This is a genomic window from Paenibacillus filicis (assembly GCF_038070315.1).
Lineage (GTDB): Bacteria > Bacillota > Bacilli > Paenibacillales > NBRC-103111 > Paenibacillus_G > Paenibacillus_G filicis.
In genome coordinates this window covers 1-56,419 of record NZ_JBBPCC010000027.1, presented here as the reverse complement: position 1 = coordinate 56,419, position 56,419 = coordinate 1, and the positions used below count along the sequence as shown (strand labels likewise).

57 protein-coding genes and 1 pseudogene are annotated in these 56,419 nt (G+C 56.3%); 17 read left to right on the top strand and 41 right to left on the bottom strand.

Going from position 1 to position 56,419, the window contains the following annotated elements; all coding sequences use genetic code 11:
• Positions 1-189: 189 nt before the first annotated feature.
• The 16 genes and pseudogenes from WMW72_RS30375 to uptA form a co-directional block, all read right to left on the bottom strand.
• The gene (locus WMW72_RS30375) at positions 190-6,099 is read right to left on the bottom strand and encodes an S-layer homology domain-containing protein (protein ID WP_341419340.1); all 5,910 of its coding nucleotides are present in this window, start codon (positions 6,097-6,099) and stop codon (positions 190-192) included.
• Between the two features lie 303 nt (positions 6,100-6,402).
• Positions 6,403-7,419 (bottom strand): zinc-dependent alcohol dehydrogenase family protein, encoded by a 1,017-nt coding sequence (locus tag WMW72_RS30370; RefSeq protein ID WP_341419395.1) that lies wholly within the window; start codon positions 7,417-7,419, stop codon positions 6,403-6,405.
• 161 nt (positions 7,420-7,580) lie between these two features.
• Positions 7,581-8,387, bottom strand: coding sequence for a helix-turn-helix transcriptional regulator (locus WMW72_RS30365; protein WP_341419339.1), 807 nt, complete (start codon positions 8,385-8,387; stop codon positions 7,581-7,583).
• Between the two features lie 133 nt (positions 8,388-8,520).
• Positions 8,521-9,069 carry an MFS transporter gene (locus WMW72_RS30360; protein WP_341419338.1) on the bottom strand — a complete coding sequence of 183 codons (549 nt, stop codon included), beginning with the start codon at positions 9,067-9,069 and terminating at the stop codon, positions 8,521-8,523.
• Positions 9,070-9,072: 3 nt separating this feature from the next.
• Positions 9,073-10,506 carry an FAD-binding oxidoreductase gene (locus WMW72_RS30355; protein ID WP_341419337.1) on the bottom strand — a complete coding sequence of 478 codons (1,434 nt, stop codon included), beginning with the start codon at positions 10,504-10,506 and terminating at the stop codon, positions 9,073-9,075.
• A gap of 169 nt (positions 10,507-10,675) precedes the next feature.
• Entirely contained in the window at positions 10,676-11,458 is a 783-nt protein-coding gene (locus tag WMW72_RS30350; protein WP_341419336.1) for an alpha/beta hydrolase, read from the bottom strand.
• 100 nt (positions 11,459-11,558) lie between these two features.
• On the bottom strand, positions 11,559-11,762 hold the full coding sequence (locus WMW72_RS30345; RefSeq protein WP_341419335.1) for a hypothetical protein: 204 nt from the start codon (positions 11,760-11,762) through the stop codon (positions 11,559-11,561).
• A gap of 25 nt (positions 11,763-11,787) precedes the next feature.
• Positions 11,788-12,063 carry a hypothetical protein gene (locus WMW72_RS30340; protein ID WP_341419334.1) on the bottom strand — a complete coding sequence of 92 codons (276 nt, stop codon included), beginning with the start codon at positions 12,061-12,063 and terminating at the stop codon, positions 11,788-11,790.
• Between the two features lie 65 nt (positions 12,064-12,128).
• The gene (locus WMW72_RS30335) at positions 12,129-12,728 is read right to left on the bottom strand and encodes a TetR family transcriptional regulator (protein WP_341419333.1); all 600 of its coding nucleotides are present in this window, start codon (positions 12,726-12,728) and stop codon (positions 12,129-12,131) included.
• 144 nt (positions 12,729-12,872) lie between these two features.
• Complete coding sequence (locus WMW72_RS30330) at positions 12,873-14,048, bottom strand: YhgE/Pip domain-containing protein (RefSeq protein ID WP_341419332.1); 1,176 nt, start codon at positions 14,046-14,048, stop codon at positions 12,873-12,875.
• A 344-nt stretch (positions 14,049-14,392) separates the two neighbouring features.
• On the bottom strand, positions 14,393-14,590 hold the full coding sequence (locus WMW72_RS30325) for an NAD(P)H-dependent oxidoreductase (RefSeq protein ID WP_341419331.1): 198 nt from the start codon (positions 14,588-14,590) through the stop codon (positions 14,393-14,395).
• 189 nt (positions 14,591-14,779) lie between these two features.
• Positions 14,780-15,073 (bottom strand): hypothetical protein, encoded by a 294-nt coding sequence (locus WMW72_RS30320; RefSeq protein ID WP_341419330.1) that lies wholly within the window; start codon positions 15,071-15,073, stop codon positions 14,780-14,782.
• Between the two features lie 300 nt (positions 15,074-15,373).
• On the bottom strand, positions 15,374-16,015 hold the full coding sequence (locus WMW72_RS30315; protein WP_341419329.1) for an MBL fold metallo-hydrolase: 642 nt from the start codon (positions 16,013-16,015) through the stop codon (positions 15,374-15,376).
• Between the two features lie 3 nt (positions 16,016-16,018).
• The gene (locus WMW72_RS30310; protein WP_341419328.1) at positions 16,019-16,585 is read right to left on the bottom strand and encodes a thioredoxin family protein; all 567 of its coding nucleotides are present in this window, start codon (positions 16,583-16,585) and stop codon (positions 16,019-16,021) included.
• A 119-nt stretch (positions 16,586-16,704) separates the two neighbouring features.
• Positions 16,705-17,217: a nuclease-related domain-containing protein gene (locus WMW72_RS30305; protein WP_341419394.1), complete on the bottom strand. Its 513-nt coding sequence runs from the start codon at positions 17,215-17,217 to the stop codon at positions 16,705-16,707.
• Between the two features lie 30 nt (positions 17,218-17,247).
• Positions 17,248-17,844, bottom strand: a pseudogene (uptA, locus tag WMW72_RS30300) (undecaprenyl phosphate transporter UptA); the annotation flags it as partial.
• A 250-nt stretch (positions 17,845-18,094) separates the two neighbouring features.
• Here uptA and WMW72_RS30295 point away from each other — a divergent pair.
• The 3 genes from WMW72_RS30295 to WMW72_RS30285 all read left to right on the top strand — a co-directional run bounded on the left by WMW72_RS30295 (position 18,095) and on the right by WMW72_RS30285 (position 20,377).
• Entirely contained in the window at positions 18,095-18,550 is a 456-nt protein-coding gene (locus WMW72_RS30295) for a MarR family winged helix-turn-helix transcriptional regulator (protein ID WP_341419327.1), read from the top strand.
• Positions 18,547-19,824, top strand: a complete 1,278-nt coding sequence (locus WMW72_RS30290; RefSeq protein ID WP_341419326.1) for an MFS transporter — start codon at positions 18,547-18,549, stop codon at positions 19,822-19,824. The genes WMW72_RS30295 and WMW72_RS30290 overlap by 4 nt, the downstream gene beginning before the upstream one ends.
• A 238-nt stretch (positions 19,825-20,062) precedes the next feature.
• Complete coding sequence (locus WMW72_RS30285) at positions 20,063-20,377, top strand: dehydrogenase (protein WP_341419325.1); 315 nt, start codon at positions 20,063-20,065, stop codon at positions 20,375-20,377.
• Positions 20,378-20,418: 41 nt separating this feature from the next.
• On the opposite strand, the gene WMW72_RS30280 is transcribed toward WMW72_RS30285, so the two are convergent.
• A complete protein-coding gene (locus tag WMW72_RS30280; protein ID WP_341419324.1) occupies positions 20,419-21,105 on the bottom strand; it encodes an oxidoreductase in 687 nt (228 codons plus the stop codon).
• A 114-nt stretch (positions 21,106-21,219) separates the two neighbouring features.
• Here WMW72_RS30280 and WMW72_RS30275 point away from each other — a divergent pair, with 114 nt between their 5' ends.
• A complete protein-coding gene (locus WMW72_RS30275) occupies positions 21,220-21,981 on the top strand; it encodes a sulfite exporter TauE/SafE family protein (protein ID WP_341419323.1) in 762 nt (253 codons plus the stop codon).
• A 96-nt stretch (positions 21,982-22,077) separates the two neighbouring features.
• Here the strand turns inward: WMW72_RS30275 and WMW72_RS30270 are convergent, their stop codons facing one another.
• A complete protein-coding gene (locus tag WMW72_RS30270; RefSeq protein ID WP_341419322.1) occupies positions 22,078-22,371 on the bottom strand; it encodes a hypothetical protein in 294 nt (97 codons plus the stop codon).
• Positions 22,372-22,563: 192 nt separating this feature from the next.
• Between WMW72_RS30270 and WMW72_RS30265 the strand changes: the two genes are divergently transcribed.
• The 3 genes from WMW72_RS30265 to WMW72_RS30255 are packed head-to-tail and all read left to right on the top strand — an operon-like array spanning position 22,564 to position 23,832.
• Positions 22,564-23,160: a TetR/AcrR family transcriptional regulator gene (locus WMW72_RS30265; RefSeq protein WP_341419321.1), complete on the top strand. Its 597-nt coding sequence runs from the start codon at positions 22,564-22,566 to the stop codon at positions 23,158-23,160.
• Between the two features lie 13 nt (positions 23,161-23,173).
• Complete coding sequence (locus tag WMW72_RS30260) at positions 23,174-23,521, top strand: DMT family transporter (protein ID WP_341419320.1); 348 nt, start codon at positions 23,174-23,176, stop codon at positions 23,519-23,521.
• Complete coding sequence (locus WMW72_RS30255) at positions 23,518-23,832, top strand: DMT family transporter (protein ID WP_341419319.1); 315 nt, start codon at positions 23,518-23,520, stop codon at positions 23,830-23,832. Before WMW72_RS30260 ends, WMW72_RS30255 begins: the two co-directional genes overlap by 4 nt.
• A 109-nt stretch (positions 23,833-23,941) precedes the next feature.
• Here WMW72_RS30255 and WMW72_RS30250 read toward each other — a convergent pair whose 3' ends face one another.
• Both WMW72_RS30250 and yyaC read right to left on the bottom strand, forming a co-directional pair.
• Positions 23,942-25,753, bottom strand: a complete 1,812-nt coding sequence (locus tag WMW72_RS30250) for an ABC transporter ATP-binding protein (RefSeq protein WP_341419318.1) — start codon at positions 25,751-25,753, stop codon at positions 23,942-23,944.
• Positions 25,750-26,313 carry a spore protease YyaC gene (yyaC, locus tag WMW72_RS30245; protein ID WP_341419317.1) on the bottom strand — a complete coding sequence of 188 codons (564 nt, stop codon included), beginning with the start codon at positions 26,311-26,313 and terminating at the stop codon, positions 25,750-25,752. The genes WMW72_RS30250 and yyaC overlap by 4 nt, the downstream gene beginning before the upstream one ends.
• A gap of 117 nt (positions 26,314-26,430) precedes the next feature.
• Between yyaC and WMW72_RS30240 the strand changes: the two genes are divergently transcribed.
• On the top strand, positions 26,431-27,753 hold the full coding sequence (locus WMW72_RS30240; RefSeq protein ID WP_341419316.1) for a glycosyltransferase family 2 protein: 1,323 nt from the start codon (positions 26,431-26,433) through the stop codon (positions 27,751-27,753).
• A gap of 340 nt (positions 27,754-28,093) precedes the next feature.
• On the opposite strand, the gene WMW72_RS30235 is transcribed toward WMW72_RS30240, so the two are convergent.
• From WMW72_RS30235 to WMW72_RS30225, 3 genes are all read right to left on the bottom strand, one after another.
• Entirely contained in the window at positions 28,094-28,411 is a 318-nt protein-coding gene (locus WMW72_RS30235) for a hypothetical protein (RefSeq protein WP_341419315.1), read from the bottom strand.
• A gap of 185 nt (positions 28,412-28,596) precedes the next feature.
• Positions 28,597-29,106, bottom strand: coding sequence for a dihydrofolate reductase (locus WMW72_RS30230; protein ID WP_341419314.1), 510 nt, complete (start codon positions 29,104-29,106; stop codon positions 28,597-28,599).
• 11 nt (positions 29,107-29,117) lie between these two features.
• Positions 29,118-29,912 (bottom strand): thymidylate synthase, encoded by a 795-nt coding sequence (locus tag WMW72_RS30225; RefSeq protein WP_341419313.1) that lies wholly within the window; start codon positions 29,910-29,912, stop codon positions 29,118-29,120.
• Between the two features lie 281 nt (positions 29,913-30,193).
• On the opposite strand from WMW72_RS30225, the gene WMW72_RS30220 reads away from it, so the two are divergent.
• From WMW72_RS30220 to WMW72_RS30205, 4 genes are all read left to right on the top strand, one after another.
• On the top strand, positions 30,194-30,994 hold the full coding sequence (locus tag WMW72_RS30220; RefSeq protein WP_341419312.1) for a Cof-type HAD-IIB family hydrolase: 801 nt from the start codon (positions 30,194-30,196) through the stop codon (positions 30,992-30,994).
• Positions 30,995-31,177: 183 nt separating this feature from the next.
• A complete protein-coding gene (locus WMW72_RS30215) occupies positions 31,178-31,801 on the top strand; it encodes a hypothetical protein (RefSeq protein WP_341419311.1) in 624 nt (207 codons plus the stop codon).
• Positions 31,802-31,987: 186 nt separating this feature from the next.
• Positions 31,988-32,713, top strand: coding sequence for a class I SAM-dependent methyltransferase (locus WMW72_RS30210; RefSeq protein ID WP_341419310.1), 726 nt, complete (start codon positions 31,988-31,990; stop codon positions 32,711-32,713).
• Positions 32,714-32,722: 9 nt separating this feature from the next.
• A complete protein-coding gene (locus tag WMW72_RS30205) occupies positions 32,723-33,430 on the top strand; it encodes a nucleotidyltransferase domain-containing protein (RefSeq protein WP_341419309.1) in 708 nt (235 codons plus the stop codon).
• 370 nt (positions 33,431-33,800) lie between these two features.
• On the opposite strand, the gene WMW72_RS30200 is transcribed toward WMW72_RS30205, so the two are convergent.
• A complete protein-coding gene (locus WMW72_RS30200) occupies positions 33,801-34,820 on the bottom strand; it encodes a Gfo/Idh/MocA family protein (RefSeq protein WP_341419308.1) in 1,020 nt (339 codons plus the stop codon).
• Positions 34,821-35,016: 196 nt separating this feature from the next.
• Positions 35,017-35,775 (bottom strand): sugar phosphate isomerase/epimerase family protein, encoded by a 759-nt coding sequence (locus WMW72_RS30195; RefSeq protein WP_341419307.1) that lies wholly within the window; start codon positions 35,773-35,775, stop codon positions 35,017-35,019.
• 142 nt (positions 35,776-35,917) lie between these two features.
• Between WMW72_RS30195 and WMW72_RS30190 the strand changes: the two genes are divergently transcribed.
• Positions 35,918-36,730 (top strand): helix-turn-helix domain-containing protein, encoded by an 813-nt coding sequence (locus tag WMW72_RS30190; protein ID WP_341419306.1) that lies wholly within the window; start codon positions 35,918-35,920, stop codon positions 36,728-36,730.
• On the opposite strand, the gene WMW72_RS30185 is transcribed toward WMW72_RS30190, so the two are convergent.
• Positions 36,727-36,954, bottom strand: a complete 228-nt coding sequence (locus WMW72_RS30185) for a 3-dehydroquinate dehydratase (protein WP_341419305.1) — start codon at positions 36,952-36,954, stop codon at positions 36,727-36,729. The two genes, WMW72_RS30190 and WMW72_RS30185, sit on opposite strands and share 4 nt — an antisense overlap.
• Before the next feature lie 208 nt (positions 36,955-37,162).
• Here WMW72_RS30185 and WMW72_RS30180 point away from each other — a divergent pair, with 208 nt between their 5' ends.
• Both WMW72_RS30180 and WMW72_RS30175 read left to right on the top strand, forming a co-directional pair.
• Positions 37,163-37,669, top strand: a complete 507-nt coding sequence (locus WMW72_RS30180; RefSeq protein WP_341419304.1) for a MarR family winged helix-turn-helix transcriptional regulator — start codon at positions 37,163-37,165, stop codon at positions 37,667-37,669.
• Positions 37,666-38,943, top strand: coding sequence for an MFS transporter (locus WMW72_RS30175; RefSeq protein ID WP_341419303.1), 1,278 nt, complete (start codon positions 37,666-37,668; stop codon positions 38,941-38,943). The genes WMW72_RS30180 and WMW72_RS30175 overlap by 4 nt, the downstream gene beginning before the upstream one ends.
• Positions 38,944-39,114: 171 nt before the next feature.
• Here the strand turns inward: WMW72_RS30175 and WMW72_RS30170 are convergent, their stop codons facing one another.
• Complete coding sequence (locus WMW72_RS30170) at positions 39,115-40,452, bottom strand: PucR family transcriptional regulator (protein ID WP_341419302.1); 1,338 nt, start codon at positions 40,450-40,452, stop codon at positions 39,115-39,117.
• 374 nt (positions 40,453-40,826) lie between these two features.
• On the opposite strand from WMW72_RS30170, the gene add reads away from it, so the two are divergent.
• The gene (gene add, locus WMW72_RS30165) at positions 40,827-41,876 is read left to right on the top strand and encodes an adenosine deaminase (protein ID WP_341419301.1); all 1,050 of its coding nucleotides are present in this window, start codon (positions 40,827-40,829) and stop codon (positions 41,874-41,876) included.
• Here the strand turns inward: add and WMW72_RS30160 are convergent.
• The 13 genes from WMW72_RS30160 to WMW72_RS30105 all read right to left on the bottom strand — a co-directional run bounded on the left by WMW72_RS30160 (position 41,848) and on the right by WMW72_RS30105 (position 54,406).
• Positions 41,848-43,536 (bottom strand): two-component system sensor histidine kinase NtrB, encoded by a 1,689-nt coding sequence (locus WMW72_RS30160; protein ID WP_341419300.1) that lies wholly within the window; start codon positions 43,534-43,536, stop codon positions 41,848-41,850. The genes add and WMW72_RS30160 overlap by 29 nt on opposite strands.
• 231 nt (positions 43,537-43,767) lie before the next feature.
• On the bottom strand, positions 43,768-44,910 hold the full coding sequence (locus WMW72_RS30155; protein WP_341419299.1) for a metallophosphoesterase: 1,143 nt from the start codon (positions 44,908-44,910) through the stop codon (positions 43,768-43,770).
• A 438-nt stretch (positions 44,911-45,348) separates the two neighbouring features.
• On the bottom strand, positions 45,349-45,906 hold the full coding sequence (locus WMW72_RS30150) for a hypothetical protein (protein WP_341419298.1): 558 nt from the start codon (positions 45,904-45,906) through the stop codon (positions 45,349-45,351).
• 47 nt (positions 45,907-45,953) lie between these two features.
• The gene (locus WMW72_RS30145; RefSeq protein ID WP_341419297.1) at positions 45,954-46,547 is read right to left on the bottom strand and encodes a TetR/AcrR family transcriptional regulator; all 594 of its coding nucleotides are present in this window, start codon (positions 46,545-46,547) and stop codon (positions 45,954-45,956) included.
• A gap of 18 nt (positions 46,548-46,565) precedes the next feature.
• Entirely contained in the window at positions 46,566-47,078 is a 513-nt protein-coding gene (locus WMW72_RS30140; protein ID WP_341419296.1) for a GNAT family N-acetyltransferase, read from the bottom strand.
• Entirely contained in the window at positions 47,075-47,704 is a 630-nt protein-coding gene (locus WMW72_RS30135) for a VC0807 family protein (protein ID WP_341419295.1), read from the bottom strand. The genes WMW72_RS30140 and WMW72_RS30135 overlap by 4 nt, the downstream gene beginning before the upstream one ends.
• A gap of 52 nt (positions 47,705-47,756) precedes the next feature.
• A complete protein-coding gene (locus tag WMW72_RS30130; protein WP_341419393.1) occupies positions 47,757-48,056 on the bottom strand; it encodes a DUF2306 domain-containing protein in 300 nt (99 codons plus the stop codon).
• Positions 48,017-48,232 (bottom strand): DUF2306 domain-containing protein, encoded by a 216-nt coding sequence (locus WMW72_RS35720; RefSeq protein ID WP_423227621.1) that lies wholly within the window; start codon positions 48,230-48,232, stop codon positions 48,017-48,019. The genes WMW72_RS30130 and WMW72_RS35720 overlap by 40 nt, the downstream gene beginning before the upstream one ends.
• Positions 48,205-48,378 (bottom strand): hypothetical protein, encoded by a 174-nt coding sequence (locus tag WMW72_RS30125; protein WP_341419294.1) that lies wholly within the window; start codon positions 48,376-48,378, stop codon positions 48,205-48,207. Before WMW72_RS30125 ends, WMW72_RS35720 begins: the two co-directional genes overlap by 28 nt.
• Positions 48,379-48,587: 209 nt before the next feature.
• A complete protein-coding gene (locus tag WMW72_RS30120; RefSeq protein WP_341419293.1) occupies positions 48,588-49,820 on the bottom strand; it encodes an S-layer homology domain-containing protein in 1,233 nt (410 codons plus the stop codon).
• Between the two features lie 530 nt (positions 49,821-50,350).
• Entirely contained in the window at positions 50,351-51,436 is a 1,086-nt protein-coding gene (locus WMW72_RS30115; protein WP_341419292.1) for an acyltransferase family protein, read from the bottom strand.
• A 142-nt stretch (positions 51,437-51,578) separates the two neighbouring features.
• Positions 51,579-52,865, bottom strand: a complete 1,287-nt coding sequence (locus WMW72_RS30110; protein WP_341419291.1) for an ammonium transporter — start codon at positions 52,863-52,865, stop codon at positions 51,579-51,581.
• Between the two features lie 596 nt (positions 52,866-53,461).
• On the bottom strand, positions 53,462-54,406 hold the full coding sequence (locus WMW72_RS30105) for a Gfo/Idh/MocA family protein (protein ID WP_341419392.1): 945 nt from the start codon (positions 54,404-54,406) through the stop codon (positions 53,462-53,464).
• Positions 54,407-54,600: 194 nt separating this feature from the next.
• On the opposite strand from WMW72_RS30105, the gene WMW72_RS30100 reads away from it, so the two are divergent.
• Positions 54,601-55,173, top strand: a complete 573-nt coding sequence (locus WMW72_RS30100; RefSeq protein ID WP_341419290.1) for a hypothetical protein — start codon at positions 54,601-54,603, stop codon at positions 55,171-55,173.
• Between the two features lie 153 nt (positions 55,174-55,326).
• Here the strand turns inward: WMW72_RS30100 and WMW72_RS30095 are convergent.
• Positions 55,327-56,419 (bottom strand): leucyl aminopeptidase family protein (locus WMW72_RS30095; protein ID WP_341419289.1); only part of this gene is annotated, 1,093 nt, incomplete at its 5' end.

The window sequence follows — 56,419 nt, the reverse complement described above, 5'->3', positions numbered from 1 at the left end:
CCACTGATGATTTCGCAAATGGAATAGACAATTCATGCGAGATAGATCGGGAAAACCCTGCAGGAATGCGGGTTCGCGGCCTGCTCTAGACCTCAGCAGAAGGAATCCTCATCCCGGGGAGGCAACCCTCTTTTTCATAAAAAAACAGGCTGTCCGAAGAGTTTCTTTCTCTTCGAACAGCCCGCTTTCCTACTTCCAGATGACGGTGCCCAGCACCCGCTCCAGCATGACAGCCGCTTCTGCGCGGCTGGCCTGGTTCTGCGGCGCCAGCTCCGTATCGGTCACACCGACGATGATTCCGGCATGCAGCGCTGCGGCGACAGCGTCACCAGCGTATCCGCTGACCGCCGTTCCGTCAGCGAACCCGCTTAATGCTGCCCGGCCCGCCTGTGGATCGGCCGTGTAGCCGGTGAACGTCAAGGCCCGCACGATCATCACGGCCATCTGCTCGCGTGTGATCTGCTCGGCCGGCTTGAACGTGCCGTCTTCGAAGCCGTTCACGATGCCTGCGCGCGATGCAGCGCCGACATAGCATGCATACCAGTCCGATGCGGCTACATCCTTATACCCGTCCGCCGCCTTGGGCGCCAAACCGATAGCCCGGGTCAATAGCGCGGAGAACTCCGCACGTGTAATGGCCTGATCCGGCGCAAAGCTTGTATCCGAGACGCCCTTGACCAGGAACTTGGAAGCCAGAGATTCAACGGCTCCCTGTGCCCAGTGGCCAGCCAGATCGGAGAAGGCTTTGTCCGCCTGGACGACGGTATACAGGCTGTTGCCTGTCCGGTAGATCGTCACCCGTGTCTTGCCATCCGCGTAAAGGAACTTGGCCGGGACGTAATTTATGTCCCCGGTGGCAGGATCATACCAGACGGCTGCTGCCGTACGTTCACTGACCCGGCCTGCCAGTTCGATCGTTCTAGGCGCGTAGACGCCTGCGAAATCATCCACGACCACTTGCTTGCCGCCGCTTTCTGCCGTCACCTCGAAGCTGATTCCCGGATGCAGCAGCCTAGCTCCGGATTCCTTGGCCTGCGCCTCCAGCTTCTCCCGCTCCGGACCAGCAAGCTTCCCGATGCGGAAAGAAATTTTAACATCTTGGAGATCCGCATTCAGTTCGCGGGCCAACTCAATGAGCCTCAAGGCTTGCAATGGAAGCTCATAGCGCACGGAATCATAGGCTATCGTCAGAATCGACTTCGGCGCCTGCTCCAGAATGGCTCCTATTGCCTGCGCAGATACCCGTACCTGCCCTACGTCCTCTTGTCCCTTCAGCTCAGCCAGCAGCCGGACCTCTCCGGATTTTTCTTCCGCCTTCAAGCTCTGCAGTGCTTTCTCCAGCGCATCGGCGGCCAGCTCCGCCGTTACCAAGGATCGTCCGTCAGCTGTCTTGCCTTGGACAGATTCGCTCAGAACGACGTTCACTTTGACCGGTTCACCTCGCTTGGCCGACTGCTGTGGAGCAGGTGCAGATGGTGCCGCAGGGCTGGAAGAGCCGGACGGCGAGTCATTGTCATCGTTACCGCCAGATGTTCCGCCAGGTGAAGAAGCGATGTTCACCTTGAACTCCGCCGTAGAAGCCAGCGCTTGTACGTGCTGCCCCTCTTCGTAGGTCAACGCAGCTGAAACTACCGCCAGCCGGCTGGTGGCAGGCTGCGATAACGGCTTGACCTGCCAATGGATCTGGATAAGTTCACCGTCCGATGTTATAGCATCGCCCGCCTGCCCGGCGGCAGCCACGATCCGGACTTGTCCCTTATCCGGAGCATCTTGGATGGACTGGATGATAAAGCCCGGCTTCAGCGACAGCGCTGAGACATACGTCACCACACTTGGATCATAAGTAAGTGTCAGTTCTACCCCATACACAGCAGCATACACACTGCCGGTGACAAGTCTGAGGCCGATTGCCGCGGAGAGAGGCTTCCCGGCATAGACCGATTCAGGCACGCCGATCGTCGTGTAAGGCGCCCACACCGGCTCGCCTGGCTGACCGCTGATCGTGATCAGCGCGCTTCCTTGCAGCCCGCTCCCGTCCGTGGCCGCAGCGGTGACCTGCACGACTCCGTTCTTCACCGCCGTCAGCCATCCGTCTCCGCTGATCCACGCTTTATCCGTTGCCGTGCGGCCATCCGCTTCATAGACAGACCACGTTACGGATGGGAGCGGAGCTCCCGCAGGCTCGGCCACGGCTTTCATTTGCAGCTTGCCTCCAGCTTCCTTAATCACATGAACGTCATCCGCTCCGGATACGGAAATCCCCGTCACCCGGCCCTGCTCCAGATGAATCCAGCTTTCAATAATACTGTTCCAGCCGTTCAACTCATTGCCGTACCCGATAAACTTCACGAATTTGGCCTGTACCGGTGTGAAGGCAAAGGTTTCCGGCTGATTAGGATTCGGCTTCGTACTCACCGCACGGGTCAGCACCTTCTCATAGTGGATGCCGTCTGTAGATACTTCCACATCAAAGGTGGAGGCACGCAGGTTGCCGCTGAAGAACAGCAGGCTGATCTTATCGATCCATTGCGCCTTGCTCAGCTCCTGCACCAGATATTGCCCCGAGCCTTCGGCGGACCATCTGGAATCCGGGTCCCGGTCAATCGTATTGATCGGCAGGTTGCCGTCATCCGCACTGGCAGATACCCGAACGACGTCCGCGAAGATGCCCTCCGGCTCCGGCATACGTTCCTTGACCTCAAAATTCTCCGTTACCCGGACTGTCGCTCCGTTCCATCGGCTTTCTGCCGTGACTTTGACAATGCCGGGCCTCAGCGCATGGAACACATTCCCTTCCACACGGCCGACCTCTTCATTATTCACCGTGTACGTAACGGGAATGCCCACTGCGGAAGTATTCAATACCTCGCCGTTATCCAGCGTGAGATACGACTTCAGCTTGCCCTGGCTGCCCGCGCTGATCGCATTCCCTGCTGCTCTCCAGCCTTGAACGGATTTGTCCGGGGCAAGCGTGATGCTCTTCGGCAGTACCGGGGCTGTCGCTACCTGGAACACGACCTGGTATTCTTTCACCGAGCCGCCGCGCGATACCTTAATAATTCCCGTTCCGCTCGTGCCAGCCGGCTGCGTGATTGTCACCGCAGCACCCGCAGAGAACGGCGTCGCTTCAATGACTGGCGTTTGCACGGTTCCATACGGCAGCGTAACCGCATATTTCGTTTTCAGGAACTGCATGCCGTTGACCGGCGAGCCGTTGATCAGCAAAGACTGCAGCCCCAGGTCGATGTCCTCCGTTCTTCTCGAGAACTGATCCGTATAAAGGCTTTGCGGGGACAGCCTGTCGCCTTCGCCGACGCCCTCTGCCATATCGAACGGCCTCGTATCCGCCTCAGGAATGGAACCGGTAATATCGACCTTGACGCCGGTGACCGCTCCCTTCGTCCCGATAATATACCCGTTGCCGAACTGCTCGGACTCGATGATGATCCCGTTCTTGCTGCTGTGGGCCTTCTGCCCGGTTGTATTCCAGAACACGCTCTCCGTGGTGACGACGCCGTGGCGGTTTGTCGCAGATGAACCATAGTCACGCGTGATTGCGGAGATCCCGTCGCCGTTCAGCGTCATATTGTCGATCAGATTCGCCATGCTGAGATACATATGGAAGTCTGTGAGCAGCGAAGAGTTCTCCGAATAGACCTGATGCAGCACATTTCCGTTCGCCGAAAAGTTCGCATAGGTGAAGCTATGTCTGGCCGCGATCGCCCTGCTGTTCTCGATCAGGTTGTCATTGCCGATAAATTGGTACAGGTAACCGTTGCCGTTGGCACCCCGGTACTGCGGATATTCCATCGTGACATTGGAGACCGTTACATTTTTCGTCCGGTCCAGGATAATCCCCTTGGACAGGATATGATAATTGGCATTGCCCGCCGGCTTGTACGTATTCACGTTGCGTATCCAGCTGTCGGCAACTGCGATCATATTCACGGCCTTGGCGTTATCCGCTTCATAGGCTGCGGTTCCGACGATCTTGTAATCATCCTCGCCCAGTCCGCTCTTGGAATTCTGGATGTTGGCGATGGAGAAGTCCTCCAGCCCGACCTCGGATACCGGTTTGTCCGTCTTCGTAATCGTGATATTATCCCGCTGCTTGAGCGCGTAGCGCGTCGGAATATCGAGCGTAATCGTCCGATTGACCTTGTCCACGCCTACGATCTGGCGGTAAAAGAGCTGCTCAACCTTGCCGAGGCGGGACGCCCACTTGTTCTGCATCCCCAGCTCACTCAGGAAATCTGGTGTCGTATCGAAGGTGATCAGCACGTAGTCGTTCACATCGAAAGAACTCGCATCCTCCACCGGCAGCAAGACGGTAGGCTCCGTGACGGATTTGCTCAGTTTCGTTGAGGTGCCCGTCTTCCTCCAGTCGCCGTCCCCGACCCGGATGATATCCTTGGACTTCATATTCTCTGTGGCATTGTACAGGAACGTTTTGTTCATGCCCGCGCCCTTGAGCACGATGCTGCTGGAAGGGATGGACAGGGAGAAGTCCTTGCCCGGCTGCGCGCTAACCTGATACGTACCTGCAGGCAGATAGACCACACCGCCGCCTTGGGCCCCGGCATCGTAAATCGCTTGCTGGATTGCTGCTGTCGAATCGCTGTTTCCGGTAGAATCAGCGAGATATGGCGCCTGGGTCACGTCAATCCGCTGGAGCCCATTCGTATCCGGGAGTGGAATTTCTCCGCGGTGATAGCCCGTGTACGAGAAATCATGCAGGAACCGTCCCTTCTGATCCTTGAAGCCTGGATACCAATCCTCCGGATAGAGACGGCTTCGGCCGTCAGCACCCAGCTTCATATCCTCGGGTGCATCCGCAGGGTTTCCTACCATCAATCTTGGTGGCGATTGGCCGCCGGCCGTCGTATCCTTGCCCCTATGATAGAAGGCTCCAGCATTGCTCTTGGCAGCCATCACGAGGGTGATCGTTTGGGCTCCTTGCTGCTTCCGCTGCTTCACATACTGTGTAATATCGGCGTCCTGGTAATCGTTAGCCGCTTTATACAGCACTTCAGCTATAGGAGTCGTCCCCATCTTCGGCTTGTTATTCCAGGTAATGCCGGTTTCGGTCCACTCCCCTCCATCCTCAGCGCCGAAAATCTGCACATAATTCGTCGCTGCCGCCGATGTGGCCTTGGACGTATCCCGTCCCCACACGGAGAATAAGGTTTGACCGATCTGCGCCGGCTCGGGCAGATTGGAGATATCGAATTTGAAATATGCATACGTTTTATTGAATTCAACGGTCATCCCGTCGGCAATCGTGGCCGTATTGTTGGTTCCATGATAATTGCGGTTACCGTCCGTATTGCCTGTAGTGGCGGGATTATAGACGATCGCATCATGGAGAGGCGGCATGTTCTTGCCATAAGTAAATGGAACGGGTGCCGTATACGGCTTCGGAACGTGCAGACCGGTCGGCCCCTGATGGATAACCAATGCAGGAATGCGGTCAGAAGCCGCGCTCTCCGAGGTCTCATGACCCCTAAGCTCGATCGCTGTAGCCGTCTCGGCTTTGATCATGACGCCAATGCTTGTAGCTCCAGCCTGCCGCTTCGCCTTTACGAAGTCCGTCACATTAAACCGATGTGTCCCCGGCTGATCCGTAACCTCGATCGTATCGATGGAGTCCGTAAGTGTCCGGAATTGGCTCAACCATGTCATGGTGTTCTCAGACCATTGATCCGCTATTTGCATAGGATGAATCCCGTAAACGCTTACTTTTGCCGGTTTGGAAAAAGCTCCGCTGAATTGAAGAGCGGCTTCCGTATTCAAGCCGAAGGCAGGCAGTGCGGAAATATCGTATTGCACATAGGTATAAGCCGCCGAGCCATCTGCATCCAGGCCTACCCGCATAAGATCGGTGTCTCCGCCGTCGCCGGCGGCCTTGTGATAATTGGCCGACTCATTGGCTATGAGGTTCGAATGGATGTAATACCCTCCCGAATAGACGGTGACATCCTGAGCCGGAAGGATCGGCACTCCATCCTGAGCAACGGCCCGCACCGGGACAGACGTAGACAGCAACGACCCGCTGCCTATACTGAGAGCCATCATTAGACTAAGAATCCTTTTACTCATGATTGCTTGTCCTCTCTTTCACATAGTCTCTGTTAGCGTTTACATATACGTTTATTTGCAGGCTCCCTCCTTCATCACCATGCTCTAAGCATGGGAATCTGTACCAGCGATCACGATCCATTATGTAGCAACATTTATTCCCTTGCCTATAATCAAAAGCTCGATCCGTATTGACAATAAAAGCCGTCTATGGGCAAAATCTGAAAATGGGTTGATCATTCAGCCAATTCACACGTTTTTTTCGGCTCTCTGCATGCAAAAAAGAACGGTTCCTCCAGATGTGGGAAATCTGAAGTACCGTTCTTAGATCGAAGTGTGACCGGGGAGCAGTTCCCCCATCGTCAGCATCCGCTTGCCCCCGCTACCCGATGCTGCCGTACGGACAGCCTCGTGCACGGCTGACAGCTCATAGATGGCTTCCGGCCTATCAAGCCTAAGCCTGCCCTCGCCTGTCAGCTCCATCATATGCCTGAACGTGGCATGCCACGCCGGCGAGGCGATCTGACTGTTCCAGTGACGAAGATGGAACAGCTTGGCGTGAACTGGATTTCGCTGCAGCAGCGACGCCCAATTCAGAGGCTCGCCGGACAGCAGGCCGATCGTCAGGAACATACCGCCAGTCCTCACGCACATAGCCAGTTCCTCTCCAGACGCACCGCCCACAGCATCAATGGCGGCATCCGCCCCGCGCCCTCTCGTCAGATCCATCACCGCCTCATACAAAGAGCCGGTAGGCGTACAGATAACATGCTCCGCGCCAAGCCCGAGCAGCTCGGCCGTGTGCCGGCCGCTGCGGGTCACCGCGATCAGCCGAAAGCCGAGCACCTGCGAGAGCTGGGCGTAGATTCGGCCGATGGCAGAACCGCAAGCATTGACCAGCAGTGTCTTGCCGCTTCGGGCTAGCCTCAATAGCTCTGTACACGTCACCCAGGCTGTAATCGGGTTAATATACAATTGGGCGGCGGAATAATCGTCTATCTCAGCGGGAACGGGAACGGCCCATTCCACGGGAGCCTTTACGTACTCCTGCCAGGTTCCTTCTCCACGGAGCGGAAGCACCCGTCTGCCGAGCCATTCCCTGGACACGGAGGAGCCTACCTCCTCCACGACCCCGACTCCCTCGTAGCCCGGAGTGGCAGGCAGCATGATCCGGTGAGCGTAAGACCCGCGGATCGGGATCAAGTCCGAAGGATTGATCGGGCTAGCCAGCATGCGGACTACCAGCTCTCCCGGGGCCGGCAGCTCCAGCAGGGCATGCTCCACCTTGATGACATCTTGCGGCTCGCCGAATTCATAGTACCGGATGCGCCGGGCTTTCATCATCGCGCGCTCCTCTTTCCTTATATATGATCGATTGAGCCTATTATATCATCTCTACCCGCGTGATTGGGTCATGACGAAGAGGCCGCCGCTGCAGCAGGCCGGGTTCATTCAGTTAGTCTGTGGGAGTGATCCCTCATATACGCTCAATTCTCCCCTGCCTAATGGACTCTAGTTGTATGACGCTGGGATACCCGGCTCAGGAAATTGTTCATCAGCAGAGGAAGAGAGATGAGAATCGGAGGATCGTCCAGACGCGGCAAATACAGCATCACCTGCTGATGAGGCACGGCGGAGAACGGCTTAACGTGGATCGGTGACTTGGAACGGGTACGCAATGTCGTCTGCGGCAGCAGAATATCCATCGCCTGCATGCCCCAGGACACAGAGGTCGCCATCAAATAATACGTGCCCGGCTTCACACCGGTCAGAGAAAAATGCCCCAGTGAAGAAAGCAGTGTTCCGTATAGTGGAAGTCCTTCGGGAATCGGCTTGGCGAATAAGCCTAGCAAAATAAAGCCAGCGAAAGGAACCTCTGCCTCAATGGTCCCTTCTACACGACCGTATGTCTGAGAAGCCGGATGCAGGTCATGCCAATCGCTGAGATTTTTCAAGGAGTGCAAGTGATCATCTGTCTGCTGAGCCGAATTGCGGAATTGGGAAGGCGTGACACCGACACGCTCCGTAAACCTGGACGTGAAGGTACCCAGACTTTGCTGCCCGATCTCCAGACCGATATCACGGATGCTCAGATGCGTCCGCAGCAGCAGATCCTTCGCCTTCTGCAGGCGGAGCGAGGATACATAATAAAGCGGGGACAAGCCCGTTCTTTCCTTGAAGATGCGTGTAAAGTGATACGGACTATAGCCCGCATATCCGGCCAATCGGGTAAGCAGATGCGGTTCAGAGATGCTCTGATGAATATAGGCAATCACTCCATCGATTTCTGAATACCGGTCATAGGTCATGCCTGTATCTACCTCCCGAAACGGTGTAGGATCTCATCACTTCACATACAAAATAAGAACAAAGGTTCGTATTTATTTTATCACATCTTTGGCAGATTGAAAACGGATAGTTTTGCTAAATGTGGCTAGTCCTTCAGGCGGTCAGGCGGGAAGCCTGAACATAGCGCCAAACCCTCCATGAACTAAACCCGTACAGCAACGCGCTTGTATAAAACAGCGCATCGATCGTTAACCAGTCGATCAGGAAGCCCCCGAGAAGCACCGCGAACCCGGAAGCCGCCGAGGTCCAGAAATGATACGTTCCCATGGTCCTTCCTCGGTCGCCTTTCTCCGTGTAATCGGCGAGCAGCAAGCGCTCGCTCATTTTTTGCATCGCGGCGCATATGCCCATGATAAGCTGGAGGATCAGAACAAGCGCGAAGGACTGCACCCATGGGAAAGCCAGCATGACCAGCGTCATGCCGAGAGAACCGGCCAGCAGCATACGGGGACCGTAGCGGTCCAGCCTTGCGCCTAGCCAACTGGAGACCGCAGCCGAGCTGATCGTGAACACAGCGAAGGCCAAGCCGTATTTGGAATAGCTGTTGCCCAGATTTTTGAGAAACAGCAGGTAATAGGGGTACACCATACCCGCCGCCAGCGTCACGATGCTTTGGGACTGGATTAGCCATTGGAGCTTCATCACTTACTCCCCCTTGTATTGGTCGTAGAAGGCATTCATGAAGCGCCCTTCCGGATCGAGCCGTTCCTTCTGTTCGAAGAACTGCCGGTGCATCGGGTACACGGTCTGGAACTGCTCAAGGCTCGGATAGCCCGCATAGGGCAGATAATACGAGCCCCGATGCCGGATCACCTCGTCGATAACTCGCCGGATGCCCTGCCCGAACTTGAGCTGCTCCGTATCCGACAGCGGTACGTTGAACAAGCAGACCAGTGCGAACATGTCTTCCTTCGCATAGGACAGCACCGCCTCCTCGTCCCGGTTCACATAACGGACCGTAATATTCAGCAGATTCATTTCCTCGTCCAGCAGCAAACTGCGAAGACCGTCAACGAATTCGGCGAATTGGTCCGGCGGAATGAAATATTCCTGCAGCAGATCATTGCTTCCCGGAGCATTGTAATTCATAAAGGCTGACTCCGAGCGCATCGCATTGTTGCGGCTGATAACGGCTCCCTGCTGCGCGGCGAAATACTTCTCCTGCCAGCCCCAGAACAACTGCTTGCCCCAGTCTGAGGAGCGATTAAGCTGGAACGCCAGCTTGGCCGGGATCACCCAGGCTTCCCGATCGGACAAGGTCTGCTTCTCCCGCAAGGGAACCTCTCGGTCCGTTTTGTAATTGATCGCGTACATATCGGTCAGGAAGCTCTCCGGCGCTACCGAGATCCGCGCAAGATGCATATGGACATCCGGGTCGCCAAGTACCCTCCTCTTGAAGTAATCCGGATAATCCTTTACCTGCACCTGCTGCATGCCGGTTCTATAGACCTCGTCCTCCGTCAGTGACAGCGTCACATCGAGAATAATGCCGAATAACCCATAGCCGCCAAGCACATAGGGGAACCACTCCGCATGCTGCTCGCGGCTCACCTCCAGAATCTCTCCCTTCGCCGTCAGCAGCCGGAACGACTCCACGCTCTTGATCATCGACCCATTGCGGGTATCCCGGCCGTGCGCATTGATGCTGATGGAGCCGCCTACGGTGAAGATGTTTTGCGACTGCATCGTCTTGACGGACAGGCCATATGGATTGATCCGGTCCTGGATCTCCTTCCAGGTCGCTCCGGCCTGCACGCGTATGGTTTTGGCGATAGGGTCCAAAGCCAGGATCCGGTTAAACGAGGTCATGTCCAGCACGATACCGTCCTTGTAGTACGTATGCCCTCCTTGGCTGTGACGCTGACCGGCGATGGACACGGTCAGATTCCGCTCCCTGGCCTCCTGCAGCAGAGCGGCCAGTTGCTCCTCCTCCCGGCCGATGGCTACCTTCTCCACCTTGACCGGATGGAGCCTGCTGTAGTCGGTGATCAGATAAGGGTCCTGATCGGGGCTACCGGTACTGACATATTGCCACACACAGATGGCCGCCAGCAGAAGCAGCACGATTCCCTTTTTCATCGCCATAGCCTCCAATCCTGATTCCTCCGGATGACCTGGATCTATTGTAACTTGGCGGGATGCCTGCTCCGTAGTACTAACTTGCCCTAGTACCCCTTCGCGGGCGGAGGAAACCATACAAAAAACCTCCGTCTGCCGATCAGGCAAAACGGAGGTCTGTCACAGTCATCTATTCCTTGCGTTCCAAGGGCAGCCATTTCAGCACTTGCTGAATGGTAAAATCCCAATAATCCCAATTATGAATGCCGGGATGCTCCTCGTACGTGTAATCCAGGCCGGTCCCCTGCGCCGCTTCTCTGAAGCGCTGGTTGTCCTGATACAGAAAATCTTCGGTGCCGCAGCATTGATACAGCTTCGGCTTCGGTCCCTCAGACGCCTCCACGCCTTGCAGCAGGTGAAGCAAATCCCGCGAGCTGCCTGCGACCTCATCGAGAGGCCCGAAGATGGCCGACGATTCTGCCGGACTCAGACGCTCACGTGCCACACGGACTGCATCGAGCGCGCCGGACAAGCTCGCCGCTGCACCGAATTGCTCCGGATGACTGAGTCCAAGCCGCATCGCTCCATAACCGCCCATGGACAACCCGGCGGCGAACGTCTTCTCCCTTTCCTCCGCCAACGGGAAGAAGCTTCTGGCGAGCGCCGGCAGCTCCTCGCTGATAAAGGTCCAATAAGCCAGGCCATAGGCCATATCCTGATAGTAGCTGCGGTTCACATTCGGCATGACAACGGCCAGACCCAGCGAAGCGACATAGCGCTCGATCGATGTGCGGCGCAGCCATATCGTGTGATCATCCGACAGTCCGTGCAGCAGAAACAGCACCGGATGCTTGTCTGTGCTGCTCTTCCCCTCCAAGCCAATCTGGCTGCGGGTTTGCTGCGGCAAAATAACATTCATCGAGGTAGACATTCCAAGCGCTTCGGAAAAAAAGTGACACTCCATTAAGGCCATGGAAACCGGCTCCTTTATGTAGGAAAATGTAGGGCGGACAACGATGCCCAGTCCCTACTTAGTATAAGCCTGTGTACCGCGATTGCCAAGCTTATCCATGTCAGAAAAAGTATGCCGGCGGTACCCAAGAGGTATGCTCCAGGACAGCAAAAAGAGGAAGCCTATCCCGCGCGCTTTCGCCGGGCGTTACCTCCTCCTGTTTGGTCTTCCGGGTACCGCTGTTCTGCTGCGAGCCCGCAGGCCGTCGCTCGGTCAGCTTTCTCCCGCCAGGTTCTACCTGACGCAGCATTGTGCCTCTTCTCACGTCCCGCATAGCCTGGCTCACCGCTTCATCGCTTGCTTGGCGCTTGCCGCCGTCCGGCAGAGCGGCGGGAACGCGTCCTGCGTCCGCCGCTGGAGCGCCCGGATGCCTCGCTTAATCGAAGCGGGCGGCTTGCCGGCTTGGCTCGCTCCCGAACCTCTGCAACCACCTGCGCGATCTGCATCAGCACCGGGGACATCTGCTCAGCCGTCTGAAAGAGCGAGTTTACCTTGTCCATGGTTCCTCTCAGCTCATCGAGGCCTTCATTGACATTCCGGATGACACCGGGAATCCTGCTCATCATCTGCGCTCACCTTCCATCACAAAGCTATAGGCTCCTATAGCGTATGCCGCCCGTGCCCGTTTGGCTTAGGCTTTTGTACCGGGTGCTCGCAAGGAAGTCATGACGAGCTTGACGATATGATCAGCAGTCACTCCAGAGTCGTAGTCTGTTACCTCCATCAGGCTGCTGCGGGCGGTATGCCACTTGAACGACAGCGCGGCGCCCATGACAAACGTCAGCGTATGGTCCAGCGAATCGAAGGAGAAGAAGCCCTGCTCACGGCCCTGCTGCAGCAGGTCGCGTATCTTTTTCCATACCGGACTCACATAGACGAGCACAATCTCTGTTCGCGGGGAACTACGCTCAAGCTCCTGCTTGACGATGTTGCCCATCTCCCCGTCCTCCAGCCCGAAGAGGATAATTTCCCGGATGAGCAGCGCGAGTCCCTCTACAGGTCTCGACAGAAGCTCTTCATTATCCTTCATCTTATTGCCTGCAAAAAACTGTTCAAATAACGCACGCAGCAGATTTTCCTTGCCTCCGAAATAATAGGAGACAAGCGCTACATTCGCTCCGGCCTCCTCGCAGATTTGTCTGACACTGGTGCCGTCATAGCCTTGCCGCGCAAACAATTTCTTGGCCGCTGTCAGAATGCGCAGCTTCATATCGGAATCAGATGTAGCCATGGTTTAATCTCCTCACGTGATCATGTACATCCTATTATGGAAGCTCGGTCACGGATAGGCAAGTCTCCCGCAAGGCCAAAGCCCGGCGCAGACGAGATGCCTCCTCCGCTAAGCCAGGCTTTCCTTGAACAAAAGGTATGTGTTTCAATTCGCAGGAATGTTCGGTCCGGCAGGAACCGCGGCAGGTGCTCCCGCACGGGCCGCTTGCTTGCGAAGTCCCGTCGCAGTCAGGCTGACGAGAACGGATGCTGCGAGAATCACCGTCAGTGAGAGAACGTCAGAAGCAACGCTCGGACCTCCGAACAGCAGATTCATCGAGCCGTCTACCGCATAGGTCGCCGGCAGGTAAGGACTTAATCCTTGATAGAAGCCGCCCAGCAGCTCACGCGGAACCATGGCCCCGGAGGTAACCAGCTGCAGCGACAGCAGCGTCATATTGAACAGCATCCCCGCCATGCCGAAGACGATCAGGAACATTTGAGCGAAGAACATAAAGGTTAGCAGGAATAATGCCTGGAACAGCCAGACGGAAAGAAAGCCTCCGGCATGCTGGCCCCCCAGCCCGGCGATCAGAGCCGATCCGACCAGGGAGACGACGATCGCAGAGCTGACGTTAATGACGACGCGAGCGCCAAACTTGCTCCATCTCGGGATACCTGGCCCGATCATGTCCGTCGCCTGCTGAAGATTCATCCCCATAATCATGGCACCGACAAACGAAGCAAGTACCATCATCATCGGTACCATCTGGTTGTTCATGCCTTGAACCGGATTCGTATACGTCAGGTTCGACTTGACTTTACCCACGACGCCTTGGGCGATACCCTGAGCCTGTGCCGCCGGCACATTCGCTTGCTTCAGCACCGCTTCCGTACCTTGAATCGTAGCTTGATGGCCGACAGATGCCGTAATTCCAGCAGCGACGCTCTGCATCACGCTCTTGATCATCATCGGATTGGATTCATTGATCGTGTAGCGGAGCTCAGCCTGCTGCCCCTGGCTTTGGAGCTGCTTAGAGAAATCTGCAGGCACCTGCAGCACCATCTGCACCTCGCGACGGTCCAGACTCGCCTGCGCCTCCTCCAGACTTATTCCCGTGACCATATGGAACGGCAGGGACGATGCGAGCTGTTCGCTCAGCTTGGCACCAGCTCCCTGGTCTTCATTGACGATTGCAATCGACAGCTTGCTCGTATTGTCATTGATTCCACTGTAGCCCGTCATCCAGATGATGCTGAAAATAACTTGAAACATTAGAAGCAGCATAATCCCAATAATAGTGGCCGGCTTCTTTAAATACGCTTGTAAAGCATGAAGCATGGGTATCTCTCCTTTTTTTTTGCAGTAATTAATTAAACGTTTGTTTTAATTAAACATTTGTTTAAAGTATAGATCGACTTTTTCCCGCTGTCAACCTTCCGTCAATAAAAACTTGGCACTCATATCTCCCGGCGGATGGCATTGGAACGTAGAGCCGGATCGTCAAACGACCATCCCCCGCGAGCTTGCGGTGATAGCGGATAGCGAACATCACGGATGAATCACGGCGACTTTCTGCAATATCCAATTTATGTATAGCGACTTTTCCTGCATGTAGTCAGCTTATTGGGCTGGCCTACTGCTCCCACTGATCATCGCTGACTTCATGGATTGCCACTTATTACTTAGGGGCTTGTACAGCACCGTATCCCTGCCCCATTAACCGTCGTCTGAAAAGGCCGCAGCAGCTCGCTATGCGCATACTGGTGCACACCGCCTGCCTCGTAGGCGCTCGCATCGTCCCCTGCCGTGATCGCTACCGTCATCTCCTTGCCCTTCAGTTTGCGTCCTCCCAAGCCATGCGTCCACTCGCTCTGCAACACCCGTTAATCTATGTACAACCATGTATATGTTCTAGGCTGCTGTGAATCCTTCAACATGTTGGTACCTTTCGCAAGGCTCCCGCAGCCGCGGAGCAGCTGGCAGAACGGGAGCCTTGTGACCGGCCGCTCGGTGCCGTGCCGGCTATGCTTACCGGGACGGAAACCTTGGTGCTGCCTTAGACCGGTCCGTTAACAGCGGGGGAAGCTGCGGAGAATAATGACCAGCAGGATATACAGCACCAGAATGCTAGCAACGTTCATACGGGGACCTGTATGAACAGGAGAAACCGCTACAGGCATGTGGTGCATGTGGTGGTGGTGATGATGATGCTTCTTGGGCGCGTAAATGTTGATTTCTTCGTAGCTGGCATGGACATTGATCGGGGCAGCAGGCATGGGCTGCGTCATAGCTGGAGAAACGGCTGGAGAAACATTGGGCATGTGCATATTAGGGCCGTGCATCATCGATTGAACATTTTCCATAGATGGACACCTCCGTGAGTTGTGCGAAAGCCAGGCTTTAGTCCGGCTTCCGTCGTTCGCTGCCCGCTTGCTCCGGGCCAATTTTTCTTGTGTTATCACATCGAACACAACATCAGTCTATGGTGATGTACCTAGCCCGAACACGGTATTCACCCAGAATGCCCGGAAAATAGACATCCGCCCTGCTGCGACAGGTGTCCCGGATGCAGCAGTCTCCCATCCCTGCTTCTGCCCCTGGCAGAATAGCAGCAACAAAAAGCCCGGAGCCAGACGAATCGCTTCGTCCCCTCCGGGCCTTCCTTATACGTATGGATTATGCTCGCGCTCGTATCCGATCGTCGTCTTCGGGCCGTGTCCCGAATAGACGACCGTGTCATCCGGCAGCTCGAACAGCTTGCCGTGGATCGAATCCATCAGATCCCGCTGGTTGCCGCCCGGCAAGTCCGTCCGGCCGACCGACATGCGGAACAGCACGTCGCCGCCAAACAGCAGATTGCCGTGCAGGAAGCTGACGCTGCCCGGCGAATGGCCCGGTGTATGCATCACCTGGAACGTGCGTCCCAGCAGCTTCAGCTGCTGGCGGTCGTCCAGTGCGAACTCGGCCGGATCGGTCGTGATCAGGGCGCCGATCTCCGGCCAGCGTGCCGAGCCGTTACGCTTCGGATCGGTCAGCCAGTCGGCCTCTGCGTCATGCAGATAGACCGGGCAGCCCTTGGCCTTGCGCAGCTCGTCCACGCCGCCCATATGATCGAAGTGAGCATGCGTCAGCAGAATCGCTTCGACCTCCAGATCGGCTACACGCTTCATCAGCGGGCCCGGATTCATCCCAGGATCGATGACGACGGCCTTCTTCTCTCCCGGAACGGTCAGCAGATAGGCATTCGTCTGGATCGGACCCAGCTGAAAGACTTCGACTTTGAGAGGTTGCAGTTCGGCAGTCATCGCTTAGAATGTCGAGATCAGGTCGCGAAGTTCCTTGACGATCACAGCCTGATAGCCGGTGCCTTCTCCGTACTGACGTCCCATTTCCTCACGGGCAACCTTGATGTTGTCCTGATAATCCGTGGCTTCACGGTCCGGGTTCTCCTGCTTGAACTTGGTCATGACAGCCTGAACATGAGCCGGGCGCGGTCCCCATTGGCCCAGGACGAAGCCGCTGAAGTCGGTGAAGATGACGATAGGAATCGCCTCGCCGCCCAGGGTCAGGAACTGCTCCATCACATCGGGATGCTCTTCCTTGATGAGCAGCTCTGTCGGGATACCCGAGATTTCCAGGGCGCGCAACACAACCGGTACGTTGCGGATGACATCGCCGCACCAGTCAGCGGACAAGATCAGGCACCGCAGGTCGTCACGGTTGTTCAGCGATTCGAAGAACTCCTTGTCCTCATCGTTCGCCCACGTGAAGGCATCGTACCACTCATTGAATTTATCTTGGTTCTTAGTCATCGCCTGAATGAATTGCTCAGGAGACAATCCTTTATTCAGCTTGCTGCTCAAATTTTTACTCATGCTCGGTTTCATCCTCCTTAGACTGGCTTACTATGGTTTATTGTACCAAAAAAAGCGCTCCCGCTCCAACCTGCCTTTTGCTGCAGTCAAGAAACGGAAACACTTTTCAAGGGAACCCCTTATTCGCTGTTCTCCAAAATCAGCTGCTCGATGGAAGCTACGTCCGCCGGACTCAAAGTCCGTGTCGGCCGGTGATTCTGGATATGGGATACGACCCGGTCCGCTCCCAGTGCGACGAATGCCTTAGCAGTGCCGACCAGGCGGCTGTCCGGATTCGTGAAGCAGACGATGCCGACGACATCGGCACGGAGCTTATGCTCCCTGAGCAGCTCCTTCAGCACAAATTCATGCCGGTACAACGGAGCGGTCAGATCGGCGCCAGCCGAATCTTCCGTTGCGGACCCCGGTCCGTCCAGACGGATCTCGCCCGATGCGGGGTTGACGCTGATGTGGAAAATTCCATTCGGACCGATCACGAGATGATCGATCACCTGCGGGCTTCCGCTGCTCTTGACGCGCTTGCCATGCAGCACGCGATAAGCGCCGCCGATATAATTCAGCTGCTGGGCCAAGCCGCTTCGGGTATCGCCGAGTCCGCCAGACCGGGGAGTATCAGCCGGTTGGTCTTGCACAGGCGCAGCCGGTGTCCGGCGCCGGGCCGAACGGCGGATAAGCCATTTCCACAGCACATACAAGAGAGCCAGGATCACTGCTCCGTACAGCAGCGGCTTCACATAAGGACCTGCGAGCTCGTCGATCTGTTCCCAGTTATTGCCGAGGGTCCGTCCCAGATAGACGAACAAAATCGCCCAAGGAATCGTACCGAGCGTCGTGTAGAACATGAAGGTGCCCAGACCCATCCTGGCCATACCAGCAGGGATCGAGATCGCCTGGCGCAGCACGGGCACGAAACGGGCCAGAAACACCATAACCGGTCCATACCGGTTAAACCAATTTTCCGCAATATCCAGATGTTTTTTCTTCAGATGCAGGTATTTGCCGAACTTGTCGAGTACCGGCCGTCCGCCGTACCGGCCCAGTCCGTACAAAATCAACTGCTGGGCCAGGCAGCCGATCGTACCGAATACGATCGCTCCAATCAGCGAAACTTCTCCGCGGGATACGAGATACCCGCCGTACGCCAGCACGATTTCACTAGGGATAACTTCCAGCATAAGTCCGATCAGGATGCCCCATACGCCCAGTCCTTCGATGAACTGAAGCGCAGCTTGAATCCATTGATGCAGCAGCTCACTCATAAATACGCAGTCTCTCCCTTTCGACTTCTGATTGATCCTACGAAAATGATAGGTCTGGTGGGAGTGGATCACCTTTCCAGGCCCACTCTATTCTATCATAAGCCTGTTCCGCCCGCATCCTGACAAGTACGCGGCATCCTTCCAGACATCAGAACCTCTTTACGCGTCGCCACGCACAGAAGGTATTTACTTTATTGGTTGTTACACATATAATTGTTGCAACAAGTAAATTGCAGAACAGAGGTGCCCTATGCAGTCCGACTTAAATTCTTTATCGATCGGCTTTATCATCGGCCAGACGTACCGCAAGATGTCCAATGTGTTCGCCATGCGGCTCAGGGAGCATGATATGACCACCGAGCAGTTTTCCGTGCTGCACCGGCTGTACCAAACGGACGGGATCAGCCAAAAGGAAATAGCCGAACGTACGGTAAAGGACCAGCCGACGACGGCCCGCATTCTGGACCTGCTGATTCGCAAAGAGCTGGTGCGCAAGGAGATGAGCCCTACGGACCGCCGCTCCTTTCTCGTCTTTCTGACGCCGTCTGGCCGCAACAAGACGGAATTGCTGATCCCTATCGAGCAAGGGGTTGTACAGGATATATTCGGTGATATCGACAGCTCCGAGCTGGATCAGCTCCGGCAAACGCTATTAAGCCTGCACAGCCGGCTTGAGTCGCTGCTGGAAGGGGGCGGGCGCTCATGAACCGCATAGCCTCTCCGGACGAACCCCGGCTATGGACCCGGGATTTCATTCTGCTGACACTAAGTAATCTGCTGCTATATCTGAATCTGCAGATGATTACACCGGCCTTGCCGTCTTACGTGACGGATGCATTCGGCGCCAACCAGTTCGATGTCGGCCTGGTCATCAGCTTATTTGCGCTGACCGCCATCATCGCCCGGATCTTCGCAGGACGCCTTCTGAAGACCGGACCGCGCCTAGCCATTCTGCTGTTCGGGCTCGCCTTCTACGTACTGTCGACATCGAGCTTCTACGCGGCGGGCACCTTCCTGTTGTTTCTGGGAATCCGCCTTCTCTACGGAATCGGCTTCGGCGTCGCCAGCACGACCTACGGTACGATGGTATCGGATATCATCCCGATGAAGCGGATCGGCGAGGGAATGGGATATTTCGGCTTGTCTACCGGCTTCTCCATGGCGCTGGCTCCGCTGATCGGGCTGTGGCTGCTCGATGCCTACGGCTTCGGCACCTTGATCGCCGTTGCAACGGTGCTCGGCCTCTTGATCGTCCCTCTGGTGCTGGGCATCCGGACTAAGCGTCCAGCGCACGCTCTGACGCCTGAGGCAGCGGCCAACTCTGCCGCGCAAAGTGCGCCTGCACCTGCGCAGACGATACCGGCGCCACAGGATGTAACCGGCCGCATCGGCAAGCGGCAGATCAGCCGGGATATGCTGATGCCGTTCCTGCTGAGCATGCTGCTGTCCATTACCTACGGTGGCCTGATCAGCTTCCTCGCGCTGTATGGCAAGGAAGCCCATCTGTCCAATGTCGGCTGGTTCTTCCTGTTCAATGCGGCGGCTGTCATACTCGTGCGCCCCATCGCCGGCAAGCTGTTCGACAGCCGCGGCCACCGCGCTGTCCTGCCCCCTGCGGCCGTGCTCGTGATGATCGGACTCGTCTGCCTGTCTTATACGCACGGGCTTGCTGCTCTGATCGTCTCAGCCGTGTGCTACGGCTGTGGGTACGGTATGCTGCAGCCCTCGCTGCAGGCTTGGATGGTGAAGTCCGTGCGTCCCGAGCGTCGCGGCTCCGCCAATGCCGCGTTCTACAATTCGATTGACCTGGGCATCGCCCTCGGCTCCCTGCTGCTTGGCAGCATCGCAGCAGGCAACGGATATGCCTGGATGTACCGGATGTCGGCTGGTATCATGATTGTCTTTCTGGTCATCTACGGGATAACGGTGCTGCTGGAAGCCAAGCCACGCCGCGCTGCCGCGACCGATACCGGTCGTTAACGCCAGCTCCTGTTGTACCTGCACTCCATACAAAGGGGAGCAGGGCTGCGGTTCAGCAGCCTTGCTCCCCTTCTTCCTAGGCCAATCCATCAGATCCGCCAGCATGAGCCGGCGGCTCGAGGCTATAGGATCAGTCACCATTTCCCTGGCTCCGCTGCCCGGCATGAATTCGCCCGCACGCGGTACACCCGACCCGACCCATGCATAGCATAGGGAGAGAAGGAGTGGGTGATGCCGCATGAATCCGGGAAATCACATGAAGCACCAGAAGCCGCTGCCATCGGCCCGGCAAATTCGCCGTACCTGCAGCCGCGAGCTGTACCGGGCACGCAAGAAGCTCGGACGCTACGTCCCCCCCGAGCAGATTGACGGGGCGGACGATCTATATTTCCGCAGGGTGATGGCGAATCTTCCTTACATTGCGGAGAACGGCAGCAACCGCAAGCTGCTGGCGGATTGGTTCGACGAGAATGTCTGCGCCGACATCGCGGCCCTCTGGGATGTGGAACAAGAAGCCTTATCCCGCGCGTTCCGGGAATCGTTCGGAGGCTGATGCACGCTGCATCGGCCTCTTCCGCATTGCCAGGGCAGCGTCTACGTGGAAGCCGCTGCAAGCGCGGCGATCCGGTCGGATTCCAGCACCTCCACGGCAGTCGTGCCCGAAGCGGCGGCACGCAGCATCGCTTCTGCCACTGCACTGGCGGGAATCGCCCTGTATTTGGCCAGAGGTCCGACCATCAGCGCGCCGAGGGGTCTGTACAAAGCAGCGGCTGCATGCTCGCCCGGACGCTTCTCCTCACGCTCCCCTAGCAGCAAGGAGGGACGGAGAATGACCAGATGAGGCAGCTTCAGAGCCGTCAGGTCCCGTTCGATATCCCCCTTCACCCTGCTGTAGAAAAATTTGGACCGGGAGTCGGCCCCCATGGACGAAACGATCAGGAGCCTGGCAGCGCCGTCACGCTTGGCAGCCCTGCCTAGCGCCAGCGGATACTCGTAGTCCACGCGTCTGAACGCTTCCTGGCTGCCTGCTTTCTTGATCGTCGTGCCGAGCGCGCAGAAGACGTCCGCCCCCTCCAGCAGCCCGTCCGTCTCGGCTTCCAGCCGGTCGAAAGCTATCCGGTGCTCGATGAGCCTCGGGTGGGATCTGCCCGATTCGCGACGGACCAGCGCGACAACCCGGGCATACGAGGGATGTGCAAGCAGCAGCCGGACAAGCTCGCGCCCCACCAAACCGGTTGCGCCCGCGACGATCGCAGTTCTAGTCTGAGTCTTTCTTTCCACACCATGGCCTCCCTTGGTTCATCACGTTATTTCGCTGGAACGTATTGTGCAAAAGACGCCCTTTCCCTATACTGAATCTATTGCTTTGGACCTTCGGTTAAGGAGATATACATCATGGAATGGCCCGCTTTGGATATGCTTTTGTTTCTGCTCGGCGTCGGCTTCGTCGCGGCCTTTATCGATTCCGTTGTCGGGGGAGGCGGATTGATTTCCCTCCCCGCTCTGCTACTGGCTGGACTTCCGCCCAGCGTCGCCCTTGGTACGAACAAGCTGGGGAGCACCCTGAGTTCACTCACCAGCATGCTTTCCTTTCTGAAATCAGGCAAGATCGACAAGAGGATGGCGCTCTCCCTATTCCCGCTAGCCCTCCTCGGATCGTCGCTCGGCACGTATACGGTTCATCTGCTGCCCTCCTCGTTCCTGCGTCCGCTCGTCGTCACCCTGCTGTTCGGCATTCTGATCTACACCCTGCTGAAGAAAAGCTGGGACGGGACAGGACAGCTCCGGCCGATGACGCTGGCCACCCGAACGCTATTGGGAACGGCTGCCTTCACCATTGGCTTCTACGACGGCTTCTTCGGACCGGGTACCGGTTCGTTCCTGCTCTTCGTCTTCCTGCTGATGGGCTATGACTTCGTGAGGGCTTCGGCAAATGCCAAGGTACTGAACTTCGCCAGCAATATCGCCAGCCTGACGGCCTTTCTCCTACTCGGCTCCGTGCATATCGGCTACGGGCTGACGATGGGAGCGGCGATGATCCTCGGCGCGTTAACAGGGTCCCAGCTCGCCATCCGCAAGGGAGCCGCCTATGTGAAGCCGCTGTTTATTATTGTGACGACGCTGCTGATCGGGAAGCAGCTCTGGGATTTGTTCTGATGAACAAAAGGGAGGGGTCGCATCCATAAGCGGAAGCGAGCCTCTCCCTTTCTCAGTTCGACAATTGTCTCCGGTTCCCCTGCCCTGCGCCAGGATTCAGTTGGGAACAACCATCAGAGTAGACAGATGATTGATCGGCGGCCAGATATGCCTCGTCTGATTGCTGAGCCACTCCTTGGCCGGATCACGAACCACATACGGAGACGCCACAGGACGAAGATCTTCCCAAACACAATCGACCCCCTGTCCCTCCGCATCGCCTGCAAACATGCTGCACCCCCGGCAAAATTCATGCTCCTGCCGGTCGTCCAGCTTCACGACTTTATTTCGCAAGCAGCAATAAATCCGGCCGCTCTCATCCTTTAGATTCCTATGGTGAACAGGCTGCATCGCATTAGCTCCTTTCCTTACGCTCCCGAGAGATGCTTGATAAAGATTACCCTATATATATGCGGACGAACCGGAATGTGAACTTTTTCCTGAGCTTGTCTGCCTCTTTACAAAGCAATGGGAATCAGGTAAGATACCTACTATTATCACTTACCTAATTAACGTTAGTTAGCAAAAAAAGGAGTGCTGCTGATGACTTCTGAACGTATTAAGGAGGCTGCTCTTCAATTGTTCACCCGCAACGGGTATGACGGAGCGCCTTTGTCTGAAATCGCCGCCGCTGTCGGGATTAAAACCCCGTCGATCTATGCACACTTTAAGAGCAAGGATGACTTGTTCCTCGCTGTCATGAAGGATTGCCTCACCGAGCATAACCGTCGCATGCAGGAGCTGATCTCACAGCTCGATGGACTTCCCGTCTGGGAAAAGCTGCGAACGATTCTTGAGGGTGGCAGTGACAGCTACCTGCTCGGTCATGAACAAGTGACCTTCTTGAAGCGGGCTATGCTGTTCCCTCCTGCAGCGCTGGAGGAGCAGCTGCGCGCACAGTTCGTAGGTTCTGAGGAAGTGATGCATACGGCGCTGGACAAGATTTTCGAGGAAGGGATGGGCTCAGAACAGATCCGCCGGGAATCCCTGGATAATCTGCGGGCTTCCTTCTATTGCGTGATGGACGGACTCTTCCTGCAAAATTATTATTACCGTCGCGAAGACTGGAAAGCCAAACTGGACGCTGTCTGGCTTATTTTCTGGAAAGGGATATGCCATCCTAAACATAATCAGGCATAAAAGGTGAACGTTCATGAATAAACAATGGATTCTTGTCGTGATCTCGGCCTTGTTCGAGGTAGCTTGGGTCAGCGGACTCAAGCATGCCGACAACGCTCTGGCCTGGACCGGTACGATTATTGCCATCATCATCAGCTTCTACGGCATGATCCGTGCTTCGAGCACACTGCCTGTCGGTACGGTCTACGCCGTATTTGTCGGACTAGGCACGGCTGGTACTGTGCTTTCGGAGGTCTTGTTCTTCGGGGAGCCGCTCAACATCGCCAAGCTCGCCCTGATCGCCGTTCTGCTAATCGGCGTTATCGGACTGAAGATGGTGACCAAGGATAAGCCTGAAGCTAAGGAAGTGAAGACGATATGAACTGGGTGCTGCTCATCCTCGCGGGCTTCTGTGAAATTCTCGGCGTCGCGATGATCAATAAACTTAACCGGGACCGCAAGGTAACCTCTCTCCTGATGCTTATCGCCAGTTTCGGGGTAAGCTTCGCACTGTTGACTCTGGCGATGCAAACGTTGCCGATGGGTACGGCTTATGCCATCTGGACCGGAGTCGGCGCTGCCGGCGGAGCGCTCGTCGGCATGTTCTTCTTCGGTGAGCCTAAGAGTGGTCTGCGTATTCTGTTTATTACCCTGGTGCTGGGATCGGCCATCGGTCTGAAGCTGGTCGCCTGACGGGAAACGCCTGTAACCCCAAGATTCAGCGGAGCTCTCCGCCATTCTTGGGGTTTATTTACGGAAGCCTGACGTTAGGCTAGCCCGAGCTGTTTCGCAAGTCTATCCGCTAGGCATGACTCTCCGCCTTGGCAAACTGTGTGCGGAATAACCGTGCATACAGGCCTCCCGCCTGCAGCAGCTCCTCATGCCGGCCCTCTTCGGCTACTGTGCCGTCCTCCAGCACAATAATCCGGTCAGCGGCCAGTATCGTCGACAGCCGGTGGGCAATCACCAGTGTCGTGCGGCCGACCATCAGCTTGTCGAGCGCTGCTTGCACGAAGGCTTCGGATTCCGAATCGAGATGTGAGGTCGCCTCGTCAAGAATGAGAATCCGCGGGTCCTTCAGAATGGCGCGTGCGATCGCAAGCCGCTGCCGCTCGCCGCCGGACAACCGGTGGCCCCGCTCACCGACCGTCGTATCGTAGCCCTCCGGCAGCGATGTGATCACGTCATGAACGTAGGCCTTCATACAGGCTTCCTCCAGCTCGGCGGCAGACGCCCCAGCCCGGGCAAACAGCAGATTTTCCCGCACCGTATCATGGAACAAGAAAGACTCCTGCGTAACAAAGGCGATCTGCGATCGCAGGCTTTCTACGGTCAGGCCGCGGATATCCTCGCCATCCACCTTGACCGCGCCTTCCGTCGGGTCATAGAGCCGGGCCAGCATGCCGATCAGCGTCGACTTGCCGGCACCGCTCGGCCCGACGATGGCTACAACCTCACCGGGATACGCCGTGAACGTGACGTCCCTCAGCGCGTATTGCCCCGGCTGATACGCATACGCGACGCGGCTGTACTCCACATGCCCCGTTGCAACACCCAGCTCACGGGCGCCCGGTCGGTCCGCAATCTCCGGCACGAGATCCTCGTATTCGAACAGCCGCTGGAAGACGCCAAGCACCGTCCCGAGCTCCACCCGCAGGTTAAGCAGCGTGCCCACCGGTCCGTACAGCATGCCAAGGTAGGCCGCGAAGGCCACGATGCTCCCGATGGTCATCGTTCCCTGGATCACCTTCCAGCCTCCATACAGGTAGATGAGCGCCGTGCCGAGTGGACCCAATACCCCGATCACCATCCCAAACCAGCGGCCTACAAGATTGAGGCGGAGCTCCAAGTCCATCACCCGCTCATTCATCTCGCCGAATTGCTGCTGCTGCGCTGGCTCACGCTGGAAAATACGGGTCAGCAGAGCGCCCGATACACCGAAAATTTCCCCGAGCTTGGCGGACATCTCCCCTCGCACCCGCTGCGTCTCGAGACGCAGCCGCTTCCGGACTGCAGAGACGCGCCGGACCGGGAGCAGGAAGATCGGCAGGATCACGATCGCTAGAATCGCCAGTTGCCAGTCCAGGGTGAACAAAATACAGACGCTCGTCACGACAATCACGGATTGCGTCACCGTAGAGACGATCAGTGTCGAGACAATGGATTGGACTGCCTGGACGTCGCCCGTCAGCCGCTGGATGATCTCACCCGACTTCGCATCTGTGAAAAAACCCATCGATTGCCGCTGCAGGTTGGCGAACAGCGACTGCCGCAAATCCCGCATAACCCCCTGGGCTACTTTGGTATTCTGGTAGTTCTGCCAGACGCCGAGAAACCCGCTGACCAGCGGCAGCAGCACCATCAGCGCCACCAGGATCAATAGCTGCATCTGGTCTTTCTCCGGCAGCGCATGGTCGATGATCTCCTTCATGACCAGCGGCGGCACGAGGCCGATCACCCCGCCCAGCAGCGCCAGCCCCAGGATGGCGGCTAGCGGCCAGCGGTAAGAGCGGAACAGTCCGTATACACGGGACATCGGAACGTCCTTCCACTCTGCCCGGCCCCCGCGCGGCTGATAGCCATGTCCGCTTTCCCTTCCGCCTAATTCTCTCATGAGGCTCCCCCCTGTTCGCCCTGTCCACGGACGGAGGACAGCGGAAAGACGCTGCGGATGGACGAGGCAATCTCCTTGGCCATATTCATGACCAGATACAGCGAGGTGCTCTGCAGCAGCGCATATTTCTGTCCCTGGTCCACATTCACGATGGCCGCAATCGAATACGTCCCGACTGGCGGCAGCTGCCTGCCGACCGATCTGCCCGGGGCGAGCGGCCGATTGGATACCTGATAGCAGCCCAGCGATGCGCTTTGACCCAGACAGGCATCGACTGCCAGCACGATCCGGCCCGCAGGTACGGTATCCAGCCTCTCCCGCAGATTGCTCGCATCGAGCGGATGCGCCAGCGTGCCGATCACCTGCGGATAGCCGGCTTCCTCCAGGAGCGAGCCGACTAGCGGGCCAAGCGCATCCCCTGTCGAGCGGTCCGTGCCGACGCAGACGAATAGCAGCTCCTCTCCCGTAGCACCCTGCTCTCGGATCATCTGCAGAAATTCCGGCAGCTCCTCCGCTTTTACCTTTTTTCGAAACAACGGCTGGACCGTTTCTTCCCCCATGATCTGTCACCTGCTCTTAGCGCAATTTTTTCGAAGGCCTGCACGCCGGGAGTGCGCCCGTCCAGGCCCTTTATGTACCTGTTAGCATACTGTAGGTGCGAGGGAGGAGGCAACCATTTGTTGAAGCGGAGCGGAGCATGCTATAATGCGGACAAACCCCGGGAACAGATTGAGGTGTCGCTCATGAAGCTGATCGGCCTCCTGTCGCTGTGCGCGCTTGGCTACTGGCTATTTATGCTATGGGATACGCTGCGCTCGCGGCGCTGGATGTTTTCACTGCCCCATTTTGCGGGTAATACGGCCTTACAGACCTTAATCCGGCGCATGTCGCCCTCGGGCGATCCCAGGGAGGAATTGGCCCGGAAGCAGGCGCTGTTTGATTATCCCTTGGTTTCCGTCATTATCGCAGCCAAGGAAGAAGAATCCACCATCGCCGATACGGTCAAGCATCTGTTGAACCAGACCTATCCGCGCCTGGAGATCATCGCGGTCAACGACCGCTCGCAGGACGCCACCGGATCGAAGCTCGATGAGCTGAGGAACTGGTCGGAGAGCCGGGACGGCATCGCCATTCCGCTCCGCATCATTCACATCACCAGCTTGCCCTCAGGCTGGATCGGCAAGAATCATGCGCTCTACCAAGGGTACGCCCAGGCCAGAGGCAGTATTCTGCTATTCACGGATGCGGATGTGCTCTTCGCACCCGATGCCGTGTCCGATGCGGTGGCCTATCTGCAGCAGGAACGCGCGGACCATCTGACGCTTGCGCCGAGAATGACAACCCGCGGATTTTGGCTGAAGGCCTTCGTTCAATATTTTTTCTTCACGTTATGTTTGTACATCCGCCCCTGGCGGTCCAACGACGACCTCCAGCATGAGCACGGGATGGGCGTCGGAGCCTTCAATATGATGACTCGCAAGGCCTATGAGAAGATCGGCACGCACCGGGACTTCGCCATGCGACCGGACGATGACTTGGAGCTGGGCCGCAGGGTAAAGCGCCTCAGGCTGCGGCAGCGGCTGGCCTCTGGAGCCTCGCATATCGAAGTCGAATGGTATAAAAATTTGCCGGAGGCGATACGCGGCCTGGAGAAGAACCTGTTCTCCGGCTTCGGCTACCGGCTGTGGCTGGCAGGGCTGGGCATCCTCGGTCAACTGCTGCTGTTCTTCCTCCCGCTGGTCGGCTGGCTGTGGGCTCCCGGATGGGCGGCGTGGGGCTTCGGCGCTTCAGCGCTGCTGCTGCTCATCGTCTATCTGCTACTGATCCGCTCCATCACCGGAGAGGGCGGACGCGAGCTTGTCGCGCTGCCCGCTACCATCCTGCTGCTCGTCTATGTCGTCTTGCGTTCCGTCCTGCTGACGCTGAGCCAGGGCGGCATCTACTGGCGGGGAACCTTTTATTCCCTCCGGGAGCTGCGCTCCATGCGGAGCCGCGAATAACCTGCACCGATTGTGACGACAAGCCCGGAACAGACGGCGTTCATCAAACCTTAACACGTCTGCCTTCCCGCTTGCGGTACAATAGAAGTAAACCCAACCTACCGGCAAAGGAGAGAGCTGTTATGACTTCTTCCGTTAAAGCAATCAAATACACCCTGTTCAGCGGTGTGCTCACACTCATGCTCATTACGCTCCATCAGCTAACGCAAGCGGTCTAATTAGTTGGACGCAGACGAAGTACCCGGAGTCAATGGTTAGAAGCCTATACAGGAATTCGTTCATTCCGTTATTCAACAGCAAAAAGGGTGCGTCTCCCCTGGGGGGCGCACCCTTTTACCGCTTAGCGAACCTGCTTGGGCAGGTGCGTATTCGAAGCAGTCACATCCAGACTTTGCTGGGCCTCATTCAGTTGATCCTGGACCTGCACAAGCTCCTGTCCGTAATGCTCGTGATCCTGCGCATCCAACTGGCTTGCCGCTTTGCCTAGCGCATGCTGGGCCGCCTCCAGCTCCGCCAGTGCGGCTGCGAGCTTGTGCGGGTTCGACTCCAGCTGGGCGTGTTGGACAGCCATCTCGGCATCCTTGGCGATCTGGATCGCCTTCTCCGCATTGTCAACAACATGCTTCAGAGGCATCTGATGTTGCTTCACATCGGTCATAGGGCATCTTCCTCTCGATCCGTTTAGGGGTTCCGAGATTAAGATGCGCGAATCCGAGCGGTTTCATTCCTTGTGCCGGAACGGAACCGCTCGGGGCTTCCAATTCGGCTAGCAGCAGCCTCTTGCCAGCTCAGGCGGAGTGCGAAGACTTCTGCGCCCCAAGGCTATGAGGCTAAGCGACGTGCCTAACCCCGACGTGCCCGCTCGTACAAGACGAAGTCATAGTCATACGGATTTTTCTCATCACGTATGCCCGTCTCCCGGGATACCTCGCGCCAGTCTCCCTGCTCAAGCTCCGGGAAAAACGTATCCGCCGGGAACGTATGCCGGATTTCCGTGATGTACAGCCGGTCCGCATACGGCAGGAGCAGCCGGAATACCTCAGCCCCTCCAATGACGAATAATTCCTCGTCCGCCCGCTCTCCGCCGCGCCCATAGAGCTGGGCCGCCTCCGTCACAGAGCTGATGACGGTGCACCCCTCTGCGTGAAATTCACTGTCCCGCGTCAGGACGACATTCAGGCGTCCAGGCAGCGGCTTGCCGATGGAATCATACGTTTTGCGTCCCATCAGGATCGTCTTCCCCATCGTCGTGCGCTTGAAAAACTTCAAGTCTGCGGGCAGATGCCACGGCAGCTGATTGTGATACCCGATGCCCCGGGCTTCATCCATCGCGAGTATATAGGATATAGTCATAGCGTCTCCTCTTAGATAGCGATCGGTGCCTTGATGCCAGGATGCGACTGGTAGCCGACGAATTCGAAGTCCTCGAACTTGTAGCCGAAGATCGATTCCGGCTTGCGCTTGATCGATAATGCAGGCAGCGGATGCGGCTCCCGAGTCAGTTGAAGCTGCACCTGTTCCTTATGATTCGAATAGATATGCACATCGCCGCCGCTCCAGATCAGCTCTCCTGGCTCCAGATCGCACTGCTGAGCGACCATATGGGTCAAGAGCGCATAGGAGGCCAGATTGAACGGCAGCCCCAGGAACGTATCGACCGACCGCATATGGAACATACAAGACAGCCGCCCATTCGCTACATAGAATTGAAATGCATAGTGACAAGGCGGAAGCGCCATGGAGTCCACCTCGGCCGGATTCCATGCGCTGACCAGATGACGCCGCGAGTCAGGATTGGTGCGGATTTGACGGATCACATTCGTAATCTGGTCGATAACTTGTCCGTTCGGCCCCTGCCAGGTCCGCCACTGGGCACCGTATACACGACCCAGATTGCCCTCTTCATCGGCCCACTCGTCCCAGATGGTGACACCATTCTCACGTAAATAGTTCACATTGGTGCTGCCGCTCAAAAACCATAGCAGCTCATGCACAATGGATCTCGTATGCAGCTTCTTCGTGGTCAACAGCGGAAAACCCTGCTGCAAGTCCACTCGTAGCTGACGGCCGAATACGGAAATCGTCCCTGTCCCGGTGCGGTCCTCTTTCTCCACGCCGTTATCCCATATATCTTGAAGCAGGTCCAAGTAAGCCTTCATTACATACCACCCCATATGCTAGTTTCTGTCGGCCCATGGCCGAATAAACACTTATCCCAGTATAGCAAAGGAACCTGCCCGTGAACATCGGAAGCATGAATCATTTGCTTTTTCTCGGTTACCGACTTGGAGCTATCCATCAAGTTTTACGAGGCTGTTTTTCATCCAAAGTTAATGTGATGCCATTCCTCTCACACAGCCGCCTCAGCAGCCGGCGATTGCCATCCGTCCCCGCCTAGGCATATAATGAAAGCAATTAGAGACATGGGAGTGGAGACAGCATGTATAAAATGATTGCGATCGATATTGACGATACGCTGGTCAATGACGAGAACCAGGTCACGGAAGGAACGAAGCAGGCGCTCAGGGATGCGCTAGCCAAGGATGTCGTGGTGACGCTCGCTACCGGGCGCATGTATGCTTCGGCTAATAACATCGCCTCACAGCTCGGCTTAAACGTACCCCTGATCACGTATCAGGGTGCGCTGGTGAAAACCGCGCTGGGCGGCGAAGTGCTGTATGAGCGGTATTTGCCTCAGACGGCTGCGCGCGCTATTTTCGCTTATTGCAAAGAAAATGAGCTGCATCTGCAAACTTATATAAACGATCAGCTGTATGTACGGGAGAGCAATGATAAAGCCGTCGCTTATGGGAAGCTGTCCAAAATTCCATTTATCGTCGAGCCTGAGTTCGATGCGCTGGCCGATACGCCTTCGTTCAAGCTGTTGATCATTGACGATCCAGACAAGCTGGACCGGGTCGCTCAGGAGCTGCGCGAGCTGCTCGGCACCCAGGTACATATTACGAAGTCCAAGCCCCACTTCCTCGAGATTATGCATCCGGAAGGCACCAAAGGGCATGCGCTGGCCCATCTGGCGGGGCATTTCGGTCTGGAGCTCGAGCAGGTTATCGCTGTAGGCGATAGCTACAACGACCGCGAGCTGCTGGAGACGGCAGGACTGGGTGTCGCTATGGCGAATGCCGTCGATCCGCTGAAGGCGATCGCAGATTATGTGACACTGAGCAACAATGAAGACGGCGTCAAGCACGTGGTCGATAAGTTTATTTTGCAGACGGTGTAAGTGGGCTTGCTCCATTCTTCTGCCTTTGCAGCCGAAGCGATTCATCAGGACAAGAAGAGGTGAAGTCTGACAAGCCTCTTCTTTTTTCTGTTCACCTTTCCTCCGGGCCTACATATAGTTGGTTAGGGAGTCATGGGCGCGTGCCTATGCGTTAAACCATCTTACCGTAGAGGAGAGGATCACATGACTGATTTCGACCCGAATGCAACTCCCCAGCAGCGCGGGCTGTTTCCGGGAATGCCTGGCGGACCGGGCGGCTTCCCTGGAGGGCCTGGCGGACCGGGCGGCTTTCCTGGAGGGCCTGGCGGACCGGGCGGCCTCCCTGGAGGGCCTGGCGGACCGGGCGGCTTCCCTGGAGGGCCTGGCGGACCGGGTGGCTTTCCTGGAGGGCCTGGCGGACCAGGCGGCTTCCCTGGAGGGCCTGGCGGACCGGGCGGCTTTCCCGGAGGGCCTGGCGGACCAGGCGGCTTCCCTGGAGGGCCTGGCGGACCGGGCGGCTTTCCCGGAGGGCCTGGCGGCGGGCCCGGGGGGCCGGGCGGTGGTTCGGGGGCTCCCCAGTCGGCCCCTCCGTCCTTTATCCCGCAGAAGACCGCCCAGCTGTACGCCGTCGATCCGGGCAGCATACGCAGGTGCAGATTCCGTTTCGTCTATATCTGGCAGCAGAACGGGGAGCAATATTGGATCTACTTGACCTTTGTCGGTCCCAATTCGATCTCGGGTTTCCGCTGGTATGGGGTCGGCTCTTTCGGATACTGGGTTTTCTTCGGATTGGATTTACGGAGAATCGAATCGTTCGTTTGCTTTTGAGCCCGTCATCCCCGCAGTTCCGTCAGCGTCTAAGCGAAGCTTGGCGCCCGGCACGCGGGGATTTTTCTATATGCCGGGCCTGTCCGAACCCCCTAAAAATCTGCGGCCCGTGATACTCGACTATAACCATTTGCCCCGCTGTTCATACAATATATAGACATCTGTGTAGGATGAAGGGGGAGAACGATGCAGTATTTGGATATGTTGAGCCGTCTGGGAATCGGCAGCGCCCATCCAGGCGGGTTCGCTGCCACGCTGGAGCAGCTTGAGCGTTACCCGCTGGCAGAAGGCTCTCGGATTCTGGAGGTCGGCTGCGGCACAGGACGGACGGCTTGCCACCTGACCCGCCAGGGCTATCAGGTTACGGGACTTGATCTGAGGCCCGATATGCTGGCCAAGGCTGCGGCGCGCTCGGCCGCCGAGCAGCTACGTGTGGAGTGGGTGCAAGGCGATATTACCGCTCTTCCGTTCGAGAACGATACGTTCGATGTCGTTCTGGCCGAATCGGTGACGAGCTTCGCCCCGATTGCCGACGCCCTGGGTGAATACGGCCGGGTGCTTCGCCCGGGTGGGACGCTCTATGACCGGGAAGTCGTAGCGTTCCCTGGCATGTCTGCGGAATCCAGGGAGAAGCTGTGCGGATTTTTCGGATTCAACGGTCTGCATACGGAGGACGACTGGCTAGCGGCCCTGACCGCGAGTCCTTTCATTCGCTATGAGCTTCTGGAGCAGTCTTTATTCCAAGAGCATCTGGGCGAAGACCAGATCAAGCACCCGGACCTGCAGCAGATCCCGGACGGATCCGCCTTCTTCGATCCCGCCCTATGGGAAATCTCGCTGCAGCACGATGAGCTGATTCATCAGCATAAAACACAGCTAGGTTATGCCTTAATCCGGGCCATCAAAGGCTAGGGGGTGACCATGAGATATTCAGCGCACGAGGCGGCAGCACGGTTTATCGAGACCTATTTCCCACATTGCGAAGGAGCCGTATGGGCTGGCAGTGCCGCTCATGGCGAAGCTACAGAGGACTCGGATGTGGACCTCGTCATCTTCGATGAAGCGCAAGAAACCCCGTTCCGGAGAACCTACCGGGACTTCGGCTGGGTCATCGAGGCCTTCGTGCTCAACCGCGAGTCGTACCGGTACTTCTTCGACGTAGCCATAGATAGCGCGGTCCCTTCTCTGCTTCGCATGTGTGCGTTCGGCATTCCCTTATGCGGGCAATCCGAGATCCGCAGCATCCTCGAGGAAGCCCGGCAGGATTTCACCGCAGGCCCTCCCGCATGGGGTACCTATGAATTGACCCGTGCCCGTTATGAGCTCAGCGAACTGGCCGCCGATCTGTCCGGAGCCAGGGACCGTCAGGAAGGCTGGTTCGTAGCTGCAGAACTGGCGCAGAGGCTTGCTGTGTTCAAGCTCCGCGTAAACCGCTGCTGGATCGGGGAAGGCAAGTGGCTGATACGGGAATTAACCGAATACGATCCGGCAGCGGGACGCGGCCTTGTAGCGGCTCTAGAGGCGTATTATCTGCAGCATAACTGCGTAGAACTGCTTACCCTCACCGATGCATGGCTTGCTCCCTACGGGGGGAGGCTTGATGAAGGGTACTTCGAGGGAAACGAATAGGAGCAGATATATTTAATTATCCACAATTCACTCACAAATCCCTCCACAATACCCACATGTTATTCACATTTTCAACAGACTTATGCACATTGCTTGCCTAGAATATGTGTATCCCTCACCAAACCATGCCGATTCGGTACGTGATTACGAACGGTTATGCACAGCTTTATACACAAACCATGCACAACTTAGCATCCATTGTTCTCCAGATCATGGACTTCAAGCCAACCAAGGGCACTCCCTCCAAGCCTCTTCTTCCTCTATCCACGATTCTCCCGCACGCATATGGAACATAGGCAGGCATGCAAAAAACTGCAGGAAACCCGGCTTAACGCCAGCTTCCTGCAGTTCTTATTTAAACTTTAATCTCTTACAGAGAAATGACTTTACCCGTCTCCTGGGACTCGAACGCCGCCAGGATCACGTTCAGGGAACGCTTGCCTTCTTCGCCGGAAATGCGCGGAGGCGTGCCCGTCAGGATGCCTTCCACGAATTCGCGGATCACGCCGCTGGTCAGCTGCTTCTGATTGGTCGAGATACCGCCGACTTTATGCTTTTCAATCGAACCGTCACGCAGTTCTACGATAACTTGATCCTCAGGATGCGTACCGATCTTGATCACGCCATTCTCGCACCAGAGCACCGTGCTGTTGTCTTCACCTTTGTAGTAGGTCCAGCTCGCAATCAGGGTGCCGATCGCTCCACTCTTCATGCGCAGGAGGCAGGTTGCATTGTCGTCTACATCCGTGCCTTCCTTGTGGCGCGTTTCGACGAACGCTGCTACGTCAGCTACTTCGTCGTTAAGCAGCCAGCGGATCAGGTCGGATTTATGTACGCCCAGATCGCCCATGGCGCCCATAACCGCCTCAGGCTTGCGGAAGAACCAGCTCTCGCGGCCGTCGATGCTCCAGCCCTCAGGACCGGGATGACCGAACGATGTGCGGAACGTCAACACTTTGCCCAGCTTGCCGCTTTCGAGGATTTCCTTCGCCTTCACGTGCGGAGGCATCAGACGCTGGTTATGTCCAACCATCAGTTGAACGCCGTTCGCTTCAGCCGCTTGGATCATGGCATCCGCTTCAGCCGTTGTAACGGCCATCGGTTTCTCAACCAGTACGTGGGCGCCAGCATTGGCAGCCGCGATGGAAGCTTCGGCATGCAGGACGTTCGGCAAGCAGATGCTGACTGCATCCGGCTTTACTTCAGCCAGCAGTGTACGGTAGTCCGTATATACCTTGGCACCGTATTGGTCCGCATACGAACGTGCGCGCTCTTCGTTGATATCGCAGAAAGCAACAAGCTCAACCTGCGGAAGCAGGGCATACTCCGGGATATGACGATGTTTGGCAATGGAGCCACATCCGATGACAGCAACTTTTAACTTACTCATGAATCTTCTCTCTCCCTTATGATTAAAATGAACCGGGTTATAACGCCGGAGCTCCGCACCGACAACTCCGGTCAGCTCTGCCGGAGGGCATGGCTGCCGGAGTATATTCATGCGGATGTTTGACCGGCGAACCGAGCGCCGGTGTTTCTGTTGGATTCGTATACCTGGACCCTCGCAGGGTCCGGCCATCTACGGACTAGACGCGCTGCAGGTAATGCTCCTTCAGCCAGTTGAGGCTGTTCGACACGCTTTCCAGCGGCGGATTCTGACAGTTGTCCTGCTCGACGATCAGCCATTGCACGCCAGCCTCGGATGCGGCTGCGATCACTTGATCCAAAGCGACGATACCTTGGCCAAGCTCCAGCGTAACGGTCTTACCGTCCTCCACCTTGTAGTCCTTCGTGTGGACAAGCGGCAGACGTCCGGCATATTTGTGGATGTAAGCTACCGGATCCTGTCCTCCGCGGTGTACCCAACAAGCATCCAGCTCAACCAGCAGCTCAGGCTGCGATTCGTAGATAGCGTCGAAGATCAGGGAATCGCCGACTTTGCCTTCGAATTCAAACTCATGGTTGTGGTAAGCGAAATTCAGACCTTGCTTGCGGATTTCTGCACCGAAGGTTTGCAGCTCAGCGATGATCGCCTTCCAGCCTTCTTCATCATTCGTCGGAGACGCCCAAGGCACGATAATCGTTTGGCCGCCGATCGTCTTCAAGTAGTCAATCTCGCCTTGCAGATCGTTACGCAGACGGTCCAGACCGACGTGGCTGCCTGGAACCTGAAGATTGAGCTCCTCCAAGAGCGCTTTCATATCGCTGGCAGCAATGCCGCCGTAGCCTGCAAATTCCACGCCTTCGTAGCCGAGTGCAGCCAGCTTGCGAAGCGTGCCTTCAAAATCAACCGCCGTCTCGTTGCGCAAGGTATACAGCTGAATGCCAATGCCCATTTTTCTCATGAAATCCACTCTCCTTAATCTATCATTCCATGTTATGCGCTGTTTCTCCCTCTACTATACAAACAATCGTTTTTTTTGCATATAAACGATATAATGAAAACATCAACAATTTGGCTACGATTTATGACTAGGAGGACTATTCATGAGTGCCAACCTGCTAACCTGCGGATATTCATATCATACCGATCGGTTTACTTCCCAATACAAAAACGGTTCCCCCCATTACTTATTCCGGCTTCAGACGGAAGGAAGCTGCCAAGCCTATATCGACCACCGGTGGCTGCCCATCGAGGCCGGGCATCTGATCCTGGTCAAGCCCGGCGACTCCTACGGTCTGCTGATGGAGGAACAATCCCAAGCGGACGGCCAGCCGGTACCTGTCGCGAGCGGGGATTATTACCTGTACTGCGAGGGAAGCTGGATCGACGAGTGGTGGCAGCGCAGCGAGAAACCGCCACTCAGCCGGATCGATCCGGACGAGAAGCTGATCTCGCTCTGGCAGCAGCTGTTGCTGGAAAACCTCCGTACCGCAGCCAATGAATCGTCGGAGCTGACCGATTACCTGCTGCGGGCTCTCTGCCTCTGTCTCGACCGGGCCGTCACAGATACTGCGCCCAAGCCGGGGAGAGCCTTCGCCGCCGTGCGGATGAAGCGCTTCATCGAAGAGCATGCCACGCGTACCTTCAAGGTGGAGGAAGCCGCGGACCACGCCGGACTCAGCGTATCGCGCGCAGTCCATCTGTTCAAGGAATGCTTCGGTTATTCCATGATGGATTATGCGCTGCGCCTGCGGCTGGCCGCGGCGGTGGAGCGGATGACGTACACCTCGATGACGCTCGATCAGATCGCCCAGACCTGCGGCTTCGGCGGGTATTCTTATTTTCACAGAGTGTTCAAGGAAGCGTACGGCATGGCCCCCGGCCAATACCGCGGATTACAAAAAAAGTCCCTCTAGTAGAGGGACAGGGCGAGTGAATCTTTTTCATTTAGAGAATGCAAAATGGCTTCACAGCCGATGACTTCGATGCTGATCAGAGATTTCAAACATTTTTGCAGGGTATTGCGTCCGGTTGCCACCTTTTTGTCGAGAGCCGCCTTCAGCAGCTTCAGTGTCTTCTTATTCAGGCTGTCGGCGAAAACCGGGACCTCTTTGTTCTGAAACGTAACAAAAACTTTCATCCCTAACACCGTCCTATTCTATCTTTGTTCTATTCTTACCTATACTATTAGAATAATCTACTATTATTAAAATAAGCTTAAAATAATATTACAAAATGACGACAACTTTGGCAACCAAACTTTGGAAAAAAGGTTGCTTTCGTTTCGCCTGCTTCGTATAATCAATTTTAGTAGCAATTGCAACTAATTACAAGAGAAGAGGATACGTATGGCCGAACATAAATATACGATCCCCAGACTGATTTCGCTGCTGTACCGGTACGGGCACATGTATATTGCCGACCGGCTGAGGGAGCACGAAATCGGCAGAGGCCAATATATCTTCCTCAACGCGCTGTACAAGGCCGACGGACTCAGTCAAGAAGAGCTGGCCGAGTACTTGCTGATCGATAAGGGAACGACCGCCAAGGCGCTGAAAAAGCTGGAGGAGCAAGGCTATGTCACACGTCAGGTGCGGGATGACGACAAGCGGTTTTATCGGGTATTCCTGACAACCAAGGCTCTTGGTATCAAGGATGAAGTCCGCAGCGTGCTGATCGACTGGCGAAGCCTATTGACCGACGGGTTCTCCGACGAAGAGAAGGAGCTCGCCTGGACCCTGCTCGAGCGGATGGGGGAGAATGCGGCCCGCTTCGCCAAGGAAGGCTCGCCCATCCGGGACGACGCAGCTTCATCAACGAGGGCTCCAAGGCCCAAGGACGGTGAGTCCTCATGAACCTCAGGCTTGCCGGCGAACGGCTGGTCCACAACAACTTTCACGCGCTGACCCACCGGAATTACCGCTACTTCTGGTTCGGCCAGTGTATTTCGCTGATCGGCACCTGGATGCAAAATATCGGGCAAGCTTGGCTGGTGCTTACGCTGACTGGCTCTCCGCTGCTGCTCGGGCTGATCGGCACCGTTCAATTTCTGCCGTTCACCCTGTTCTCCCTGTTCGCGGGCGTCATCATCGACAAATATCCCAAGAAGCGTATTCTGATCGTCACCCAGACGGTGTCGATGTGCCTCGCCCTGACGCTGTCGCTGCTCGTCTTTACCGACACGGTACGGTATGGCTACGTCATGGTGCTCGCTCTGCTGCTCGGGATTACGAATACGTTCGATATGCCAACCCGGCAAGCCTTTAATATCGAAATTGTCGGCAAGGATGACCTGATGAATGCCATTACGCTGAATTCGGCTACCTTCAACCTGGCCCGGATTCTCGGTCCTGCGTTCGGCGCACTGATGATGGCTCTACTCGGAGCAGGCTGGTGCTTCCTGCTGAACGGACTCAGCTTCATCGCCGTGATCTACGGCCTGACTCGCATACAGACAACCCCGTACGTACGGGAGAAGCGGCAAGGCTCCGGCTTTCTGAAGGAGATCAAGGACGGCATCGTGTATATCGCCGGCGACCGGCTGCTGACACAGACGCTGCTGCTCGTCACCATTGTCGGAACGATGGCTTATAACTTCAGCATCCTGATTCCGGTGCTGACCAAGCATGACCTGCATCTGCAGGAGCAGACGTACGGCATTCTGATGTCATGCATTGGCCTTGGTTCTTTCTTCGGAGCGCTGACGATGTCCTTCCTCAGCAAGCGGGGCCCACGGCGCAGGCTGATCCTCATCAGCTCGATCCTGCTGTCGATTTTCCTGATCCTGATCGGGCTGATGCGATCTCCCGTGGCGGCCGGCGCTTGTCTGGCGGTAACGGGCGTCTTCACGATCCTGTTCGCGACTAACAGCAACTCGACGCTGCAGATGCATGCCAAGGACGAATACCGGGCCCGCGTGATGAGTGTCTACTCACTTGTATTCGCCGGATCGACGCCGCTGGGGAATTTCTTAGCCGGGCTTGCTGCCGACCGCTTCGGCGCAGGCGGGGCCTTTATGCTGTGCGGCGCGACCTGCCTGATCCTGTGCTCCATCGTGATCATCGTCTTCCGGAAGCGGGCGGTGCCTGCATCACCGGGTAACCCGCTGGAGCCCAAGCAGGTAGCCTGAGTCTGCACCCGTCTGCTCCGTATATAGTCCAATAAACCGCAAGCTCCGAAACCGGAATCCGGCCGAGCTTGCGGTTATTTGTACTGGCGCCAAAATCTCTTGTTGCAACGTCTGCCAGGAAGCAGGCGGATGAATTCCCAAGGCCGATGCAGACGCCTGTTCAAACTGCCCTTACGTGGCCGAGTCTTCATCCGCGATCCGGCGGAACATGAAGGCCAGCTTCAGCCGCAGCAGATCGTCTATCCGCTTGAAATCCACATCCAGGATATCGCTGATCTTCTCCAGCCGGTAAGCCACGGTATTACGGTGCACGAACAGCCGCTTGGCCGCTTCATGAATCTGCCCGTCGCACAGGAGGTAAGCCTCCAGCGTCCGCATCATCTCATGCGCATACTCAGGTTCCTTGGCGAGCAAAGCCTCCAGCACCTCCTCGCCGTATCCCCGCATCTCCTGAACGGGCACATGCCGGAATACGTAAGCCAGGTCCACGGAATCGAATCGGATGACCTGCTCCCGGGTCCCGAGCTGCTGCGCAAGGCGGAACGCATCCGTGCATTCCTCATACGCCTGACGGAGAAAGGCGCTCCGCGTCTTTCTGCCGCTCACGGAAATCCGCAGCTTCGGTCTAAGCTCCTGATCCTCCATCCGCTGCAGCGCGTCTATCGCAATCTGAACCAGCCTGCCGGAGTCCACGAAATGCTGGGCGCCGCAGATCGTAAGCACCGCGTCTCCAACCGCAAGATGAACAAGCTCCAGCTCGCCCAAAGCCGGACAGCTCTCCAGCGCCCGGATCAGCTCTGCCGTGCCGGGAAATCCAGCCCCATCGCCTTCCCCGTCTGCAGCGGCCTGTGTCAGCATGCACTGGAACGTTCCCCGCAGCACATGGATACCGGCGGTCTCCATCTGTACGGTCAGGACGCCTTCCGTCACTTCACGGCGAATATAGCGTGCTAACAGCTCGCCCAGGTCTGCCTGGGGCGTACGGCCCGCTTCCGTCAACCGCAACATATTCAGATGATGGGCTGCGGCTTCTGCGGCTTGTACGAATAATCCTTCTTCGTCGCGCGGCAGCTCCTCCCCCTGACAGTAATACACCACAAAGCCGATGCCCCCGTCCTTCCACGCAAAGGGAACGCGCAGCCACTCCCCGCTCTGCATCTGCAGCCGGCGGACGACCGCTTGCCAGGGCCATCCCTTCAGCAAGTCCTCGTCCCGGCAGGAGATGGCGTTGAACAGCAGCTCGCGCCTTGGACCTACAACTGCGAAAGGCGTTTCGATAATATCCATCAGTCTCTGGAAAAACGCAGGCTCCTCCTGTCCCCGCAGCACAAGCTGAATCAGCCTGCGCTGCTTCTGGAGCAGCCCGCTTCCCCTAAGCAGCTCTTCCGCAACCCCCTCGTCCTCCGCAGGCTGCTTCATAAGTCTTGCGGACTCACTTTTATCAGTAAACAATCGCCCATCCATCGACGGGTAATTGACTAAACTCTGCCCGACTGCCACCTTCATCATTCAGTGACCCCTTTCAACATCTAACATATACATAACATAAATTAGCTGGATTTCCGCTATATACGTTAGAATATAACATCAAACCGGACCACGTGTAAATGAAAGAGGCCATTTCATCAAGAATCCGCCAAATTTTTGTTATATTTATTGACATTAATTTGACACAATGCTAAGATGATAAAAAAATCGATTGCCGCTTCCACCCGGCGCCCGAGACTCTCCCCCCCACCTCGGTCGGCGCTGGCGCGGCAAGCCCGATTCTTTCCCCTGCATGATTCATCGCATCCGGGCAGTTTGTGCCAATAGACATTCGATTCGAATGTCTATTTCTTTATATACTCAAGCAGCTTCAAGCAAAAAAGGAGGCCACCCTTATGACCGCGAACACCGATTGGAATTTGCTGAACCAACTGCCGAAGGTTGATCTTCACCTGCATCTGGACGGCTGTGTGAAGCCCGAGACGGCTCTGGAGCTCGCCCGGGAACAAGGCATTGCACTTCCCGTGACGGGCGAGGAAGCCTTGCGCCCCTACATGCAGGTGACAGATGCTTGCGGAAGCTTGAAGGAGTATTTGAGCAAGTTCAACTTTACCGGACAATTCCTGCAGACCGGAGCCGCCTTGACGAGGGTCGCTTACGAGGTTGTGGAGCAGGCTGCGGACCAGCGCTGCGGATATATCGAGGTGCGCTTCGCGCCACAGCTGCACCGGGGGCAAGGTCTTTCCCTGGATGACGCGCTGCATTTCGTGACCGAAGGGTTGAAGCAGGGCGAAGCCCGGTTCAAGGTCAAGGCCCGGGCCATCGTCATCTGCATGCGAAATCACCCCCCGGAAGTCAATCGCGAGGTTATCGATGCAGCAGCCCGTTATCTGGGCCGGGGAGTTGTCGCCGTCGATCTGGCGGGGGATGAGGCTTCGTATCCAGCGGAGCTGTTCCGCGATACATTCACACGGGCACGCCAGCACGGCATTCCCGTCACGATCCATGCAGGCGAAGCAGCCGGACCGGAGAACATCTACGAGGCCATCACCCAGCTGGGCGCCGTCCGAATCGGACACGGGGTGCGACTCCAGGAGAACCCGGAAGTCCTGGATCTGATCCGCGAGCGTCATGTGCCACTGGAGCTCTGCCCGATCAGCAATATTCAGACGAAAGCCGTCTCCGGCTGGGAAGCTTATCCGATCAAGCGGTACTTCGAGCAAGGGCTGCTGCTTACGATCAATACGGATAATCCTGTCGTCTCCTCGACCACCATCACCCGGGAATACAGGACCATCGCAGAAAAATTCCAATTCACCCTGCGCGAGCTGGCGGCACTGATCATGAACGGGGTGGAGGCCGCCTTCCTGCAGCCGGGTGAGAAGCAGCAGCTCCGGGTTGACTTCACCCGCAGATTCAAAGAGCTGAACGTGCCGCTGCTGTAAGGCTCTGTGCCGTCTTGCTGAAACGGACCGTGAAAATCGTCCCCGCTCCAGGCTCCGATTCCACGCGGATCGTCCCCTCGTGACGCTCCGCGATACTGCAGCATACAGCCAGACCCAACCCTGTCCCACCCTGCTTGGTGGTGAAGAACGGCTTGAACAATTGCTCTCGCACCTCCTCGGACATTCCGGGTCCCGTGTCGCCGATGAGCACCTCCACCGCATCCGGCGTCTCCCTCGTTTCCACCGTAAGAACTCCGCTCTGTTCCATGGCCTCCATCCCGTTGCGCACGAGATTGAGAAGCAGCTGCTTCATCTCTTTCTCGTTCAAGGACAACAGCGTAAGCGAATCCGCCAGCCGGTAGTGCAGCGTATGGCCCCGCATGTTGGCCTCGGCCATAAATAACGGCTGGAGCTTGTTCAGCAGCAAGTGCAAGTCGGTATCCTTGCGTTCCACAACCCGGTTCTGTGCGAGAGACAAGAAGTCGTCGATGATGCCGTTGGCGCGGTCCAGCTCCTCCTGAATCACGGCCAGATAAACCTCGGAGGCAGCGCCGGGCCTCTCCCGCATCAATTGGACGAAGCCGCGGATCACGGCCATCGGATTGCGGATTTCATGCGTGATACTGGCCGCCATCCGTCCGACCAGGCTCAGCCCCTCCATATGGCCGACTTCTTTCCTGAGCCGGGCCAGCTCGGTAATATCGGTAATAATGGATACCGCTCCGTCAAACACACCTTCAGAGGTGTAAAGCGGGTAAGCACTGATCACATAGGTTCCGCTCTCGTGATCACACAGCCTGGAACGAACTTCATGTCCACGGATCGCCTCATGGAGATACGTTTGCTTGATATCAAACCCATAAAAATCGGCAATTTGCTGATGATATTTTCCTATAAGCTGCTGTTTGCTATGCCGCGGAAAGTGACGCAGCGCCTCGTCATTGACTACTGAGATGACCCCCTCTCGATCAATCGCGACAAAGGCGATCGGCGCCCCGTCGACCAGCTGCTGCAGCTTATGCGCCTGATCCGCATAACGCCCCGATATATCCCGCACCTGCTGCTGCAGACGTCTTTTTTCCATGATGTTTTCGACCAGATAAACCATCATTCCAATAGCTACTACCTTCAACAGACTGAACAAGCCGACAAAGGCAAAGAAACCTTTCCATGCCTGTACAGGGATTCCAGCCAGCTCCCACCAGCTCAGCAAGCCGACAACCTGCATCACACAGCTGATGACTATGATGAACACCGCGATCCCCATGCGACCGCTTACAGAAGTCACCCGGAACCTGCGCCTGAACAAGAACAAGACTGAGATCATAACGAGATTGGCTATCAGGAAAATGAGGAACCCCGAGCTTGGCCCCATCGTCATGAGACGCATACCCATGTACAGCAGCGTGATAAAAACCGCACTTTGTCTGCTGCTGTATAGAGCCGCTACGATATAAGGAAGAACGCGCATGTCGAACGATATTTCATAATTGAACTTCAATGCGAATACAACGCAAATGACCATGGAAACTGCACAATAAGCGGCCAGCCGGTCATACAGCCTCTCAGGCGTCTTGTTCCGGCAAGGGTACAGCTCCAGCAGAAACAACGGCATCACAACCAAGAGAACTTGCAGCAGCATCTCTTTAAAAACCAGCACTAGGACCAGCTCCCTGCTTGATGTCGAATGGTTGGTGTGAAGATACTTAACAGATTCATCATATGGGAAAATCTGATAGGATTCAACAACATTTCCGAACCAGGAACATCCGCCCCATGCAGCAGCACAGGCCGGGAAGCATATATAAATAGCGAGGGGGTTACCACCTGGCGAAACCCTTCGGTTTCCCCAGGCGATAACCCCCATACAAAAGGCGGTGCCCCGCTCCCGCTATCCGCGGAACGCAATCCGGATATCCAGCACCTCGGAGCGGCTTCCCAGGCGGATCGGTGGCCCCCAGAAGCCGAAGCCTGAGGATACGACGGCATGCATCGCGCCCTTGCGTAAGTAACCCCAGTCCAGCTCGAACAGACGCCGGGTGATCCAATGGTTCGGCATCATCTGCCCCCTGTGGGTATGCCCGGACAACATGAGGTCAACGCCCGCTTCCATAGCAGCTCCCAGCTTATGCGGCTGATGGTCCAACAGGATGATAGGCTTGGTCTGGTCAGCCTCGGCCAGCAGCTCCCCTACGGGGATTCGGCCCTCGCCCACGAACCGTTCGACAGCATGATCCTTGCGTCCTGCGATGTAGATGCTTCCATCCACCAGCTCAACACGATCCAGCAGTACATCGATGCCGATCTCTCGCATCTGTGCGACATAGTCGGCGATATGACCGCCGATATACTCGTGATTGCCCAGCACGGCGTAGACGCCCAGCGGAGCCTTCAGCTTACCCATTTCCTCCGCCATGCCCTCGCGGACGAATGGCTCAAAGCTGTCATCCAGCACATCGCCGGGCAGCAGGACCAGATCCGGCGACAGTTCAGCGACGCGCTTGGTCAGCTTAGCGATATGGCGCTTGCCGATCGTCGTACCCAGATGAAGGTCCGAGGCTACGACAATCCGCAGCTCCTCGCGGCCCCCAGCCCGCTTGGCAACCTCCAGATCATACCGGCGGATAATCGGATTCCAGGCATTCCACGAGCCCTTCAGGAACAGGAAGACCAGCACGGCGAGTTCGACGGAGCCTGCAATCAGGATCGCCTGATCCGACGCCAGACCCGCCTTCACCATCAGCCAGCCTACCAGATGTGCGATCGGCGTCAGCAAGAGCCCGTAGAAAACAACGCCCAGGCCGTAGGACCCGACGGTCTTCAGCGGCTTGTACAGCCAGTAAGGCAGGGCCCGATGCAGGAGCATCGCAGCCAGATAAGCGAAGGCCAGGACCGCATAGATGATCCCGTATACGAGATCAGGCGCACCAGGGAGCGCGACCTGCCAATAGCGGTAGCCGTTCCACGCAATATAGGCATTCAGCCCGAAAAAAACAAGCAGCACAATGACAATCATCACGATACGATTTCTCATGGATATTCGACTCCTCGATGTCCTTCATGGTTTCCTTACTATTAATCCCATCCCTATATTCTCTCATAAAAGGACCTATCGAGTAAAATCCTGCTGGGACGGGTATGGTACTCATAGAACACGACGTCTATACATGCAGAAAAGGATGATATGAACATGAACGAGCAGCCGACACCTACGCCTGGCGATTCTCCGGTTCACTCCAGCCAGCTAGATCGCACCCCTGATGCTGAGTCCATACCTATGCCTACCCCCACGCAATCGGGTACACTACTCGACGAGCTTGCCCCAATTAACGAGTTCGTAGCCAACATCGTCGACAGCATCCAGCAAGCCTTTCACGAGCGGAACAACTAGCTGGCATCGGCAACGCAAATACCCTATCTCCGGAAGTTCCGGGATAGGGTTTGCGGCATGCCTATATTAGCTAGCAGGAAACTACCGCCCTGCGGCATAAATATGCAGGCGGAGGATGTATTCACTCACCATCGCATGAATGGCTCCGACCGCCTGCTCAATAGGCACCTTCACAGATAGTCCATTCCGGATCGCATCAATCCAATACCGGCACGCATCACTACCCGCTTCATGCACCCGGCTAAAGTCATCCAGATAACCGGGGATAAGAAAGCAATCGATCGAGCTCATGCTGTACACAAAGCTGCCATCCTGCATTCCCTGCTCTTTCCATGCCTTCAACCGGTCGTGCAGCTCGCTGAGCGTTATCAATCCAAGCCTATACGTTCGCCGTAATCCTTCATAGGACTGCTCGTCCAACAAACCATGTTCGAACCGCTTCTTATTTGTCTCATCCAGCAAATAGAGCGCCCCGCCCCACTCCGCCGTAAATTTCAGCCAGAACTCGGCCGCGTCTTCGGAAATATCCAGCCGCAGCCTTTCCTGGAACACAATATCTGGGTTCTGCTCCAGCAGCTTGCGGGCTTCCTCCCGATTCGCGGAGTTTAATCGATTGGATTGATCACGGTTTGTTTCCATCTGCCTCTCTCCTTATGTGAACATTGCTCTTTCACAAAACACACCGTCTACAGCAGCGACCGGGAAATCAGCTTGTACACGTCTTCCCAGCCGAACTGACGCTCCTCATCCTTCAAAATCACACTCTGCACGCGCAGCCCGTAGGTGAACACCATGAACAGCTCGGCCATCTTCACTGCATCGACCTCCGGCGGAATAGCACCAGCCTGCTGGCCCACCGAGATCCATTGATGGGCCGTCTGGATCGAATACTCATATACTCCCTGCAGCACCGCCGCCACCTTCGGATTTTCAATCTGGCTGAGCAGGTATGTAAAAATTTTATTGCTGACATGCTGGTCCCCGGTTTGACTCGCCATCCCTTCCATGATAAAACGGATCGGCCCGGCAGCTTCGCGCGGTGCCGCGTCTCCTACGACTCCATTGAACTTCTCGTTCATCGTCTGCATCTTGGTCTTCAGAATCAGACCGAACAATTCGTCCTTGCCCGATACATAATGGTAGATAGCTCCCTTCGACAGCCCCGTGCGGTCGATAATGTCCTGGAGCGTCGTCTGGCGGCAGCCCTTCTCCCCAATCAATTGCTCCGCCGTATCCAGGATGAGCTGAAAGCTCGGGGAAATCGGATTCAAGTCTGTCATAGCCCCTCCTTCGGTGATTCAAGCCCGCAGGCATTTTTCGTAGCAATAGTAAGCTATATCTCGTAATGGATAGCTGATCTCACCCCGCCTGACATAGCCCTTGCGCTCATACATGCCCAGCGCCGCTTCGTTAGCTGCATAGACGTCCAGACGTACGCTCGTACACCCTCGCCCCTCAGCCTCAGCTTCCGCAAATCGCAGCAGCTTCCCACCTAATCCTTGCCCCTGCCGGCGGGGATGAACGGCCAGACGGTGAATGACCGCCGGCGTGCCCTCCGCATCCTGCCAGCTTACCCCATTATAGCTCTTCGCCTGCTTGCGGTCGATGACGACAGCTCCCAAGACTAGCCCCTCCTCCTTGAGCCCGTACAATGCACCGGTCGCCAAGTCCCGCGCCAAGATAAACCGGTTCGGATAAAAAATGCCCCACTGGCGAATACCTCTCCCGCGCAGCTCACTCGTCACAGCCCGGTACAAACCGGTCGTTTGCTTCAAGTCTTCTTTCGCCAGCTTCTGAATATCCACGTTCATCCCCCCAGCACTTGATCGTTGTCTTGCAGCTTCATCCGTTCCAAACGTCCTGCGGATTTCCGCCGGTACAGCACTGTCCAGAGGATAGCGGCGCCCACAAAGCCATACAGCACCACATTCGAGAGCGCCAGAAACTGTGCAGTTGTAAGCCGGTAAACCATGACGATACGGACCGCCGATTCCGCTACGAGCACAACTCCCCATACCAGCGTCATCAATCGCATCACATAGCGAAAGTAAGGGTAGCGCCAGTTATCCGAGAAATCGGTCCGCCCTAGAAACCGTAAAGCGAGATAAAACATAATGGGACGCTGATTCGCCAGAGAAATGAGAAAAATCAGTCCGATCGACCCGGTCACGAACGACTCTCTAATCAAGAGCAGCTCCTCGCTGCCGCCCCCAGCCGCCAGCCCCAGCGTCAGCAGGAAAGAGAATAGCATAATGCCGCCGAACGCATCCAGCTTCCTGTGCTTGAGCACATGCACAAGGTTATCAACCAGAGGCACCAGCGTTGCGACCATCAAAGCCGTCAGGCTGCTGGTATACAAGGATAGCCAGACGTAGATGCCCCAAGGGGCCAGCCCGTTGATCAGCAAAGCAAACAAAACATAATTGCGCATCTTCATGAATAACTTCCCTTCTTATTAGATGGAACAGTATGTATTCGCCGTTCAATCTTCATGTTAGATGTTGCCTTCGCGCTACCCATTCGGCAATCAGCAGATTCGGTACCCAGCAGAGCCAGGCCACCACTCGATAACCCGGTTCGAACTGTCCCGCGAACAGCAGCATCAGCGGGAATTGATACAGCCGCAGCGTAACAGCCGCCAGGGTAAACGCATAACTGCGCAGCATCCAGCCCCGATGCTCCCGGACCCTGCCCCGCAGGATCGCCAGCACACCGAGCCAGGTCGTCGCCAGCCAACCGATGTCCATAGTCAGAAACCCGGTCCGGGCGATCCAGCCCCCGCTAGCCATGAGAGACAAGTAAATGCTAGCCCCCCCCCGCTAAGCAGCACGGATGCCGCGTAAATCACGCCTAGCCGCCGGTGGCGAAGCGTCGATCTCCCGCCAGAGGGCTTGCGGAACCAGGGAATCCAGCCTGTCACAATAGCCACACAGGCAGTCACGATGTGAATATACAACACTGCCATCCAGGGCATAAGTTGAAATCAGCCTGCCTCAGCTTCTCTCGGACAAGCCCCGCGTAATACGAAGGGTATAGTCCATACTGGATGCCCGCATAGAGAACGACCAGCACTGCCAGCACGCCTATAAAAATCATCACCGTCTTGCCCATCAATCCAACCCCTCCGTGTCAGATAATTAGCATAGCGTTTGTATATGCATTCAAAGTAACATACCGACCGTCGGTATGTCAATATTTTACCGTACTCCTCTACTCATCCATTGTTTAACTCCCGGCCTATCTCTCCCACCCAGCTCATCCGACAGAAAAAAGCCGCCCATCCCCGATGAGTGGCCTTCCCTCTTGCTAGGCTATGTAACCTATCCGGTAACGGAAAACACCAGAGCCTTCCCGTCCGCTTGAAGGCGGACTTCTACGGAAAAGCGACCGATCTGGACCGTCTCCTGCACAACAGCCTCTCCTTTTAACGCCTTGGCGTAGGAAGCAGTGAACAACCGGCAGAAGGTATCCGCGTCGTAACCGAACACGAAGTCCGTAAACTTGCGGATGCTTTCGAGATTGCGCGCCAGAACACCCTCCTCCAGCCGCACCGTCACGCCATACGCCTGAAATTGCGGCTCCAGCCACAAGGAGGCTTCGTTGCCGTTTTTCCCAGCCTCTGTCGTGCTTTTCAGTGCTAACGCCTTCGCATCCGCATCCTTGTACATCCTCAGCACCGTTTCTTCCAGGTCATAATTGGTTCCCCTCAGCTTGCCTGCCGCCTCCATGAGGCCATAGGCCTGAAGCATTTTCTCGTCAGGGAATACGAGCTTCTTATAGCTCCCATCCTTGGTCGGGACTACCTTGACATAGGGCTGTCCCGCTGCCGGCACCGAGATGCGCGCCGCCTTATTCTGCAGCCGGTCCAGAATCAGCAGCGCCTCCGCTCTCGTGACCTCCCGGCCGACCCCGAAGTAGCCGTTCGGATAGCCTTCCATAATACCCTTTGTCATCACTTCGCCGATGAATTTCTGCTTGCGGGCAGGAACACTCTGAAAATCCCCGAAGCGCCGGGCGGTCGCCAGGCTGCTCATTTCATCCTCCAGGTATTCCGTTTCCTTCAGCGTATAATAGATCATCTCCGCTACATCCTCGCGCTTGAGCTTGGCTTTATAGTCGGAGAATTGGCTTTTGTCAATAAACTGAAGATCGCCCGCCAGATCCATATAAGGCTTGGCCCAGTAACCGACCAGACTTGGCTGGAAGGAAAAATTACGATAATCCTGCCGGATCAGGCTTTGATTGGCCGGGCTGAGTGAATCGATGAAAGCCGCCGTCCAGCTCCGCTCCCCATTCGGATGCAGCTGGGAAAACGATAGCAGCAAAATCTTGACGAATTGATCCGCCGTAACCGGATCGTCGGGACGAAACGTACCGTCAGGAAAGCCGTCCAGCAGCCCTTGCTGAACCATTTTGTAAACAGCTTGCTCCGCCCAGTGTCCGGGTACGTCCCGGAAGAACTGCGACTGCGCCTCCGCCGGCATAGCCCAAAAGCCCAGCAGCAGGGCCCAGCACGCTGTGAGTATACTTATTTGCTTGGTCAGTCTGATCATTAGTTGTCGCTCCGCTTCTTCGTAGGTGTCATAGCGCCGAAGGCGCCTCTCCTAGAATAAGCGCTGTCCTGTCGTTTGAAAACCGGCTTGATGCCTAGATATAAGACTTCGTTATCACGAACGGAAGCAAGGACTAAAGCCTTATCCATAGGCGCGATTAGCACCGTATCCCCTTACAGACATAGACTTGGGAGGGGCTTACGTACCAGGACCAGCTCGCCTTAGATTATCCCAAGCCCCCCGCTCCGCCGTCTTCGAGACAACTCGATCTTGCCGCTCGGCGTAGGCAGCCTTCCCGGCAACAAGCCCCTTAATCACAGAGACACAGATAGCGCAGGATCAGCCGGACCGCCTCTGCCTTATAGACCGAATCACATGATCTACTTCCGCCCTACGCCGAGTTCAGCGGCAATTCCATCTGCAAGCAACGGGTAACGGCCAACCGGGCGCGAAGTGAACAACCTGCTCGTTATAGACAAAAAGACCCTGTACCTGCAGAGTCTCTCTGGTCCGACCTATCCAGCTTTCCGTTACATAGCTTTCTTATCGGAAGTCCTTCCGTATGTTAAGCCCTGCTTGCGGCCTCCCTGGGAAGCTGACTCGGCAGCCGGCACAGCTCGTCCTCCTTTGAATAAAAACCGGACAACGGGAATTTTATTGATGATCAGTCCGATTACATACGAAAACCCTATGCCCCAGATCGTATAGGAAATCCAATCCAGTCGGAGGTTGTTGGCAAACATATACTTGTTCACATTATTCAGCACGACAAACGAGAATCCCATATGGAAAACAAGAATCACTAGCGATTCCTTGCCCAGCGCGCTAAATATCCGGCGGACCCAAGTCCATCCCTTAATCCAATATACGAGCTGCATCAGCAAAAAACTACCCGCCAGCCCACCGGCCAGAAACAACAGAATATTACCGTATTTCCGGTGGTTCATGTCGATCATTTCGTCATTCAGAAGCCCCAGACCGAACAGGATCGCGAACACAGTCAGCAGCGGCAACGGGAAACGATAGGAGCGGAACAAGCCCGCTTCCTTGAGTTTATACCCTACAAACATAAATACCTGAGCAACCAGAGCCACATCCAGACTCCAAGGCAGATGAATCAGACTGCTGACTCCATAACCAGCCAGAGCTAACAGGAAAAACAAACCCGCCTGCGCCATCAGCCCCCGGTTAAAAACCAGCTTCCAGCCACATAAGAAAATCAGTTCCGCACCAAACAAGCAAACCAAAAACCAGAGCGGCGTATTAAAAGTAAGGGCATCTCCGTTGCCGATGAAGATACCCATAAATAGAGAATCAGGACGAATCCCGCCGCTTTCCCCTATCTGTTCTCTCACATACCACAGGGCGTAGAAGACGAAGCAAGCTGTAAAGTAAGGGAGCAGCAGGCTGATGACACGGGTTTTCAACCATTGCCCGAAACCTGCATAATATTTGGTGACATTAAATAAATAACCGGACAGCACGAAGAACAACGGCATTCGAAAGGTTCGCAGCACATCATTCAACAGATCGGGAACTTGAGTATGCGCCATAACGACAAGTGAAATACTGATCCCTCGCAGGATGTCAATTTCAATTACACGTTTTTTTGTCAAAATGAATTCTCCCTGCCATTTTTGATACATCATGTATCATAGTCAAGAAATAGTCAAGTCCGTCCCGTAAAAATAGGACCTGTCGACGTCCCGGAGGAGACATCAACAGATCCTATTTTTTACCCGAATCATTCAGCCTAACTTATATCGTTTGCTGTGCACCTACCGTGCCACGTGCTTCGGCTTGAGCTGCCTTCAGGTGCTCCGGATAGCCGTACGAGCCGTGCTCGCTCAAGTCGAGACCGATTGTTTCTTCCTCTTCCGTTACACGCAGTCCCATAACAGCCTTCATAATCGCCAGGATAATGTAGGAAGCCAAGAAAGCAAAAGCTCCACAAACAACTACACCCATAGCTTGAACACCCAGTTGCTCGAAGCCGCCGCCGTAGAGCAAGCCTGCTTTACCTACGCCAACCTTCTCAGCCAGCTCAGGCGTTGCGAAGATCCCGTTGGACAACGTTCCCCATACACCCGCCGTACCGTGGGCAGACAAGGCATAGATCGGATCGTCAATACGCAATTTCTCGAACATCCGCATGCTGAGGAATACTACCACACCTGCAATCAGACCGATGACAATCGCAGCCCACGATTCGACGAAGGCGCAAGACGCTGTGATGGCAACGAGACCGGCCAGCGCACCATTGAGCATAACGCCGATATCTGCTTTGCCGTTGACCGCCCAAGCGATCAAGAAGGCAGCCACCGCACCCGCAGCTGCAGCGAGCTGGGTGTTGATCGCGACGAAGCCGAAGAAGCTGCCATCGCCGACTGTAATCGTACTGCCTGCGTTAAATCCGAACCAGCCTACCCACAGCAGCATAACGCCCAGCGTTGTGAATACTTGGTTATGACCCGGCATGTCGTTAGGCGTGCCGTTTTTATTATATTTGCCAAGACGGGGCTTAAGCAGGATAGTGGCGGCAAGTGCTGCCATAGCGCCTGTCAAGTGAACGACCGTCGAGCCTGCAAAGTCTTGCTTGCCGTGCTCGGCCAGCCAGCCGCCTCCCCAGATCCAATGTGCGATGACCGGATACACGACAACCGAGAACAGAATAGCGAAGATCAGATAAGCAGATAGCTTAGCTCTCTCGGCAAAGCCGCCGAAGGCCACAGCCATCGAGATCGCAGCGAAAGCCAATTGGAAGATAAACATGACCGTCGGAGCTACCGTGCTGCCATCAGGAACATTCTTCACATCGAATCCGAAGTATTCCCCCCAGCCGATCAGCGAGTTGCCTTGCGTGCCGAAGATCAGTGCATACCCGACTGCCCAGAACACCAAGGTGACGATACCGAGTGCCACAATCGTTTTACCGGCGATGTGACCCGCATTTTTCATCCGGGTAGACCCAGCCTCCAACATCACGAACCCGCTTTGCATGAAAATAACGAGAATAGCACCAAGCATGACCCAAATCGCATTCATTCCCAATTCCATAGCCTTCACCCTCACTTTACCTGAAATAGTGATTCGAGGAGCCCGCTTACCTTCCACTTCGTAATCTAAGCTTAGGTTTCGCTTTCGCCACCCTCTCAACTCATGTACATATTCTATGACATGAGAACCGATTATGTCAATAATCCTTACACAATTTATTTTTATTCCGCTTTTATACGGTTTAGAATCGCCAAAAATGTCATTTCTTTCGTTCCGAAACCAAAACATAACATAAATATAACACATAGTTAGGAAGAAGAGCTCTTTGCTTACTGGGCCAACCATGCCCCTCCCCCTCCCAGATCCCTCCGTATTCCGTATCGACCCGAATCCGATTCTTCTTGAGCAGGCGATCCGTGCTTTCCGATTCAGCGAAACCAGAGCAGACAAACAGAAAAAAGACTGCCATCCGGCAGTCTTTTTTCCTTAGAAATCCTATAGCCGGAAGGAGCAAGCTCTCCCCTTCCTAAAACCCATCCTGTTATCCCACACCAGGCCGTTATCAACCCGCCACCTGCTACCCATCAGGCTACAACACCTATAGATGACGGCAGTTGCCTGACTATCAACAGGCGCCCCCTCTGCTACTGACCAGCATGCAGCTTCTCAATCAGGCGGTGAACCGGCAGCGTCAGGTCAGCCCTGACCGTGCAGAGCTGAGGGTCAGCCAGCGAATCCAGGACATGCCTAACGATACCAGCAAAGCCCCTTCGCTGCAGAATCGTATCCCAACTGCCGAATGAAAGCTCCTGGGGCGGCGCGCTGCGCTCCATCCAGACCGCCCGCTCCAGATTGACGACTTCGACCGAGCAGCCGTTTCCATGCAGCTCCAGCTTCTCCAGATCGGCACCTGCACGGCGGCTCATCGCAAACTGTCCCGCCGCATCAGCGCGGCTCCCGCCGGTCCAATGAAGCGCACCTGAGCCGAGCACAAGCTTGCCCGCTTCATCCGTCATCTCCGTATAGGAAGCGACCTCTGCCTCATCCCCGCCAAGCCAGAGCAGCAGATCCAGCATATGGATCAGATCATCATACAGCGTTTGCTTGGCCGGGCAGGGCTGCTGCCTGCTGCGATGCTTGATGACCGAGACCATGTCAAAGCCTCCGGCCTCTTGTAGTCTGCGCTTCGCATCCACGTAAAGCGGGGCAAATCTGCGGTTGAATCCAACCGCCAGCAGCAGCTGCTTCTCGGCAGCGTAAGCAGCCATCCGCTCGGAAGCCTCTATCTCATAGGAGAGCGGCTTGTCTACATACACATGAACGCCAGCCTCCAGACATTCCGCCACGATAGCTTCATGCGTTGGCGTCGGGCTATGGACGAAGGCGATATCGGGACGCTCCCGGCGGAGCAGCTCTCCTACGGACTCGTATCTCCCGGCAACCCGGTACTGAGCCCCGATCCGTTCTACGGTAGCGGGGGTGCGGCTGTACAGGCCGACGATATCCACATGCACGTCCGAGGCGAGCAGTGGCATATATACTTTTTGGGCGATATCGCCCAGACCTATGATTGCAACCCTTGCTTGCATCAGCTTCTCCTCCATCATCCCGCATAACTTAATAAAAAATTGATAATCTCCAACTTCTGCCTCTTCTTTCATGAGAACGGGCGATATGATAATATGAAGAAAAGCTTCCTAGCTAGGCGTACGCGATTAGCGCACATTCAAAACTTGATCTGACGTTGGTTTCAGCGTCGGTACTTCTGGAGGATTTCACCATCATGTCCAAAATGAAAATCTGGTTGTTGGTCTTATGGATTACCTTGTTCGCCGTATTCTTAGGCTGCTCCATCCTGTTCGAATCGCCGGTTTGCCTGTATGTCGCTAGCGCCTTACCTATTCTGATCGTGTTATGGCTGCCCAATCCGGAGCAGAACCAATATATCCGCCGCCGGCACTTGAAGAAGGTTCAGCTCCTTACTCGCAACAGCGGTGAGAACGGCCTCTTGACGATCACCTTCACACCGGGCTTCGTCCGCTGGAAGCGCGGAGCCAAGCTTTACTTTCACCTCGATACGCTAAGCCGGGAAGAGCCGGTGGAAGCGGGAGAGCCCGGCGAGGAGTCTCCACATACCTCGCTTTCGATTCTACCGTTCGATCTGCTCCCGCATCCGCGAAAATCCGGGTGGGTCGGGATTGATCTGGATCAGGTGGCAGCACGGACTTCCAGCCTAGCCATCGCCACTAGCCAGGTTGCCCGCTTTGTTGTTCCACTGCAGGCTCTGGAGCAGGCAGCTATCCAGCGCATGGCCGGTCTTATGCAAGTTGGTGGCGACAAACGCCTCCATGCCTAAGCTCCACCCACTTTCCCTTAACGTTATGTCACGCTAAGCAGCCCCGCTGCTTCGAATTCATCAGCAGAAGGTCCGACCGGTATAAGCCGGCCGAACCTTCTGTTTTTTTTACATCCGTGCAAGTGTCACTTCCGTCTCCGGCAGCTTATCCGATCATCGGCCGCCAGCACGGCTCACCAGCTTCGCCAGCGTACGCACCATCGTTCCCGTGCCCCCGAGCGGCTCTGTTCCCCGTTCATTCCAGAGCCAAGCCGTCCCGCCCGTATCGAGATGGACCCATGGCGTATCTCCGGCGAAATAACCGACGAACAGCCCGCCCGTTATGCAGCCGGCCCACCGGTCGCGGCTCGTGGCATTCTTGATATCCGCTACACGGCTCTTCAGCATGTCCCGGTACTCCGGATAATTCGGCAGCGGCCACAGCTTCTCATTCGCCTCGCGCGAGCTTGCAAGCACCTCCTGCAGCAGCGGCTCGTCGTTACCGACCGCCGCCGTCGCGATGTCAGCCAGGCTGACCAGCACCGCTCCGGTCAAGGTGGCGATGTCGATCAGCTTCGTAGCCCCGAGCTGCTTGGCATACAGCACCCCATCCGCCAGTACGATGCGGCCCTCCGCATCAGTGTTCAGCACCTCTACGGTCTGGCCGTCCATCATCGTAATGACGTCACCCGGCTTGAATGCTCCCCCCGATGGCATGTTTTCTGCCGCGGGGATGACGATGACGACATTGACCTTAGGCTTCAACGCACCCAGCACATGGATCAGACCGAGCAGGACAGCGGCTCCGCCCATATCGCTGATCATCTCCTCCATACCGTCCGGCTTCTTGAGCGATATCCCGCCCGTGTCGAAGGTGATGCCCTTGCCGACCAGCCCCAGTACCTCGCCACCCCGGTCAGGAGCCCCATCGTAGCGGACTGCGATCATCCGGGGAGGCAGCTCGCTGCCCTGGCTCACGGCAGCCAGCCCGCCCATCCCATGCTCGCGGATACCGACTTCGTCCAGCACCGTGCAAGCCAGCCCATAGCGCGCGGCCAAGTCCTGCGCCGCGCGGGCCAGATCATCCGGCCCGAGATAATTGCCGGGCAGATTGGTCAGATCCCGCGCCGTATAGACGCCGAGCGCGGTTGCCCGCGCGGCTTCCAGGGCCGGCGCGAGGTCGCGCCGCTCGGCGTCCGCGGCGCCCAGCAGCAGGACGCGCTGCGCTTGCAGCGGCCCGGCATCTCCGGCCGCTGCCCGGGCATAG

What these genes read in the sequence shown, in the direction of transcription:
- WMW72_RS30370 (WP_341419395.1), bottom strand. Translation starts at nt 7,419, where the DNA reads ATGAAAGCCCGGCGCATCCGGTACTATGAATTCGGCGAGCCGCAAGAT.
- WMW72_RS35720 (WP_423227621.1), bottom strand. Translation starts at nt 48,232, where the DNA reads ATGGCAGTGTTGTATATTCACATCGTGACTGCCTGTGTGGCTATTGTG.
- WMW72_RS30365 (WP_341419339.1), bottom strand. Translation starts at nt 8,387, where the DNA reads ATGACCTATGACCGGTATTCAGAAATCGATGGAGTGATTGCCTATATT.
- WMW72_RS30155 (WP_341419299.1), bottom strand. Translation starts at nt 44,910, where the DNA reads ATGAGAAATCGTATCGTGATGATTGTCATTGTGCTGCTTGTTTTTTTC.
- WMW72_RS30285 (WP_341419325.1), top strand. Translation starts at nt 20,063, where the DNA reads ATGAATCCGGGAAATCACATGAAGCACCAGAAGCCGCTGCCATCGGCC.
- WMW72_RS30190 (WP_341419306.1), top strand. Translation starts at nt 35,918, where the DNA reads ATGAGTGCCAACCTGCTAACCTGCGGATATTCATATCATACCGATCGG.
- WMW72_RS30330 (WP_341419332.1), bottom strand. Translation starts at nt 14,048, where the DNA reads ATGCTTCATGCTTTACAAGCGTATTTAAAGAAGCCGGCCACTATTATT.
- WMW72_RS30130 (WP_341419393.1), bottom strand. Translation starts at nt 48,056, where the DNA reads ATGGCTAGCGGGGGCTGGATCGCCCGGACCGGGTTTCTGACTATGGAC.
- WMW72_RS30255 (WP_341419319.1), top strand. Translation starts at nt 23,518, where the DNA reads ATGAACTGGGTGCTGCTCATCCTCGCGGGCTTCTGTGAAATTCTCGGC.
- WMW72_RS30230 (WP_341419314.1), bottom strand. Translation starts at nt 29,106, where the DNA reads ATGACTATATCCTATATACTCGCGATGGATGAAGCCCGGGGCATCGGG.
- WMW72_RS30185 (WP_341419305.1), bottom strand. Translation starts at nt 36,954, where the DNA reads ATGAAAGTTTTTGTTACGTTTCAGAACAAAGAGGTCCCGGTTTTCGCC.
- WMW72_RS30180 (WP_341419304.1), top strand. Translation starts at nt 37,163, where the DNA reads ATGGCCGAACATAAATATACGATCCCCAGACTGATTTCGCTGCTGTAC.
- WMW72_RS30210 (WP_341419310.1), top strand. Translation starts at nt 31,988, where the DNA reads ATGCAGTATTTGGATATGTTGAGCCGTCTGGGAATCGGCAGCGCCCAT.
- WMW72_RS30125 (WP_341419294.1), bottom strand. Translation starts at nt 48,378, where the DNA reads ATGGGCAAGACGGTGATGATTTTTATAGGCGTGCTGGCAGTGCTGGTC.
- WMW72_RS30270 (WP_341419322.1), bottom strand. Translation starts at nt 22,371, where the DNA reads ATGCAGCCTGTTCACCATAGGAATCTAAAGGATGAGAGCGGCCGGATT.
- WMW72_RS30375 (WP_341419340.1), bottom strand. Translation starts at nt 6,099, where the DNA reads ATGAGTAAAAGGATTCTTAGTCTAATGATGGCTCTCAGTATAGGCAGC.
- WMW72_RS30340 (WP_341419334.1), bottom strand. Translation starts at nt 12,063, where the DNA reads ATGATGAGCAGGATTCCCGGTGTCATCCGGAATGTCAATGAAGGCCTC.
- WMW72_RS30140 (WP_341419296.1), bottom strand. Translation starts at nt 47,078, where the DNA reads ATGAACGTGGATATTCAGAAGCTGGCGAAAGAAGACTTGAAGCAAACG.
- WMW72_RS30290 (WP_341419326.1), top strand. Translation starts at nt 18,547, where the DNA reads ATGAACCGCATAGCCTCTCCGGACGAACCCCGGCTATGGACCCGGGAT.
- WMW72_RS30235 (WP_341419315.1), bottom strand. Translation starts at nt 28,411, where the DNA reads ATGACCGATGTGAAGCAACATCAGATGCCTCTGAAGCATGTTGTTGAC.
- WMW72_RS30200 (WP_341419308.1), bottom strand. Translation starts at nt 34,820, where the DNA reads ATGAGTAAGTTAAAAGTTGCTGTCATCGGATGTGGCTCCATTGCCAAA.
- WMW72_RS30145 (WP_341419297.1), bottom strand. Translation starts at nt 46,547, where the DNA reads ATGACAGACTTGAATCCGATTTCCCCGAGCTTTCAGCTCATCCTGGAT.
- WMW72_RS30355 (WP_341419337.1), bottom strand. Translation starts at nt 10,506, where the DNA reads ATGAAAAAGGGAATCGTGCTGCTTCTGCTGGCGGCCATCTGTGTGTGG.
- WMW72_RS30295 (WP_341419327.1), top strand. Translation starts at nt 18,095, where the DNA reads ATGCAGTCCGACTTAAATTCTTTATCGATCGGCTTTATCATCGGCCAG.
- WMW72_RS30110 (WP_341419291.1), bottom strand. Translation starts at nt 52,865, where the DNA reads ATGAATGCGATTTGGGTCATGCTTGGTGCTATTCTCGTTATTTTCATG.
- WMW72_RS30260 (WP_341419320.1), top strand. Translation starts at nt 23,174, where the DNA reads ATGAATAAACAATGGATTCTTGTCGTGATCTCGGCCTTGTTCGAGGTA.
- WMW72_RS30105 (WP_341419392.1), bottom strand. Translation starts at nt 54,406, where the DNA reads ATGCAAGCAAGGGTTGCAATCATAGGTCTGGGCGATATCGCCCAAAAA.
- WMW72_RS30205 (WP_341419309.1), top strand. Translation starts at nt 32,723, where the DNA reads ATGAGATATTCAGCGCACGAGGCGGCAGCACGGTTTATCGAGACCTAT.
- WMW72_RS30275 (WP_341419323.1), top strand. Translation starts at nt 21,220, where the DNA reads ATGGAATGGCCCGCTTTGGATATGCTTTTGTTTCTGCTCGGCGTCGGC.
- add (WP_341419301.1), top strand. Translation starts at nt 40,827, where the DNA reads ATGACCGCGAACACCGATTGGAATTTGCTGAACCAACTGCCGAAGGTT.
- WMW72_RS30220 (WP_341419312.1), top strand. Translation starts at nt 30,194, where the DNA reads ATGTATAAAATGATTGCGATCGATATTGACGATACGCTGGTCAATGAC.
- WMW72_RS30120 (WP_341419293.1), bottom strand. Translation starts at nt 49,820, where the DNA reads ATGATCAGACTGACCAAGCAAATAAGTATACTCACAGCGTGCTGGGCC.
- WMW72_RS30310 (WP_341419328.1), bottom strand. Translation starts at nt 16,585, where the DNA reads ATGAGTAAAAATTTGAGCAGCAAGCTGAATAAAGGATTGTCTCCTGAG.
- WMW72_RS30150 (WP_341419298.1), bottom strand. Translation starts at nt 45,906, where the DNA reads ATGGAAACAAACCGTGATCAATCCAATCGATTAAACTCCGCGAATCGG.
- WMW72_RS30335 (WP_341419333.1), bottom strand. Translation starts at nt 12,728, where the DNA reads ATGGCTACATCTGATTCCGATATGAAGCTGCGCATTCTGACAGCGGCC.
- WMW72_RS30360 (WP_341419338.1), bottom strand. Translation starts at nt 9,069, where the DNA reads ATGAAGCTCCAATGGCTAATCCAGTCCCAAAGCATCGTGACGCTGGCG.
- WMW72_RS30175 (WP_341419303.1), top strand. Translation starts at nt 37,666, where the DNA reads ATGAACCTCAGGCTTGCCGGCGAACGGCTGGTCCACAACAACTTTCAC.
- WMW72_RS30100 (WP_341419290.1), top strand. Translation starts at nt 54,601, where the DNA reads ATGTCCAAAATGAAAATCTGGTTGTTGGTCTTATGGATTACCTTGTTC.
- WMW72_RS30315 (WP_341419329.1), bottom strand. Translation starts at nt 16,015, where the DNA reads ATGACTGCCGAACTGCAACCTCTCAAAGTCGAAGTCTTTCAGCTGGGT.
- WMW72_RS30265 (WP_341419321.1), top strand. Translation starts at nt 22,564, where the DNA reads ATGACTTCTGAACGTATTAAGGAGGCTGCTCTTCAATTGTTCACCCGC.
- WMW72_RS30135 (WP_341419295.1), bottom strand. Translation starts at nt 47,704, where the DNA reads ATGAAGATGCGCAATTATGTTTTGTTTGCTTTGCTGATCAACGGGCTG.
- WMW72_RS30250 (WP_341419318.1), bottom strand. Translation starts at nt 25,753, where the DNA reads ATGAGAGAATTAGGCGGAAGGGAAAGCGGACATGGCTATCAGCCGCGC.
- WMW72_RS30215 (WP_341419311.1), top strand. Translation starts at nt 31,178, where the DNA reads ATGACTGATTTCGACCCGAATGCAACTCCCCAGCAGCGCGGGCTGTTT.
- WMW72_RS30350 (WP_341419336.1), bottom strand. Translation starts at nt 11,458, where the DNA reads ATGGCCTTAATGGAGTGTCACTTTTTTTCCGAAGCGCTTGGAATGTCT.
- WMW72_RS30195 (WP_341419307.1), bottom strand. Translation starts at nt 35,775, where the DNA reads ATGAGAAAAATGGGCATTGGCATTCAGCTGTATACCTTGCGCAACGAG.
- WMW72_RS30225 (WP_341419313.1), bottom strand. Translation starts at nt 29,912, where the DNA reads ATGAAGGCTTACTTGGACCTGCTTCAAGATATATGGGATAACGGCGTG.
- WMW72_RS30320 (WP_341419330.1), bottom strand. Translation starts at nt 15,073, where the DNA reads ATGGAAAATGTTCAATCGATGATGCACGGCCCTAATATGCACATGCCC.
- yyaC (WP_341419317.1), bottom strand. Translation starts at nt 26,313, where the DNA reads ATGGGGGAAGAAACGGTCCAGCCGTTGTTTCGAAAAAAGGTAAAAGCG.
- WMW72_RS30170 (WP_341419302.1), bottom strand. Translation starts at nt 40,452, where the DNA reads ATGATGAAGGTGGCAGTCGGGCAGAGTTTAGTCAATTACCCGTCGATG.